The 52,860-nt window shown below is 40.7% G+C and carries 48 protein-coding genes; 25 read left to right on the top strand and 23 right to left on the bottom strand.

Features of this window, described 5'->3' with window-relative positions; translation table 11 throughout:
- Positions 1 to 327: 327 nt before the first annotated feature.
- Entirely contained in the window at positions 328 to 1,560 is a 1,233-nt protein-coding gene (tyrS, locus tag MMO38_RS15015; RefSeq protein WP_241324042.1) for a tyrosine--tRNA ligase, read from the bottom strand.
- A gap of 61 nt (positions 1,561 to 1,621) precedes the next feature.
- Here tyrS and MMO38_RS15010 point away from each other — a divergent pair, with 61 nt between their 5' ends.
- Complete coding sequence (locus MMO38_RS15010; protein WP_005194336.1) at positions 1,622 to 2,755, top strand: anhydro-N-acetylmuramic acid kinase; 1,134 nt, start codon at positions 1,622 to 1,624, stop codon at positions 2,753 to 2,755.
- Between the two features lie 51 nt (positions 2,756 to 2,806).
- Here the strand turns inward: MMO38_RS15010 and erpA are convergent, their stop codons facing one another.
- The 4 genes from erpA to MMO38_RS14990 all read right to left on the bottom strand — a co-directional run bounded on the left by erpA (position 2,807) and on the right by MMO38_RS14990 (position 6,979).
- The gene (gene erpA / locus MMO38_RS15005; RefSeq protein WP_004672277.1) at positions 2,807 to 3,142 is read right to left on the bottom strand and encodes an iron-sulfur cluster insertion protein ErpA; all 336 of its coding nucleotides are present in this window, start codon (positions 3,140 to 3,142) and stop codon (positions 2,807 to 2,809) included.
- Between the two features lie 391 nt (positions 3,143 to 3,533).
- Complete coding sequence (locus tag MMO38_RS15000) at positions 3,534 to 4,538, bottom strand: putative solute-binding protein (RefSeq protein ID WP_004672275.1); 1,005 nt, start codon at positions 4,536 to 4,538, stop codon at positions 3,534 to 3,536.
- A 286-nt stretch (positions 4,539 to 4,824) separates the two neighbouring features.
- Complete coding sequence (locus tag MMO38_RS14995) at positions 4,825 to 5,835, bottom strand: putative solute-binding protein (protein ID WP_241324041.1); 1,011 nt, start codon at positions 5,833 to 5,835, stop codon at positions 4,825 to 4,827.
- Positions 5,836 to 5,977: 142 nt separating this feature from the next.
- The gene (locus MMO38_RS14990; protein ID WP_004672271.1) at positions 5,978 to 6,979 is read right to left on the bottom strand and encodes a putative solute-binding protein; all 1,002 of its coding nucleotides are present in this window, start codon (positions 6,977 to 6,979) and stop codon (positions 5,978 to 5,980) included.
- Positions 6,980 to 7,231: 252 nt separating this feature from the next.
- Between MMO38_RS14990 and MMO38_RS14985 the strand changes: the two genes are divergently transcribed.
- Together MMO38_RS14985 and MMO38_RS14980 are read left to right on the top strand one after the other, a co-directional pair.
- Positions 7,232 to 9,157 (top strand): ATP-binding cassette domain-containing protein, encoded by a 1,926-nt coding sequence (locus tag MMO38_RS14985; protein WP_241324044.1) that lies wholly within the window; start codon positions 7,232 to 7,234, stop codon positions 9,155 to 9,157.
- Positions 9,158 to 9,479: 322 nt separating this feature from the next.
- Complete coding sequence (locus MMO38_RS14980) at positions 9,480 to 10,037, top strand: VTT domain-containing protein (RefSeq protein ID WP_005194342.1); 558 nt, start codon at positions 9,480 to 9,482, stop codon at positions 10,035 to 10,037.
- 124 nt (positions 10,038 to 10,161) lie between these two features.
- On the opposite strand, the gene gyrB is transcribed toward MMO38_RS14980, so the two are convergent.
- From gyrB to dnaA, 4 genes are all read right to left on the bottom strand, one after another.
- Positions 10,162 to 12,630 (bottom strand): DNA topoisomerase (ATP-hydrolyzing) subunit B, encoded by a 2,469-nt coding sequence (gene gyrB, locus MMO38_RS14975; protein WP_005194344.1) that lies wholly within the window; start codon positions 12,628 to 12,630, stop codon positions 10,162 to 10,164.
- 50 nt (positions 12,631 to 12,680) lie between these two features.
- The gene (recF, locus tag MMO38_RS14970; protein WP_241324040.1) at positions 12,681 to 13,775 is read right to left on the bottom strand and encodes a DNA replication/repair protein RecF; all 1,095 of its coding nucleotides are present in this window, start codon (positions 13,773 to 13,775) and stop codon (positions 12,681 to 12,683) included.
- A gap of 28 nt (positions 13,776 to 13,803) precedes the next feature.
- The gene (gene dnaN / locus MMO38_RS14965) at positions 13,804 to 14,952 is read right to left on the bottom strand and encodes a DNA polymerase III subunit beta (protein WP_121930795.1); all 1,149 of its coding nucleotides are present in this window, start codon (positions 14,950 to 14,952) and stop codon (positions 13,804 to 13,806) included.
- 112 nt (positions 14,953 to 15,064) lie between these two features.
- Positions 15,065 to 16,465 (bottom strand): chromosomal replication initiator protein DnaA, encoded by a 1,401-nt coding sequence (gene dnaA / locus MMO38_RS14960; RefSeq protein ID WP_241324039.1) that lies wholly within the window; start codon positions 16,463 to 16,465, stop codon positions 15,065 to 15,067.
- A 667-nt stretch (positions 16,466 to 17,132) separates the two neighbouring features.
- On the opposite strand from dnaA, the gene rpmH reads away from it, so the two are divergent.
- The 5 genes from rpmH (at position 17,133) to mnmE (ending at position 21,228) form a co-directional block, all read left to right on the top strand.
- The gene (gene rpmH, locus MMO38_RS14955; RefSeq protein ID WP_000831329.1) at positions 17,133 to 17,267 is read left to right on the top strand and encodes a 50S ribosomal protein L34; all 135 of its coding nucleotides are present in this window, start codon (positions 17,133 to 17,135) and stop codon (positions 17,265 to 17,267) included.
- Between the two features lie 27 nt (positions 17,268 to 17,294).
- Positions 17,295 to 17,690: a ribonuclease P protein component gene (gene rnpA / locus MMO38_RS14950; RefSeq protein ID WP_004672256.1), complete on the top strand. Its 396-nt coding sequence runs from the start codon at positions 17,295 to 17,297 to the stop codon at positions 17,688 to 17,690.
- A 9-nt stretch (positions 17,691 to 17,699) separates the two neighbouring features.
- On the top strand, positions 17,700 to 18,023 hold the full coding sequence (gene yidD, locus MMO38_RS14945; RefSeq protein ID WP_004672254.1) for a membrane protein insertion efficiency factor YidD: 324 nt from the start codon (positions 17,700 to 17,702) through the stop codon (positions 18,021 to 18,023).
- Between the two features lie 2 nt (positions 18,024 to 18,025).
- Entirely contained in the window at positions 18,026 to 19,783 is a 1,758-nt protein-coding gene (yidC, locus tag MMO38_RS14940) for a membrane protein insertase YidC (protein WP_004672253.1), read from the top strand.
- Between the two features lie 89 nt (positions 19,784 to 19,872).
- The gene (gene mnmE, locus MMO38_RS14935; RefSeq protein ID WP_241324038.1) at positions 19,873 to 21,228 is read left to right on the top strand and encodes a tRNA uridine-5-carboxymethylaminomethyl(34) synthesis GTPase MnmE; all 1,356 of its coding nucleotides are present in this window, start codon (positions 19,873 to 19,875) and stop codon (positions 21,226 to 21,228) included.
- Positions 21,229 to 21,311: 83 nt separating this feature from the next.
- Here the strand turns inward: mnmE and MMO38_RS14930 are convergent, their stop codons facing one another.
- Positions 21,312 to 21,872, bottom strand: a complete 561-nt coding sequence (locus MMO38_RS14930; RefSeq protein ID WP_241324037.1) for a GNAT family N-acetyltransferase — start codon at positions 21,870 to 21,872, stop codon at positions 21,312 to 21,314.
- Positions 21,873 to 22,045: 173 nt separating this feature from the next.
- Between MMO38_RS14930 and MMO38_RS14925 the strand changes: the two genes are divergently transcribed.
- The gene (locus MMO38_RS14925) at positions 22,046 to 22,897 is read left to right on the top strand and encodes a helix-turn-helix domain-containing protein (protein WP_241324036.1); all 852 of its coding nucleotides are present in this window, start codon (positions 22,046 to 22,048) and stop codon (positions 22,895 to 22,897) included.
- Between the two features lie 188 nt (positions 22,898 to 23,085).
- Complete coding sequence (locus MMO38_RS14920; RefSeq protein WP_005194358.1) at positions 23,086 to 23,784, top strand: DsbC family protein; 699 nt, start codon at positions 23,086 to 23,088, stop codon at positions 23,782 to 23,784.
- Between the two features lie 54 nt (positions 23,785 to 23,838).
- On the opposite strand, the gene MMO38_RS14915 is transcribed toward MMO38_RS14920, so the two are convergent.
- The 3 genes from MMO38_RS14915 to guaD form a co-directional block, all read right to left on the bottom strand.
- The gene (locus MMO38_RS14915; protein ID WP_004672229.1) at positions 23,839 to 24,090 is read right to left on the bottom strand and encodes a GlsB/YeaQ/YmgE family stress response membrane protein; all 252 of its coding nucleotides are present in this window, start codon (positions 24,088 to 24,090) and stop codon (positions 23,839 to 23,841) included.
- A 167-nt stretch (positions 24,091 to 24,257) separates the two neighbouring features.
- A complete protein-coding gene (gene hpt, locus MMO38_RS14910) occupies positions 24,258 to 24,785 on the bottom strand; it encodes a hypoxanthine phosphoribosyltransferase (RefSeq protein WP_004672228.1) in 528 nt (175 codons plus the stop codon).
- Between the two features lie 222 nt (positions 24,786 to 25,007).
- Positions 25,008 to 26,324, bottom strand: a complete 1,317-nt coding sequence (gene guaD / locus MMO38_RS14905; RefSeq protein WP_241324035.1) for a guanine deaminase — start codon at positions 26,322 to 26,324, stop codon at positions 25,008 to 25,010.
- 181 nt (positions 26,325 to 26,505) lie between these two features.
- Here guaD and MMO38_RS14900 point away from each other — a divergent pair, with 181 nt between their 5' ends.
- Positions 26,506 to 27,105, top strand: coding sequence for a nucleotidyltransferase family protein (locus MMO38_RS14900; RefSeq protein ID WP_241324034.1), 600 nt, complete (start codon positions 26,506 to 26,508; stop codon positions 27,103 to 27,105).
- Positions 27,106 to 27,153: 48 nt separating this feature from the next.
- On the opposite strand, the gene MMO38_RS14895 is transcribed toward MMO38_RS14900, so the two are convergent.
- Together MMO38_RS14895 and MMO38_RS14890 are read right to left on the bottom strand one after the other, a co-directional pair.
- Positions 27,154 to 28,107, bottom strand: a complete 954-nt coding sequence (locus MMO38_RS14895; protein WP_004672221.1) for a TerC family protein — start codon at positions 28,105 to 28,107, stop codon at positions 27,154 to 27,156.
- Positions 28,108 to 28,469: 362 nt separating this feature from the next.
- Positions 28,470 to 29,387 (bottom strand): LysR family transcriptional regulator, encoded by a 918-nt coding sequence (locus tag MMO38_RS14890; protein ID WP_241324033.1) that lies wholly within the window; start codon positions 29,385 to 29,387, stop codon positions 28,470 to 28,472.
- Positions 29,388 to 29,493: 106 nt separating this feature from the next.
- On the opposite strand from MMO38_RS14890, the gene MMO38_RS14885 reads away from it, so the two are divergent.
- From MMO38_RS14885 to MMO38_RS14870, 4 genes are read left to right on the top strand one after another with little or no spacing between them, the layout of a single operon-like run.
- A complete protein-coding gene (locus tag MMO38_RS14885; RefSeq protein ID WP_241324032.1) occupies positions 29,494 to 30,726 on the top strand; it encodes an acyl-CoA dehydrogenase family protein in 1,233 nt (410 codons plus the stop codon).
- Between the two features lie 12 nt (positions 30,727 to 30,738).
- On the top strand, positions 30,739 to 31,860 hold the full coding sequence (locus tag MMO38_RS14880; RefSeq protein WP_241324031.1) for a phosphotransferase family protein: 1,122 nt from the start codon (positions 30,739 to 30,741) through the stop codon (positions 31,858 to 31,860).
- Positions 31,857 to 32,555, top strand: coding sequence for a histidine phosphatase family protein (locus tag MMO38_RS14875; protein ID WP_241324030.1), 699 nt, complete (start codon positions 31,857 to 31,859; stop codon positions 32,553 to 32,555). The genes MMO38_RS14880 and MMO38_RS14875 overlap by 4 nt, the downstream gene beginning before the upstream one ends.
- A 19-nt stretch (positions 32,556 to 32,574) precedes the next feature.
- Positions 32,575 to 33,318, top strand: a complete 744-nt coding sequence (locus MMO38_RS14870) for an SDR family oxidoreductase (RefSeq protein ID WP_241324029.1) — start codon at positions 32,575 to 32,577, stop codon at positions 33,316 to 33,318.
- Between the two features lie 322 nt (positions 33,319 to 33,640).
- On the opposite strand, the gene mpl is transcribed toward MMO38_RS14870, so the two are convergent.
- Positions 33,641 to 35,002 carry a UDP-N-acetylmuramate:L-alanyl-gamma-D-glutamyl-meso-diaminopimelate ligase gene (gene mpl / locus MMO38_RS14865; RefSeq protein ID WP_241324043.1) on the bottom strand — a complete coding sequence of 454 codons (1,362 nt, stop codon included), beginning with the start codon at positions 35,000 to 35,002 and terminating at the stop codon, positions 33,641 to 33,643.
- Positions 35,003 to 35,209: 207 nt separating this feature from the next.
- On the opposite strand from mpl, the gene MMO38_RS14860 reads away from it, so the two are divergent.
- The 4 genes from MMO38_RS14860 (at position 35,210) to MMO38_RS14845 (ending at position 39,310) form a co-directional block, all read left to right on the top strand.
- A complete protein-coding gene (locus tag MMO38_RS14860) occupies positions 35,210 to 35,566 on the top strand; it encodes a DMT family protein (protein ID WP_241324028.1) in 357 nt (118 codons plus the stop codon).
- 135 nt (positions 35,567 to 35,701) lie between these two features.
- Positions 35,702 to 36,214: a 5-(carboxyamino)imidazole ribonucleotide mutase gene (gene purE / locus MMO38_RS14855; protein WP_005086095.1), complete on the top strand. Its 513-nt coding sequence runs from the start codon at positions 35,702 to 35,704 to the stop codon at positions 36,212 to 36,214.
- A 68-nt stretch (positions 36,215 to 36,282) separates the two neighbouring features.
- Positions 36,283 to 37,404 carry a 5-(carboxyamino)imidazole ribonucleotide synthase gene (locus tag MMO38_RS14850; RefSeq protein WP_241324027.1) on the top strand — a complete coding sequence of 374 codons (1,122 nt, stop codon included), beginning with the start codon at positions 36,283 to 36,285 and terminating at the stop codon, positions 37,402 to 37,404.
- Between the two features lie 604 nt (positions 37,405 to 38,008).
- The gene (locus tag MMO38_RS14845; RefSeq protein ID WP_241324026.1) at positions 38,009 to 39,310 is read left to right on the top strand and encodes a lytic murein transglycosylase; all 1,302 of its coding nucleotides are present in this window, start codon (positions 38,009 to 38,011) and stop codon (positions 39,308 to 39,310) included.
- Between the two features lie 50 nt (positions 39,311 to 39,360).
- Here the strand turns inward: MMO38_RS14845 and MMO38_RS14840 are convergent, their stop codons facing one another.
- From MMO38_RS14840 to MMO38_RS14825, 4 genes are all read right to left on the bottom strand, one after another.
- On the bottom strand, positions 39,361 to 39,744 hold the full coding sequence (locus MMO38_RS14840; RefSeq protein ID WP_171063489.1) for a hypothetical protein: 384 nt from the start codon (positions 39,742 to 39,744) through the stop codon (positions 39,361 to 39,363).
- A gap of 121 nt (positions 39,745 to 39,865) precedes the next feature.
- Positions 39,866 to 40,759, bottom strand: coding sequence for a matrixin family metalloprotease (locus MMO38_RS14835; protein ID WP_241324025.1), 894 nt, complete (start codon positions 40,757 to 40,759; stop codon positions 39,866 to 39,868).
- A 386-nt stretch (positions 40,760 to 41,145) separates the two neighbouring features.
- Positions 41,146 to 42,060 (bottom strand): matrixin family metalloprotease, encoded by a 915-nt coding sequence (locus MMO38_RS14830; RefSeq protein ID WP_241324024.1) that lies wholly within the window; start codon positions 42,058 to 42,060, stop codon positions 41,146 to 41,148.
- 437 nt (positions 42,061 to 42,497) lie between these two features.
- Positions 42,498 to 43,406 carry a matrixin family metalloprotease gene (locus tag MMO38_RS14825; protein WP_241324023.1) on the bottom strand — a complete coding sequence of 303 codons (909 nt, stop codon included), beginning with the start codon at positions 43,404 to 43,406 and terminating at the stop codon, positions 42,498 to 42,500.
- A 243-nt stretch (positions 43,407 to 43,649) separates the two neighbouring features.
- On the opposite strand from MMO38_RS14825, the gene MMO38_RS14820 reads away from it, so the two are divergent.
- A complete protein-coding gene (locus MMO38_RS14820; protein WP_241324022.1) occupies positions 43,650 to 44,534 on the top strand; it encodes an MBL fold metallo-hydrolase in 885 nt (294 codons plus the stop codon).
- Positions 44,535 to 44,678: 144 nt separating this feature from the next.
- On the opposite strand, the gene dnaK is transcribed toward MMO38_RS14820, so the two are convergent.
- The 3 genes from dnaK to MMO38_RS14805 form a co-directional block, all read right to left on the bottom strand.
- A complete protein-coding gene (gene dnaK, locus MMO38_RS14815; RefSeq protein ID WP_004672183.1) occupies positions 44,679 to 46,625 on the bottom strand; it encodes a molecular chaperone DnaK in 1,947 nt (648 codons plus the stop codon).
- Positions 46,626 to 46,827: 202 nt separating this feature from the next.
- A complete protein-coding gene (grpE, locus tag MMO38_RS14810; protein ID WP_004672181.1) occupies positions 46,828 to 47,376 on the bottom strand; it encodes a nucleotide exchange factor GrpE in 549 nt (182 codons plus the stop codon).
- 159 nt (positions 47,377 to 47,535) lie between these two features.
- Entirely contained in the window at positions 47,536 to 48,429 is an 894-nt protein-coding gene (locus MMO38_RS14805) for a LysR family transcriptional regulator (RefSeq protein WP_241324021.1), read from the bottom strand.
- Between the two features lie 108 nt (positions 48,430 to 48,537).
- Between MMO38_RS14805 and MMO38_RS14800 the strand changes: the two genes are divergently transcribed.
- The 5 genes from MMO38_RS14800 to MMO38_RS14780 all read left to right on the top strand — a co-directional run bounded on the left by MMO38_RS14800 (position 48,538) and on the right by MMO38_RS14780 (position 52,507).
- Complete coding sequence (locus tag MMO38_RS14800) at positions 48,538 to 49,401, top strand: MBL fold metallo-hydrolase (RefSeq protein WP_241324020.1); 864 nt, start codon at positions 48,538 to 48,540, stop codon at positions 49,399 to 49,401.
- A gap of 388 nt (positions 49,402 to 49,789) precedes the next feature.
- A complete protein-coding gene (locus MMO38_RS14795; RefSeq protein WP_004672175.1) occupies positions 49,790 to 50,020 on the top strand; it encodes a hypothetical protein in 231 nt (76 codons plus the stop codon).
- A 288-nt stretch (positions 50,021 to 50,308) separates the two neighbouring features.
- Positions 50,309 to 50,506 carry a hypothetical protein gene (locus tag MMO38_RS14790; protein WP_004672172.1) on the top strand — a complete coding sequence of 66 codons (198 nt, stop codon included), beginning with the start codon at positions 50,309 to 50,311 and terminating at the stop codon, positions 50,504 to 50,506.
- 242 nt (positions 50,507 to 50,748) lie between these two features.
- Positions 50,749 to 51,819 carry an alpha/beta hydrolase gene (locus MMO38_RS14785; RefSeq protein ID WP_004672170.1) on the top strand — a complete coding sequence of 357 codons (1,071 nt, stop codon included), beginning with the start codon at positions 50,749 to 50,751 and terminating at the stop codon, positions 51,817 to 51,819.
- A gap of 130 nt (positions 51,820 to 51,949) precedes the next feature.
- On the top strand, positions 51,950 to 52,507 hold the full coding sequence (locus tag MMO38_RS14780; protein ID WP_241324019.1) for a peptidylprolyl isomerase: 558 nt from the start codon (positions 51,950 to 51,952) through the stop codon (positions 52,505 to 52,507).
- Positions 52,508 to 52,860 lie beyond the last annotated feature (353 nt).

Below are 52,860 nucleotides of genomic sequence, written 5' to 3'. Positions count from 1 at the left end.
GATGATTCGTCACCATCAAGCTAGGTCGGCTATATTACTCTTAATCTCTTAAAAGTCAACAGGCAATTTAGATATTTTTAAAACTTATTCTCAAATACAAGATTCAAATCTTTCAATCCAAATCCTTGTTTCTCAACAAGTTTTTATCTGCATCACCGCCGATGGATGTGCATTCTACAGCATTTCTAACTCCACACAACCCCTTTTTTTAACTTTCCCTTTCGCTTGTTTCTTTTTTCTACTAATTCGGTGTTTCCGTTGTTTTTATCATCTATTTATGGATAAAAAGCAGGCTCAAGGCCTGCTTTTTATTTATTTCTATTTGATTTAGTCGGTAAATGTGACGCGTGCAATTGCTTTTTTACCCGATTGGATGATTAAAGTGACATTCTCTTTTACAGAGAAACTCATATCGACCACATTCCAATCCACTTTAACTGCACCACGACCAACCGCATCTTTTGCAGCCGCCGCATTCGCGTTTAAACCTGCCACACGCAAAATCGTTGCAATAAATAACTCGCCACCAAACTCACCACGTGAGATGGTCACTTCAGGCGTATCTTCTGGTACTTCACCTTCAGTAACACGGTTACCTGCGCTCTTATGCGCATTTTCAGCCGCTTCCGCATCATGGAACCGTTCGACCAGTTCAAGCGCCAAGATACGCTTAATTTCCTGTGGATTTCGTCCTGCTGCCATTTCATCAAGTAAAATTTTGATTTCATCAAGTGATTTAAAGCTCAGTAAATCAAAGTAACGTTCAATCAAGCTATCTGGCATCGACAAGATTTTTTGGTACATCGCACCCGGTGTGTCAAATACACCAATATAATTACCCAAAGATTTAGACATTTTATTGACACCATCTAAACCTTCAAGAATCGGCACAGTGATGCAAACTTGTGATTCTTGACCATAGCGACTTTGTAAAGTACGCCCCATCAGCAAGTTAAAAGTTTGGTCTGTTCCACCTAACTCCACATCTGCTTCAAGTGCAATGGAGTCATAACCTTGGACTAACGGATACAAGAACTCATGAATCGCAATAGGCTGATGGTTGTTATAACGCTTGGTAAAGTCATCACGTTCTAACATACGAGATACGGTTTGTTGACTTGCCAATTGAATCAAATCAGCCGCAGTTTTTTGATTAAACCACTCCGAGTTAAAGCGTACTTTGGTTTTGTTTGGATCTAAGATTTTAAAAACTTGTTCTTGATAAGTTTTGGCATTGGCTTCAACTTGTTCACGAGACAACGGCGGACGGGTCGCACTTTTCCCAGATGGGTCACCGATCATCGCAGTATAGTCACCGATCAAGAAGGTCACTTCGTGTCCCAAATCTTGAAAAGTTTTAAGCTTATTAATCAGCACCGTATGCCCTAAGTGTAAATCAGGAGCCGTTGGGTCAAAGCCTGCTTTTACACGCAGTGGACGATTCTCTTTGAGCTTTTTCAGTAAATCTTCATCAGAAATAATCTCGTGCGTGCCTCGTTGAATGAGAGCAAGCTGTTCTTCGGCTGGCAAGAAATTTGACATCACAAAACCTAAACACATCAGTTATTCAATTTGTGCGATATACTAACATTTTTTCAGCGTCTTGCAGGGGAAGTTGTACATGAGCGCAATCTATATTGGTGTAATGACAGGCACAAGCATGGATGGTGTTGATATTGTTGCAACTTCATTTGAACCTTTAACCGTACATGCCACTTTAACAGTACCTTTTGAGCCTGAGTTACGTGACGAACTCATGGCATTAACGCTACCAGATGACAATGAAATTGATCGTATGGGCAAAGCGGATGTTGCTTTAGCGAAAATGATTGGGCATGGCATTAATGCGCTGATTGAAAAGAATCATTTAGATCGAACGCAAATAAAAGCAATTGGTTCACATGGGCAAACTATTCGCCATCGTCCTGAATATGGTTTTACCTTACAAATTGGTGATCCAAACATTATTACTGAGATCACCCAGCTCCCTGTTATTTCCGATTTTCGTCGACGTGATATGGCTGCGGGTGGACAAGGTGCACCATTGGTACCAGCATTCCATCAAGCGTTATTTCAACATGACAGTATCCATCGTGTCATTTTGAACTTAGGCGGTATCGCCAATGTCAGCATGCTGCCTGCGAACAATCCAAACGCTGTTTATGGTTTTGATACAGGCCCTGCCAATATTCTCATGGATGCATGGTGTCATCGCCATACGGGTCATCCCTATGATGAAAATGGCGATTGGGCCGCGTATGGACAACCGATTCGCTCACTACTTGATCGTTTACAAACACATGAATATTTTTCTAAAGAACCACCAAAAAGTACGGGTCGTGAAGACTTTAATCTTGAATGGTTAGATGATCAAATCAGCGATTGGCGCAATGATCTCGAATATGAAGAACTCGAAGATACACCTGAAAATGTCCAAGCCACACTAATGAAACTGACCACACGTGCGATCAAGAAAGCGATTTATCGAAGCAAAGATTTGATGCCGACAGGTGAGGTCTATGTCTGTGGTGGCGGGGCTTATAACTCATTTCTACTTGAACAATTACGCTGGCGTTTACGTAAACATAATTGGTCAGTGCAAACAACTGATGTGCTTGGTTTAGCGCCCACGTGGGTCGAAGCAACTGCTTTTGCTTGGCTGGCAATGCGCTTCGTTGAACAGCTCAGTGGCAATTTACCAGCCGTCACAGGCGCATCAGGCGATCGTATTTTAGGCACGATGACGGCGGTATAAGCAATAAAAAAGCTTCTCAATCGGAGAAGCTTTTTCGAGAACAAGCATTTATTAGATCGAAAAAGATGACCCACATCCACAAGTGGTCGTCGCATTCGGGTTTTGTATCACAAAACGAGAACCTTCCAATCCTTCAAGATAATCAACCACTGACCCAACTAAGTATTGATAGCTTAACGAGTCGACCAAAACTTTGACATCACCGTTGCTGAACTCAGCATCATCTTCATTGACGCTTTCAGCAAAATTAAAGCCATAAGAGAATCCTGAACAACCGCCACCCGTGACATAAACACGTAGCATGAGGTCGTCATTCCCTTCACTTTCGCGCAATTGGCGAACTTTTTTGGCAGCATTATCTGACAATTCGAGAGCTTGGGCGTTCATGGTGGATATTCCTCAGACTTCAATACGTCTTTAACAAATTAAAAGACCCGATAACAGGGTCTGCTGACCTTTCAGCCATGCATTGCGTTATAGGCTAAAACGACTCAAACAAGGCATGAAACACAGACAATGGCGATCCCCTTGTCAAGTTTCATAACGAAGTTTGGGGAAGTTTTAGCCATAACCCTGCGGGACAGGGGCATTTTTTGCCGCTACTGCGTTATGTCTTACTCATTTAGAATGACTAAATTTCGCAAAACATGCCTTGTACCGTCTAAAAATGTTCTCTGTCGCAAGCATCTGTGAAATGTCAACAGACCCTGAGTATAGCATACTCAATATCGGGTCTGTCTTTGAAGTTTTAAAGTGCAGTTAATGACTTTTTACAAGATTATTTATAATTCTCATCTTGTAAACCACACTCAAAATTCTTGGCATCTTCACGACAACGGAACTGCCATAACAATTTCATCATGCGTTTGTCATAAATACCGCGTTTGGTTAAATCAATACGCGCTTCACGCATTAATTTTTGATAGCCAGGTTTATCCGATGCAGGGACTTCCATCCAGTATTTTTGTGGAATATCTGCTTTCATTTTGCCTAAAATATCAACCGCACGTGGCAGTTGTGAACTGACCCATTGTCTTGATTTTTGCCCGTACCCTTCTGGGAATTTATCTGAGCGAATAATAATATTTCCAGTCACTTGTAAAATTGGATAATTGACAATTGCGCCTTTAGTACCCAAACCTTTATGCAGTTCCAAAGGTTTAAATGCTGCTGCTGGTGCACCAATGATGTCCACTTGGCCATTATTAAATTTGGCACCAAAGTTAGTGACGTCTGAACTCACCGCCTGAGCACCAACTTGAGACGCCATAATTTTCTGGGCTTCATCATAGTCCAGAACTGCAATTTTCTTTCCTGCAGCTTTCGCAACCGTATTAATCTCGCGATCGTTGACCATCAGATAAGCGTCACCAATCGGAATGACACCGACCACTTCATATTTACCATTGACCATTGCTTTGGCAAAGGTCTGGCTCGACAAACCTTGCATCACTTTGACTGCAAACTTTAAATCGGTAATTGCCCCAATGGCATCAAGTGAACCTGTAAATTGATTAAACTGGCGACCACGCATCCCTGTAATACTGACAGCATCACATTTACCTGCTTTAAAGTCTTCAGCAAGTACGGCTTCATTTTGTCCTACACGTAACTCAATGTCTGCACCCCATGCTTTCGCAGCAAGTTGATAGTCTTTCATCAAGGCGTATACATCGCCATTCCTTCCAACCAAATCAAATACACAAAGCGTTTGTTTTGCATGTGTGCTCAGAGAAAATGTTGCTACGCTTGACGCGAGTAAAAACGTTTTAAACCATGGCATTTTATTTTTTCCTTTGCAGCGAGGCTAATTGTTGTTGCATGAAATCAAAAAACCAAACAATGAGTTAGTCTCGAATCGAAGTTCATCAAATGAATATGGGCTTAAATTTAATGGTGTTTCATCGTCCTGATCAAACATATTTTTAAATCTTCACGATTTCATCTGATTCTTATATCGCTATGATTACGGTCTTTCCAAGTAAAGACAATGACTGAAATGACACAAACAAGAAAACAAAAAGCCTAGATAAATCTAGGCTTTAAGTATGCTCTATAGCAATATTTGATTATTCACCCGGCAATGCGCACTCGAAGTTCGCTTTGTCGACCGAACAACGTGCTCTCTTCAACACAGACATCATGCTTGCATCATAGACACCACGCTTGGTTAAATCCATACGACCATCACGGAGTAATTTTTGATATTTAAGTTTATCTTCATCACTTAATTTCATTTTGTATTTTGCTGGGATTTCAGCTTCTAAACGCTTGATCATTGCAAATGCTTTCGGTAGTTGCTTCACATGCCAATCACGAGATTTTTGACCAAAACCAGCTGGGAATTTTTCTGGACGAAGGACAAGATCAGCAGTCACATGCAATACAGGAAAATCAAACATCGCACCATTTGCACCTAGACCTTTGCTCAACTCTAATGGCTTATACGCATAGGCTGGCGCACCAACCATGTCGACCTGACCATTATTAAATTTCGCAGCAAAGTTCGAAATATCAGAAAGTACAGCTTGGGCACCTACGCGTTGGACCATGATTTTTTGTGCATCGTCATAACCCAATACCGCAAATTTCTTACCTGCTGCTTTTTCAATTGAGTTGATGTTCTTGTCACGTACAAAGATATACGCAGAACCAAGTGGCGCGATACCACCGATTTCATATTTGTTGCCACCCAAATTGGTTGTCATTTTTGCAGCATTACGTGTATCTAAAACAAAGGTAATTGCACGTTGTGCAATCTCATTGCTGGTTACACCACCTAACGAATCGATTGAACCCGCAAATTTATTGTATGGGCGAGCACGCATCGATGTCATCGCAACTGCATCACATTTACCTGCTTTGAAGTTGTTATCCGCAACAGCCTCATCCGTCATTGCAACCAAGTTAACATCTGCACCCCAACCTTTGGCTGCCAGTGCCCAATCCTGCATCATTTTGTATGATTCACCAGATCTACCCAATAGATCAAATACACAAACTTCAACTTTATTTGCTTGCGCCGAAGCAGAAAAACCAACGATTGATGCGGTGATCGCAGCTAATGCAATTTTTTTCATTTTTTCATCCCTCTACAAACTAATGTGTCTGTACTCCATGTTCAAAGCAAATATTAATCATGTTTTATGGAAAAAAATAGAGCTAATGCTCTATTTTTTGTGTCGGTATTGCTATTTTTTGTCATTTTTTAACCAGTTTATTTTACTCACCACTTAAAGAACATTCAAAATTGGTTCTTTCAACGGTACACCGTGCCCGTTTCAGTACATTCATCATGGTGGCATCATACACGCCCTGCTTGGTTAAATTCATGCGTCCATCACGTAACATTTTTTGATAACGCACCTTGTCATCATTTGACAAGGTAATTTTTGCGGCATCCATACCAGCTTCTAGACGTTGCACCATTGCAAAGTTGGCAGGTAACTTCCGAACAAACCATTGTCGAGATTGAACTGCGAAAGCGGTCGGGAATTTTTCAGGACGAATAATTAAATCACCAGTAATATTCACGACAGGGAAATTAAATAATGCGCCATTGGCTAAACCTTTATTGATCTCTAAGGGTTTATAGGCATAAGCAGGTGCTGCAATCACATCAACTTGACCACGATTAAATTTCTGCACAAAGTCTGAAATATTTGAGGGCACAGCAATCAGATTCATACTTTCAACAATGGTTTTTTGCGCTTGGTCATAATGTAAATAAGCAAATTTCTTACCTTTGGCTTTTTCAATGGTATTTATATTTTTATCGCGTACAAAAATATAAGCCAGCCCCACTTGAATGATTCCAGCAACCTCAAATTTTTCGCCATTTAAAGTCGCGATTAGACGGTGCTGATTACGTTTATCAAGTACAAAAGAAATTGCTTTTTGCGCAATTGCATTACTGGTTACAGCACCAACGGCATCAATCGAACCTGCAAATTTATTGTATTTCCGCGCTCGCATAGAGGTCATGTACACGCCATCACACTTGCCCGCATCAAAATCACGCTCAGCTTTTTCTTCATCCTGATATGGAATAAGCTCGATATCCCCTTGCCAAGTTTGAGCCGAAAGTCGCCACTCCTCAATCAGCTTATATGACTCTCCCGCTCGTCCCAATAAGTCGAATACACAAACTTTTTGTTTTGCTTGCACTTGCGTGCTCATGACGAATAGAGTCGCGGCACTCAATGCCCAAAATCCTTTTTTCATCTTGTTTTCCCTTATTTACTATTTTGCATATTTTTCCATCAGCACCGAATGAATATAGTCAAATTTTGATCAAAATCATAGTGCTTTTATATACATACATCGGGTTCTTATCAGTTTTAATCATATTCATCACATTTTTAAGCGCTCATTTAGCCGCTGTAAAATGTCAGCCGCCACACATCTACAAGATAAAATTTGCATTCACGCCCGATCACCTTAAAATGCAGCAATCTATCGCTATTTTGCATGCTCATGATCCAATTTGACCAAGTTTCATTACGCCGTGGTGGGCGAGTCCTCTTTCAAAAAGCGTCAATGCAGCTTCATCCAGGCTGGAAGATTGGTCTTACAGGTGTAAATGGCGCAGGAAAATCGACTTTATTTGCCGCATTTTTAGGTGACGTCGTCGCAGATGAAGGCAATCTAACGCGTCCAGCGGTTTGGACCGTGGCGCATATGGCGCAAGAAATTAAAGCCTTAGAAATGGCAGCAATCGATTTTGTGCTTTCTGGCGACGAAGAGTGTTGGGGAATACAACAAAAATTGGCCGATCCAGATCAGCTCAGCAATGATGAGTTAGCGCATCTGCATGGTCGTTTTGATGAGATTCATGGCTATGCCGCCCCTGCTAAAGCCGCTCAACTGATGGCGGGTTTAGGTTTCCTCGATCACCAACTCCAATTAAATGTCTCTAGTTTTTCTGGTGGATGGCGAATGCGTTTAAATTTGGCGCGCACGTTGATGAGCCGTTCGGACTTACTTTTACTAGATGAGCCGACCAACCATTTAGATTTAGATGCTATTTTATGGTTAGAAGACTGGTTAAAAGCCTATGAAGGAACATTGGTTCTTATTTCACATGACCGTGATTTCTTGGATGCCATTTGCGATCGTATTCTGCATATTGAAAATAAAGAATTAACACTATACACAGGCAATTATTCAACCTTTGAAACCACACGTAGTGAACGCTTGGCACAACAACAACAGTCGTTTGAAAAGCAGCAAGAAACGCGTGCACATTTACAAAAATATATTGATCGTTTTAAAGCCCAAGCGACGAAAGCACGTCAAGCACAAAGCCGTATCAAACAACTTGAACGGATGCAACAACTTGCACCTGCACACGTCGACACCCCCTTTACCTTTAGCTTTCGTGAACCCACCAAAATGAGCTCGCCGCTACTCAGTCTAGATGCAGCCAGCATTGGTTATGGTGAGACCATGATCGCGGAGAAGATTCGTCTGCAAATTACCCCAAGCTCTCGTATTGGCTTGTTGGGAATGAATGGTGCTGGTAAATCAACATTGATCAAAACACTGGTGGGTGATTTACCCTTAATGGCAGGTGAATACAAAGCATCTGAACTGCTCAATATCGGTTATTTTGCACAGCATCAAATGGATGCCTTAGATGCAAATGCCAGCCCAATGCTGCAATTGGCTCGCATCGCAGATAAACACATCAGTGAAGCCGCTTTACGTGCCTTTTTAGGCGGTTTTGGCTTTAGTGGTGAACGTATGGACACCCCTTGTGAAAGCTTCTCAGGTGGTGAACGTGCGCGTTTGGCATTGGCATTGATCGTTTGGCAGCGTCCAAATGTCCTGATTCTGGATGAGCCAACCAACCATTTAGATTTGGATATGCGCCATGCCCTCAGCATGGCATTGCAAGACTTTAATGGTGCTGTGGTATTGGTCTCGCATGAGCGTCAATTGATTACCAGTGTCTGTGATGAGTTATTATTGGTACATGCGGGGAAATGCACTGAGTTTGACGGAGATTTGCAAGACTATGCCAAATGGTTACGTGAAGCGCGTCAGCAACAAATCAATGCTCAAAAGGCCTTGCAAAAAACATCGACCACTCAAATGACATCGGTAAAGCTAGATAAAGAGGCGCAACGTAAAGCTGCGGTACGCCACCGTGAACTCACAAGACCGATCCGTAAAAATATTGAGAAAACTGAGGGACAAATTGAGAAACTTCAGCCTCGTTTAGCCGAAATTGAGAATTTGTTAGCTGACACTGCACTGTACGAAGAAAATCGTAAAGATGACCTCATTAAATTAATGAATGAGCAAAACGAACTGAAAGCCAAACTTGAGCTGCATGAAGAACAACTGTTAACGCTCATGATGGAGTTAGAAGAGTTAGAAAGCGCTTTTGTAGACTAATCTAATCAAGTATCCATAGATGCTCGAATCTAAGCGCGTCTGTGGATACTACATTTTCATCGCCAAGCATAAAACTTAAACAATCTCTCAAGTGCTTCATCATTAAGAAAAACCATTTAAGATGTCATGATTTTTTCAACAAGCTCAGTTACAGTAACTGTTGGAATATTCCCAAAAAATTGAGCTTTGGCTTCAGGCTCGATATACTCAAGCCCCTATTATTGTAAAGTTATCTCTTACAAATGAATCCTGAGGGTGTGATTCATTTAATATTTTTGTACTCCAATGTGGTGAGTACGCTATTTGGGACAACGCAAACTGAATGAATTCTTTAGACTTTATTTTTAATTTCGAGCACTTCCTGCCAATTTTAGTTCAAGAATATGGTTTATGGATTTACGCTATTTTATTTCTGATTATTTTTTCGGAAACAGCTTTTGTTTTTATGTTCTTTTTACCTGGGGATAGCCTATTACTCGCAGTTGGTGCGCTGTGTTCAGTGGTTGAAATCATGCATCTCGGCTATATGATCAGCTTACTCTTTTTTGCTGCTGCGCTCGGCTATATGGTGAATTATCATATTGGTCGCCACTTTGGCGATCGTATCTTCAATACCGAATCACGCTTTATTAAGCAAGCTTATCTACAGAAAACCAATACCTTCTTTTTAAAGCACGGTGGAAAAACCATTCTGCTTGCTCGCTTCATTCCCTTTGCGCGTTCATTTGCCCCTTTAGCGGCAGGTTCAAGCAACATGAATTACAGCCACTTTGTCATCTATAATATTTTAGGTGCTTTGCTGTGGATCAGTGTCTTGGTCACGGCGGGTTATTTATTTGGCCATGCAATTATCCAAGTCAGCGATTTTGTAGAGAGTTAATCTCAAATAAACAGTCGCGTTCCACGTGAAACATAGATCTATTAAAAAGGCGATACCAAGATTGGTATCGCCTTTTTTTCGCTCAGGATATGAAAGCTGAGCTAGATCATGAATAACTATTTAATTAAGCATCAATGTCCGCATTGAGTGCATTCTCCTCAATGAATGCTCGACGTGGTTCTACGTCATCACCCATCAAGCAAGAGAACATACGATCTGCTTCAATCATATCATCAATGGTGACTTGCAGCATGTGACGGTTTTCAGGATCCATCGTGGTTTCCCAAAGCTGTTCAGCATTCATCTCACCCAAACCCTTGTAGCGTTGGATCATCATGCCACGACGCGAGTCTTGTAAAATATGCTGCCATACTTGATGGAATGTATTGACCTGAATACGACGCTCGCCTTTTTGTAAGTAAGCACCTTCTTCAAGCAAGGTAAACCAGCTCTTCGAGTTTTTAAGTAAACGCGCATATTCAGCAGAATTTAACAGACCAGCATCCAGTAAATAAGAGGTCGGTAAGTTATGTACATAAACCGTTACACGCGGCCAGTAATGTGCTGATTTTTCACCTTGTGCATTTTCACGATCAAACGCTTCAAAGGTAATTTCAGGACGCAAACTTGGTTGCAATTTCACAATTGCGCCACGTAATTGCTCAGCCCATGCTTCGACATATTCACGTTCATGCGTGTGATCAATCTTAAATGCATCTAGCTCAAGTAAAGCATCCAATAAACTTGCTGGATAGCGCTGGGTTAAACGCAGCAAACTTTTTTGCGATACTTGATAATCAGCAATCACACTTGCCAATGCTGCGCCTGTAATGGCAGGTGCATCTGCACTGACATGTAATGAAAGTTCATCAATCGCATTGGAGATCAAGAAGGTTTCCAATGCATCATTGTCTTTCATGTACTGCTCATGCTTGCCTTTTTTCAACTTGTACAAAGGCGGCTGTGCAATATAAATATAACCACGCTCAACCAACTCTGGCATTTGACGGAAGAAGAAGGTCAACAGCAAGGTACGAATATGTGAACCATCCACGTCCGCATCGGTCATAATAATGATTTTATGATAGCGTAACTTGTCTGGATTATACTCTTCACGCCCAATACCACAGCCCAAAGCAGTGATCAGCGTACCTACTTCCTGACTCGAAATCATCTTGTCAAAACGTGCACGCTCAACGTTTAAAATTTTACCTTTTAACGGTAAGATCGCCTGCATTTTACGGTTACGACCTTGCTTAGCACTACCACCAGCAGAGTCACCCTCGACTAGATAGAGTTCAGAAAGTGCAGGATCTTTTTCCTGACAATCTGCCAATTTACCTGGCAAGCCTGCAATATCAAGTGCGCTCTTACGACGTGTCATTTCACGTGCTTTACGTGCCGCATCACGTGCGCGTGCCGCATCAATAATCTTGCCAGCAATTGATTTCGCTGCTTGAGGATTTTCAAGCAAATAAGCAGAAAATTCCTTGTTCATCGCCTGTTCAACCGCAGGCTTCACTTCACTTGAAACTAATTTTTCTTTGGTTTGCGATGAGAATTTTGGATCAGGAACTTTAACCGAAATGATCGCCGTTAGACCTTCACGGGCATCATCACCAGTGACCGCAACTTTTTCTTTCTTGAGGATATTTTCGCTTTCAAGATACTGGTTTAAACCACGCGTTAAAGCTGCGCGGAAACCAGCAAGGTGCGTACCACCATCTTTTTGTGGAATATTGTTGGTAAAACAACGAACATTTTCCTGATAACTTTCATTCCATTGCAATGCAACTTCAACTGCAATCCCACTATCGGTATCCGTAGTGAAATGGAAAATCTCATTTAAATGGGTTTTGCCTTCGTTAATATATTTAACGAACTCAGATAAACCACCTTCGTAATCATAGACGTGTTCAAAGTTAACTCGCTCATCACGCAGTACAATACGTACGCCAGCATTTAAGAACGACAACTCTCGTAGACGACGCGCTAAAATTTCAACGCTAAAAATGGTTTGGCTAAACGTCAGCTCACTTGGCCAAAAACGAATGACTGTACCGGACTTATCCGTTTCGCCAATTACTTTTAATGGATATTGTGAATCGCCATGACAATATTCCTGCTCATGGGTCTGTCCTGCACGATGAATAATCAGATGTAATTTTTTCGACAAAGCATTGACGACGGATACCCCGACCCCATGCAAACCACCCGATACTTTATAGCTATTATCGTCGAATTTACCACCAGCATGCAGAATCGTTAGAATAACTTCGGCAGCGGATATTCCTTCTTCTGGATGGATATCCGTCGGAATACCACGACCATTGTCTGAAACACTGACCGATTCATCTTCATGGATGGTGACGACAATCTCATCACAATGTCCAGCAAGCGCTTCATCGATGGCATTATCCACCACCTCGAACACCATATGGTGCAAACCAGTACCATCGTCAGTGTCGCCGATATACATACCAGGACGTTTACGAACTGCGTCTAATCCACGTAATACTTTGATACTAGAGGAATCATAAGCCTTTTCATTTGTTTGTTCTGTTTGAGAGACGGATTGAGACTCTGAACTCATGGTTACTCCCTAGTAAAAATTAATCTATCAAAAAAGATGAGGAAATAAAATTATGGCGCAGCAAGGCTGACTTGACCGTGAACAACATGGAACAATTGAAAAGAAATCGACAAATCATGCAAGTGTTTTAATACCGACGTATGGTCTAAGGTGGTCATAAAAACTTGACTCCCCAACTGACTCAATCGCTCAATTAAACGTTGTTGTGCAGCTAAATCTAACTCTGCTGTCAGATCATCTAATAATACCACAGTTTCCTTATTACTCGCATGTAGCATTGCAATTTGTGACAGTTTTAATGCCATGATTAACAACTTTTTTTGTCCACGCGATAACACATGAACAGCATCGCTGCGCAAGCCATCGCCCCCTGTTTTTAAGCGTAAATCTGCACGATGCGGACCATACTCGGTATAGCGTCGCTCAAGGTCTCGGTGATGTTGAGAAATCAGGTCTTGCATCAAACCTTGCTCGGTATGAAAACCAGCACTGTACTCAAGTTCGATCTGAACATCAGGCAACAGTTGCTGTAGGTCTTCTTTAAAAAATTGATTCCATTGCTCAATAATACCTACTCGTTGTGAGTGCAAAATCTCACCATAATCGCTCAGCATTTTATTCCATGGCTCTAAATCAGCCAAAGTTAAATTACGCCGTGTCTTTAGCAAGCTATTCCGCTGTTTTAATGCACGCGAGTAATATTGCCATGCAAAATAAAACTCAGGTTCCACGTGGAACATCAGCCAATCTAACAGCTGTCGCCGTGGTTTCGCCCCATGGTCAATAATATCGGTACTTTGTGGATCAATATGCTGCAAAGGCAATAGTTTTGCCAACTGTCCTTGCGTGGCAATGGTGTCACCATTGACCTTGATCAGTTGCTCACCAGAAGCCAGCTTTTGCATCCCAATCCGCTCATTGATTGATTGAGCAAATACGATTGAGTCAGCCGCTTCATACTGAATATAGTGCTTAGGAATGTGGGTGCGAAATGACCGTCCTGTGGCCAATAAGTGAATTGCTTCTAAAATAGAGGTTTTACCAGAGCCATTTGCCCCGTAAAAAATATTAAACGGTTGCAACTCATTCAGTGCAACCGCTTTTAAATTCCGTACACGTTCGATATTTAAACGCGTGATTTGCATGATTTAAAACTCAAATGATCAATGCAAATTAAACTCGCATTGGCATTACAACATAAGTTTGATCTGGGTGTGCTGGATCTTGTACAAGAACAGACTGATTTGCTTCAGTCATAGTCATCTTGACATCATCACCATCCAATACACTGAGAACTTCGAGAATATATTGTGCATTAAATGACATTTCCAAAGGTACATCCTGATATTGAATGGCAATATCTTCTACCGCTTCATCTTGTTCAGGATTGTTGGCGCGCAACTGCAATGAGTCTTGATTAAAGTTCAAGAACACACCGCGTAATTTTTCATTACTTAAAATCGCCACGCGTTGCAATGATTGTTTAAACACGTCTTGTCCAATAAATACGTGTTTGTCACCACCACGAGGAATCACACGGCGATAATCAGGGAACTTACCATCAATCAATTTGGTGGTAAAACGGACAATAATATCGCCCTGCTCTTTATCTCGACTCGGCGTATTAATGGTGACATTGAGTAATTCACGTCCAATCAACAACGTCAGTTGTTCATCTTCAATACTGAGTAAACGTTGCAACTCACCTACGGCTTTACGCGGCACAATCGCCTGAATCGGTGAAGATGCGGTTGACGATGCCAACACTTCACATAAAGCTAAACGATGCCCATCTGTTGTTACGGTACGTAATTGATTTTGATCAATTTCAAGTAAAGTTCCTGTTAGATAAAAACGAACATCTTGCACCGCCATCGCAAAGGCTGTTTTTTCAAAAAGACGTTTTAATTCGCGTTGGGTGACTTGCACTTGCGTGCCTTGACTATTTTCAGTGGTGAGCAATGGATAATCTTCAGCAGGAAGCGTTCCCAAAACAAAACGACTATTTCCCGATTTTAAAATACAGCGTTGATCTTCGGTAATTTGTAGATCAATCAGTGCTGCGCTCGGAAGTGACTTACAAATCTCGACCAGTTTACGTGCTGGAACAGTCGTTTCCCCTGCTTCTAAACAAGCGCCTTCCGCCAGTGTGGTACTCGCCACCAATTCAACTTCTAGATCTGAGCCAATAATGGTTAAGGCATGTTGCGTGGTTTGAATTTTGACATTTGAAAGAATATTCAAGGTATGACGGCGTTCAACAGCTCCTACCACATGTGATAAAACATTGAGTAAACTTTCTTTAGCGATTTTCAAACGCACGATTTTATTCCTCTTACAACAGAAGCCGATATGAATGTTAGCAGTGTACTATGCTGCACTTAAAAGCAGTTTGCAACTCTGAAAGTAGGGTCTATTGTCATTAAACCCGCGATTAACTTTGTAATAGACGCATTAAGTTTTTATAGTCTTCATTAAAAATTGGATCTTCTTGACGTAGGCTATTCACTTTTTCACAGGCATGCATCACCGTACTATGATCACGACCACCGAAAGCCATTCCAATTTCAGGAAAGCTATCGCCTGTCAGTTCACGCGCTAAGCCCATCGCCAACTGACGAGGGCGCGCATAAATACGCGTCCGTTTTGGTCCAACCAATTCTTTTAATGGAATACGGAAATATTCACTCACGACGCGTTGGATATTTTCGACACTAATGGTCCGTGCTCGAATTGCCAACACATCTTTTAAAGATTCACGCACCACATCTAAATCAATGACGGTGCCTTTAAAACGTGAAATTGCCACCACTTTATTCAATGCACCTTCCAGCTCACGCACGTTGGCAACAACTTGTTGAGCAATAAACAAAGCACAGTTTCTTGGTAAATCAACACCACTATTTTCAGCTTTTTTCAGTAAAATTTCGATACGCGTTTCAATATCAGGCGGCTCGACACCAACCGATAATCCCCAAGAAAAACGAGAAACCAAACGTGGATCCAATTCGGTTAACTCTTTTGGATAACGATCAGAAGTCAAAATAATTTGCTTAGACTCATCGAGCAAGGCATTGAAGGTATAGAAGAATTCAACCAAACTTGCTTCTTTACCCGCCAATAAATGAATATCATCGACCAACAATAAATCTAAAGAACGACAATTTTTCTTAAATTCTTCAACTTTGCCTTTTTGCAAAGAACTCACAAAGTCTTGTACAAAACTTTCAGAGGTCATGTACATGACACGTGCATTGGGTTTTGCTTGCAATAATGCGTTGCCAACAGCTTGCATCAAATGCGTTTTACCCAAACCCGTTGGACCATATAAAAATAGAGGATTGTGCTGTGAAGCACCTAATTGTGTGAGTACTTTACGACAGGTTTCTGCCGCCATTTGGTTAGAGCGCCCCTCAACAAATAGTGAGAAGCTAAACAACGGATTTAATTGTCTTTTCTTCGCTATTTTGGTTGGGTTTTGACTCGGTTGGGCTAAATCAGATTCTTTCTTGATTTTAATAAGTGTTGTTTGGCTGCTTAACGCGGCTGTCGTGGTGGCAGGTTGTTCACGTTGTTCACTCGAAGACAAAATGGTCCCTGGACGTGAATCAACTAAAATCTCGACCTGACGTATCCGCCCTTCAGACAATTGTTCTGCCAGTATTGAAATCAGCTCTAAATGATTGTCTTGAATATAACGCGTCCAATAAGGGTTCGGCGCATATAAACGCATTACATCATCAACTTCTTCAGCAACCAAGGGACGAATCCACATCGCAAAGACGTTATCAGATAGCTCTTGTCGCAAGCGAGTTAAGCAGTCCGTCCAGAGCATGTGCATCCCCTATATATCCATTTTAAATTTAAAAAACAAAAACCGCCCCTTCACTTTTCAAAGGGGTCGCCATTCTAACCAAGTTATCCACATCTGTCAGGCACATTCAGGCGAGTTTCGCTGAAAAAAAAAGCATTCGTGAATTAAATTCAAATTTAAACCGATTGTGCATAACTTTTAGCACATCCTGTGGATAGTTTTAAGCCCAAAGTTATCCACAATGTATAAAATCAATAGAAACATGGTTATCCACAGAGTAACTTTATGTTTGTCTTAAGAAATACTCGACTTTCCACAGAAAAAAGCCTTACTAATAATAATAAACTTAAATTTTAAAATTTGAATTTACTTATACGGATCACTGCGAATGTGGATAACTGAGCATATCGAAATTTAAATTCAAAATCCAAGGTTTAAATTTAAAACAGCAATTGAAGTGTGTATAAGCTTGTCGATAAGCTGTGAATATAACGCAATACTGATATAATTTAAATAGATAGCTTGTGTATGTTTTTTGTTTTCGATGTTTTTGTATAAAATTAGAATTGTTCGCTTTATGCCAAACAATAAAAACAATATGTAAAGTTTTAGCTTTTTGATTGACAGCGGACCCTTTGCCCCATAAAATCGCGGACCTTACAGAAAGATCAATTTTGGGAGTTTCAATATGAAACGTACTTTCCAACCATCTGAATTAAAGCGCAAGCGTGTTCATGGTTTCCGTGCTCGTATGGCAACTAAAGCTGGTCGTCAAGTTTTAGCTCGTCGTCGTGCAAAAGGTCGTCATAGCTTAACTGTTTAATACTGTTAAGCTGACCAGATTTGGGTGATGTCACTTTACAGTTTTAGCACTGAATTCCGTATTCGTTGTGCTGCAGATTATAAAAGTGTGTTTGATGGTGCGCTTTTTAAAGTGCATCAGCCCCATTTCCTTTTTTTAGCAAAATTAACCGAACAGCCGAATAGCCGTTTGGGTATTGTCGTTGCTAAAAAAAAGGTACGTCGCGCACATGAGCGAAATAGAATAAAACGCCTTGCTCGGGAGAGCTTTCGTTTACATCAAGCTCAATTTAATGCTGATATCGATATTGTCGTGATGCCTAAAGTAGGTATAGAAGCAATTTCAAATCAAGAATTACATCAACAATTAGATTTAGCTTGGCAAAAATTACAGCGTTTAGCTAAAAAGCATTCCAAAGTCGTTGTAACACCTCTCCAAAATTAGAGATCTCCAATGGTACGTTTACTGCATTGGTTGATAAGATGCTACCAAATCGCAATTAGTCCATTATTGGGGCCGCGTTGCCGCTATATTCCAACTTGCTCTCAATATGCAATTGAAGCTTTACAGACCCATGGCGCTGTAAAAGGTGTATGGCTATCGACCAAGCGCGTTTGCCGTTGTCATCCTTGGGGTGGTTCAGGCTATGATCCCGTGCCACGCAAAGCACTTCGTTTCATTTCGTTTCATCAAATAGATTCTCAAATGCATCACGTTGCTGTACCCTTTCGTGATCGTTTATTTAAGCAAAATTTCTCTAATCATTTGGGATATTAGATATGCAACAATGGGCCAGATTTGCAATTCTTGGAGCCATGTTTGTTACCGCATATTTGCTTATTTTGGCTTGGCAAAAAGATTATGGTCATGCTGCAACAGCACCGCAACAACAAGCGGCTGTTGTTACTACGCATGAAGTATCTGCAGATTTGCCAAATGCTCAAAATGCAACCGCGGCTTCAGACTTGCCACAAGCAAATGTGACTGCATCACAAGCCACAGAAAGTCCTTCTGTGAGTCAGCAACTGATTTCAGTACAAACCGACCTTTACCATCTTTGGATCAATCCTAAAGGTGGCGATATTGTTCGTATTGAGCTATTAAGCCACGATCAAAGCAAAAACGGTGATCAGCCGTTTGTGATGCTTGAAAATGATGCGAACCGTACTTACGTCGCTCAATCTGGTTTAATTGGTTTAAACGGACCGGACAGTAGCCGTAGCGGTCGTCCAATGTATGATGTTGAAAAAACAACTTATACCTTGGCAGATGCGAAAAGTGTGGCGACCAAAGATGGAGCAACCAGTCAAGTCTTGACGGTTCCATTGGTCTTTAAAACGCCTGAAGGCGTTGAAGTGATTAAGACCTTCACTTTTAGCCAAGGTGAGTATCCGATTACGGTTAAACACCAAGTCATCAACCGCAGTCAGCAAAACTGGCAAGGTCAGATGTTTGGTCAATTAAAGCGTGATAATTCTGATGATCCAGGCAAATCTGACCAAGGGATTTTCACTTTAGGGACTTTCTTGGGTGGCGCATGGGGTACACCTGAAGCAAATTACAATAAGTTAAAGTTTGCTAATTTCTCTGATGAGAAATTGAGTCTTGACGCGAAAGATGCTTGGGTTGCGATGGTGCAACACTATTTTGTCAGTGCTTGGATTCCAGGTCATTTAAAGCTGACTCAAGCAGATGGTCAACCTTATGTTGCTAAGCTAGAATCACGTCAGTCTGCTGATAAAATGAATATTATTGGTTTCACTTCTCCAGTGATTAATGTACCTGCAGGTACATCAATGGAAGTAGATGCTAAATTTTATTCTGGCCCAAAAATCCAATCTGAGTTGAAAGATCTTGCTGTTGGTTTAAATCAAACAGTGGACTATGGTTGGTTATGGCCAATTGCCAAATTATTGTTCTTAGGCTTACAGTTCTTCCATAACATCGTGGGTAACTGGGGTTGGTCAATTATCTTATTGACGATCTTGGTGAAATTGATTTTATGGCCACTTTCTTCGAAAAGTTATCGCTCTATGGCGAAAATGCGTGTGATTGCACCTGAAATGCAACGCATGAAAGAAGAGTTTGGCGAAGATCGCATGCGTTTTTCGCAAGAAATGATGGCGTTGTATAAGCGCGAGCAAGTCAATCCATTGTCTGGATGTTTGCCGTTATTGCTGCAAATGCCAATTTTCTTAGCTTTGTATTGGGTATTGATGGAATCGGTTGAACTCCGTCATGCGCCATGGTTGGCTTGGATTCAAGATTTATCTGCGATGGATCCTTGGTTTATTTTGCCGTTGATCATGGGTGTTACCATGTACGTGCAGCAAATGTTAAACCCACAACCGACTGATCCAATGCAAGCGAAAGTATTCCGTATCATGCCAATCATGTTTACGGTCTTCATGTTGTTCTTCCCTGCAGGTTTAGTGCTGTACTGGATCGTCAACAACAGTATTACGATCCTGCAACAGTCATTTATCAATAAAAGCGTAGAGAAAGATCGTCTCAATAAGGTTGAGACCACCTCTTAATCTCGAACTTTTACTGAATAAATCCGCTTAAGATGGTAATCTTAAGCGGATTTTTTTTGGCTGAATATTAGGGTTGTTAGGTGAATAATATGCAACATCAAACCACAATTACTGCGATCGCTACACCTTTAGGTCGTGGTGGTGTGGGGGTGATTCGTCTGTCTGGACCGAAAGCCTATGTGATTGCTGAACAACTTACACAAAAAACATTACCTGCTGCACGTATGGCTGGCTTTCGCAAGTTTTATGATGCGGATGGTTCAGTGATGGATGAAGGCATTATCTTGTGTTTTCCAAATCCGCATTCTTTTACTGGTGAGGATGTGGTTGAAATCCAAGGACATGGTGGTCCTGTGATTCAAAATGCACTGCTGGCACGCTTACTTGATTTAGGCGCAATTGCAGCCAAGGCGGGTGAGTTTTCTATGCGTGCCTTTGAAAATGGCAAAATGGATTTAGTTCAAGCTGAAGCGATTGCCGATCTGATCGATGCGACTTCACAAGCGGCGGCACGTTCAGCAGTGCGCTCATTACAGGGCGCATTTTCAACCAAAATTAATACCGTTTTAGAAAAACTTATTTACTTACGGTTGCATGTTGAAGCCGCGATTGATTTTCCAGAAGAAGAAATTGATTTCTTGGCGGATGGTAAAATTTTAGCGTTATTGGATGATGTGCAAAGTTCTGTTCACGCTGTACAGCAATCTGCGCGTCAAGGGCAGTTGTTACGTGAAGGTTTGCAGGTGGTGATCGCAGGGAAACCAAATGCAGGCAAATCCAGCCTATTAAACGCATTGGCGGGACATGAACGCGCTATTGTGACTGATATTGCAGGAACAACCCGTGATGTGTTGCATGAAAAGATCAGTTTGAATGGTTTACCGATGACCTTGACCGATACCGCTGGTCTACGTGAAACGGGTGATATCGTTGAGCAAGAAGGCATTCGTCGTGCCATCAAAGAGATTGAGCAAGCGGATTTATTGCTGTTGGTGTATGACTTAAATCAAGGTAATGAACCGTTACAATTGGCGCGTGAATATTTTGCGGACCATCTTGAACCGAAACGATTACTTTTGATCGGCAACAAGTGCGACTTGACGGGGCAACGTGCTGAATTAAGCGATTATCAAGGTTTCCGCCATATCTGTGTTTCTGCCAAGCAAGAAATGGGCGTTCAGGCACTCATAGATGCGATCACAGCGCATGCAGGCTTCCAGCCAGAAGAAGATACCTTTATTGCTCGAACACGCCATTTAGATGCAATGAAGCGCACTCAGCGTTATTTGGCTGAAGCGCGTGAGCAACTGGTGGTATTTAATGCGGGCGAGTTAGTGGCTGAGTCATTGCGATTAGCCCAAAATGCCCTCGGTGAAATCACTGGTGATTTTAGTGCGGATGACCTTCTCGGTAAGATCTTTGGTTCGTTTTGTATTGGGAAGTGATACCTTCGCATGAGGTTCATTGGACTTGAGTCTTATCAATTGAGACAAGACTCAAGACGCTGATAATAAAGCTCAGGGCACTATTAGGTCTGCGTAGCGAATTGAACTTGCCATGTGGCTTGATCGATATGGCTCAAGTGTTCAATACGGTGTTCATCAACGAGCTCGATATACTGTAGGTCAGTGCTGTGGTCATAGCGAAAACCACATTTTTCCTGGGCGATTTTAGATTGTATATTGCCATCAAAGTAGCCACACCAAAGTTGAGTTAAGTGAATATCTTGAAAAGCGTAACGCATAACTTCATGGATAGCTTCTGGTATAAATCCCTTACCCCAATGGGGTACTCCAATCCAATAAGCGAGCTCACCTTCTTGATCAGATAAGTCAAAATTACTGTTCTCGCCGATTAATAAACCGATGCAACCAACAACTTGTTTAGTTTCCTTAAGTTCAATAGCAAAGACGTGGTCTTGTTGAAATACATTTTTGATGATTTCAGCACTCTCTTCCATATTTTGGTGTACTGGCCAACCAGCGATGGGGCCGACACGTGGGTCTTTAGCGTATAAATATAAGTCTTCAGAGTCAGTTAGTTGCCAAGCGCGTAGAACAAGACGTTCCGTAGTTAATGTTTGTGACATAGGTCAATATTCTCAATAAAATGATGATCCAATCAAATATGGATCACTACCCTGTGGTGGGGGTATTTTAGGTTTTGGTTTTACATTGGAGTGAGAGCAAAAACTTGGTATGTTCGGTAATTATGAAAACAAAATTATATTTTTAGTAGCTAAATAAGAGATAATCCGTCAATATGGAAAGTAATATAGAGACGATCTTACAGCAGATGATGCACGATCATGCGCCGATCGTCATAGGACAAAGTGATTTTAAGGAAAGCCTTGGTTATCCATTGCCTTTAAGTTATTTGGTGATTTTGATTTGTCATAAAGGTAGTGCACTGATCAATATCAATATGCAAACTTATACTGTGAAGATACATGATGTTTTGGTGTTATCTGATGATTCCTTTGCATTAGTCCTAAAAAAGTCGAGACAGTTTGAGGTCACATACTGTTTGATTGATCGTAGTTTGGCAGCAGATATTGCTTTCCAGTTACCTCATCAGTTATTTTCATTTTTAAATGATGTACCACGTTTACGTCTCGATCAAGACCATCATGTCTGGTTAAGTCTATGGCTAAAGCAATGTAACTTGATTAATCAGGAAGCTCATGCTTACCGTATGTTGATGCTAAAAAATCACTTGCAGAACTTTTTTCTAAAAATTACAGCCCACATGCCTACTGCTTTACAACGCAAAGCACAGCAGTTTAGCCGTCAGGAGCAGCTTTGTTGGCGGTTTTGGAAATTACTACAACATCAGAGTAAGCAACATCGTAGTGTCAGTTACTATGCAGGACAGTTAGCAATTACGCCATTTTATCTTTCACAAATCTGCAAGGCTGTATTTAATGATTCACCTAAAGATTTAATTTATCGTCAGGTAATTTTAGAGATAAAGGTTCTACTCAGCACGACTAACAATAGTATTGAAAGTATTGCTAGTGAGATGAATTTTGTTGATCCATCTTATTTAAATCGCTTTTTTAAGCGTCAAACAGGTTTATCCCTGAGTCAATACCGTCAGCAGCAAGGAATATGATGTTGTACCAAAGATTCAGAAGGACAGAAAATAAAATGTAATAAAACTTGAATACCACTTTGAAGTAGATGTTCCACGTGAAACATCGCGAGAATTGGTTTGATTTTGGTTGCGACTCAGTAAGTCGAGCTGTTTAGCTATGAGAGACGGATTACAATAGCGGCTGATTTTTGATTCGAGTATCAGTCATGTTAAAAAAAATTGGGATATTCTCATTATTGAGCTGTGTTTCTGTTCTGAGTTTAGCCAATGTGGAAACGCTCAAAAGTAATTTAAATAAGAACTATCCCAATATCCAAGTGACCAATATTCAAAGCACTGAAATGGCAGGTTTATACAGTGCAAATCTGGATAATCAAATCATCTATCTCGATGACACTGCAGAGCACATGTTTATTGGATCAATGGTGCGCTTAAAAGATCAGAAAAATCTCACCAAGGATTTGGTATTAAAGCAAAATTCAATTGATTGGAAACAACTTCCCTTGCAGGATGCGATCAAAACGGTCAAAGGCAATGGCAAACGTCAGCTCGCTATTTTTTCAGACCCAAACTGCCCGTACTGCAAGCAATTAGAAGCTGAATTAGACAAACTCAATGATGTGACGATTTATACCTTTATCTATGCTTTAAAACCGCAATCTATCGCTGTTTCTAAGCAAGTTTGGTGTGATGCAAATCCATCGTACGCATGGAAAAATTTACTGCAAAAGAATGTTCAACCTAAAGCCAAAACTTGTGCCAATCCGATAGATCGAAATCTAGAGTTAGGACGTAAGTTGGGTGTGAGTGGTACACCAACTTTAATCTTCTCAAATGGTTTGAAAATGGTCGGTGGACGTAGTGCTGAAGATATTCAAATGATTTGGAAGGAATTAGGACTATAAAAAATAATACGCCCAATTCATTATTTTGGATGAATTGGGCGTGATCCAACGATTTTAACTTTTCTTGGTGGCGAGGTTATAAACAAATAAAATAATCACTGCACCGATCACGGATGCAATAAATCCTGCTGCTGAGTTTTCCCCGTATAAACCGAGTAATCGCCCCCCATAGGTCGCCAATAAAGAACCCGCAATACCGAGTAAAGTGGTGACGATAAAACCTGCTTTATCATCCCCTGGATGTAGGGCTCTGGCGATTAGACCTGCAAAAAAACCTACGACAATTGCAACAATCAGCGTCCACATTGTTTTTCTCCTTGTTTCATAAAGCGATTTATTTTTTTATCCTGCTAGATCAAGCGCGTGCTGTCTGTAGTAGATTGCTTATTTATGTCGTATTTTTGTGCAAGATTTAGCGGTCTCTGATGAATACAGTTATAAAAAAGGCGCTTAATAGCGCCTTAACTTATCGTTTAAAGACCAATCTCACCAATAAAAGGTAAATGACGATATTTCTGATCGAAATCGAGACCATAACCGACAATAAAGCGATCTTCGACTTCAAAACCTAAGAATTTTACGTCTAAATCAATCTCACGGCGTGATGGTTTGCTCACCAGCGTACACAGTTCAATTGAATTTGGTTTACGCGTTTGCAGCATTTGCATTACTTTGTTGAGTGTATTACCCGAATCAATAATATCTTCGACCACCAACACATCTTTACCGTGAATTTCACCATCCAGGTCCTTCAGGATTTTGACATCACGGCTAGAGGTTGTACCACCGCCATAGCTAGAAACGGTCATAAAATCGAGTTCGTGTGGTTTTTCAATGGCACGACATAAATCTGCCATAAAAATGACGGAACCACGCAGTAAACCAATCAATACCAGTTCTTTATCACTTTGAGCATAGTGTGCATTGATTTTTTCGCCAAGCTCTTTCACTTTGGCTTGAATCTCTTCACTTGAAATCATAATGCGCATTGCAATGGTCATCGGCAGATTCCTAAAACATTAAATATGGGAAAATAAAAAAGGTGTTGACCTGCAACACCTCGAAAATTTGAGCGAATGGGAGAATTTTAAAACAAAATGAGTTTTCATGCATCTTTTGATGATGAATATCTGCCATTTTGCCGAGAAGTGCTATCTCGTTTCAGCAAGATCGCAGTTCCAATCGCCAACAATATCAAACCAAGTTTTCGTTTGTTTGAGGCTTTAGTTTTGGCTATAGGCTTTTTGTCCATAGATATAAGTGGCCTCAATATTGCGGTCATCGCCCATGGTAAACAGGGCGAATAGGCTGTCTTCAATCGATTTTGAACGAGACTGACGCAGTTGTTGTAAAGCGGTTGCTTGCAGATTTAGCACCACGAAATCCGCTTCTTTGCCGACATTGAAGTTACCGAGTTTATCATCCAGATCGAGCGCTTTTGCCCCACCCAAAGTGGCATGATAAAGCGATTCAAAAGCGGAGAGTTTATCACCTTGCAACTGTTGTACTTTGTAGGCTTCATTGACCGTTTGCAATAAGCTAAATGAAGTCCCCGCCCCGACATCCGTGCCTAAACCAACTTTGACTTGTTGATCCCATGTTTTTTTCAATGGAAATAATCCACTGCCCAAAAACAGGTTTGAGGTTGGGCAGAAAGCAATAGCGGAGTCTGTGTCATGCATACATTGCCATTCTGTATCTTCTAAGTGAACACAATGCGCGAACACCGAACGCTGACCTGTTAGACCATAATGGTGATAAACATCGAGATAGCCATTTTGCGCTGGGAATAAATCTTTGACCCATGCAATCTCATCTTTATTTTCACTTAAATGCGTATGCACATAGACATCAGGAAACTCTGCTTTAAGTTGTCCTGCTTTTTCTAATTGTTCTGGTGTAGAGGTGGGCGCAAAACGCGGAGTGATCGCATACAAGGCACGACCCTGACCATGCCACTTTTCGATGAGTGCTTTAGAATCGTCATAGGCGCTCTCTGCTGTATCACAAAGGGCTTCAGGTGCATGACGGTCCATCATTACCTTACCTGCAATTAAACGCATCTGGTGCTGTTGTGCGGCTTCAAATAACGCATTCACTGATTCAGGATGGACGGTACAGAACACCAATGCGGTGGTGGTGCCATTTTTGAGTAGTTCATTGACAAAGAATGCTGCAATTTCTTGGGCATAAGCTTGGTCTTTAAATTGGATTTCGGTTGGGAAGGTATAGGTATTTAACCAACTGAGGAGTTGTTCGCCGTATGCACCGACCATTTCTGTTTGTGGAAAATGGATGTGGGTGTCAATCATCCCCGGAATGATCAATTGCTCAGGATAATGCTGAATGTCAACGTTTGTAGGAAGATGGTCTTGGGCTTCATTCCAAGCACCAAACCAGCGAATTTTGCCATTTTCGGTGATGAGTACGCCATCTTCGATATAACGCACTTGATCGGCGATTTCTGCTGCTTGGGAAACGGTTTTTTGAATATCTAAGAAGCGACCACGAACAACCGTGATCTGAGTAGCCAACGTCATAACAACCTACAGTTTTACTTTTTTCGGTTGATTGTACCTGATTTTGCCCAAGTTACTGGAATATTCGCCTAAATTAAGCGGCTAAAAAGTGTATAAATGTGAGTAATCTTTTGAGTCAATTCACTCTACTTTTGGGTGAATATGGGGAAGCTGTTTGGATAATTTAAGGATTTAAACAACAATGACACTGTATCAAATACACCATCGAAAAATTCTTTTCGATTTGATCCTAAATACCCCCGAACTCTATGCAATGTTAAAACAACTTGCACGGATCGAACCACGTGCATATTTAAGTGCAGGTGTGATTCGCAATACGGTTTGGGCATTTTTGCATGGTCAGACTTTTGATTTAAAAGATAGCGAAATTGACGTGATTTATTATGATGGGCAGGAACGCAATAACGATGTACAGCAGCGAGTGAAACAAACATTAGAAGACTTATTCCCTCAGCAGCAATGGGATGTGGTGAATCAAGCTTTGGTGCATACATGGTATCGTAAGGAAAATGGCGAACAAATTCAGCCCTTAGCATCTATCGAACATGCTTTATCATTATGGCCTGAAACGGCAACCGCTATCGCGCTTCGTTTGAACTCATCTGGAGAGCTGGAGCTGATTGCACCATTTGGTTTACAAGATTTATTTGAATTACGACTCTGTTGGAATCCTGCACTGGTCAGCTATACCACCTTCAAAAATCGTGTTGAGTCTAAAAAATGGTTGCAACAATGGCCTAAATTAAAATGGGTTGATCCAATGGAAACACATGATGCTTAAATGGAAAAAAGGGACTTGATTGAAGTCCCTTTTTTCATGTTCAGCGTATTATTGCGCTTGACGCTTATTGTGACGTAACGATAAATACGCCGTAATACTTAATACTATGATGATAAAACCGAGTGAGATCCAAATCGGCATGTGGAACACATCCAGCAACAGCATTTTTGTCCCAATGAACAACAAGATAATGCCCAAGCCATAAGGTAAATAATGTAATTTCGTTGCAGCACCTGCCAGTAAAAAGAACATCGCACGTAAGCCTAAAATCGCCATTAAGTTTGCTGTGAGGACAATAAACGGGTCAGTGGTCACGGCGAATATTGCAGGAATCGAATCCACCGCAAAAATCACATCGGACGCTTCTACCAATACCAACACCAAAAATAACGGCGTCGCCCACAAAAGTCCGTTTTGTCGGACGAAGAATTTGTTACCTTCAAGTTGAGGGGTGATACGGATATGTTTGCGTAACCATTTGAGTAAAAAATTGTCTTCAATATTGCTTTCTTGCTCTTGTCCTTTCAGGAATTTAAAGCCTGTATACACAAGGAATGCGCCGAAAATATACAGTACCCAAGAGAACTCTTGAACGAACCAAGCACCGATGAAAATGAAGATCGTTCTCAGCACAATCGCACCGAGCACACCATAGAGCAAAATTTTGCGTTGTAAGGCTGGTGGGATGGCGAACGCGGCAAAAATCATCAACCAAACGAAGACATTATCAATCGCCAATGATTTCTCAAGCAGATAACCAGCGAAGTATTCCATGGTTTTTTGATTGGCGATATTTGTCCCGATAGTTTGCTGTAAATACAGCCATAGGCCCCCACCAAATAGGATGGCCGCAGTGACCCATGCCACACTCCAATAAGCGGCTTGCCGAATCGGCACGTCTTGGTTTTGTTTCTGTTTAAAACCTAAAAAATCGATCAATAGCATCACAGTGACGATGCCAAAGAATACAAGATACAACCATAAGTTGCCGATAGATTCCATTACCACTCCCGATCTGGCAAATGGAAGCGGCATAAAAAAACCTTGACCAGTTGCCAGATGAATTAAAAAAACATCTGTTTCAACATGATCAAGGTCTTGCCTACATCACCGATGAGGATGATGCTCAGAGTCCGACTTTTTGCAAAGTGTAATGACGGAGGTCTGACACCGAAGCATTTTAATTTCAGCGCTTCGGTTTGGAGGAGGCTACTCCCCTTGTCAAACGAATTTCGTATGGATGGTGACATCCAAATCTGCGCGTAGCATTACATATTTTTAGATGAACCGCAAATGATTGTGTCTAAGGCTCGAATCGCCGATATCCTCCATCTCTGTGGCTTGTGTGCATAGTGCTTATGAGCTTAATTAAAAATTTTTAAGATCTCTTGACGTAAAAACTGATGACGTGGATTTTGTTTCACATGGTCATGCCAATACATGCCCATGCTGATTTTTGGCAGTTCGATCGGTAAGGCATGAATATGCAGATTTTCTGCATAATTGAGGTGCTTTAAAATGCTTTGTGGAATGGTCAAAATCGAATTCGGGTACTGTGAGAGGACTTGCAAAGCGGTTGAATAATGCTGACAACGCAGAAAAATTTGGCGAGACAGTTGTTGGCGATTAAGGTAAATATCCTCCAAGAGTATGCCAGTGCGCCGTGATGAAACCCCGATATGCGGTGAAGATAAATACAGTGATAAATCCATTTCCATTTGTTGAGTACATACGACAAAGTGATCTTCAATCAGGTTTTCAAATTGTAAATTCGCTTGATAGGGTTGCACTAAATCAATCACAAAATCGATTTGTTGGGCGGATAAATCCGCCAGCATATTTTTACGATCCAGTTTAGAGCTGAGAAACTGAATATCGAGATTTAATTGGGCAAAGTGATTGACCAATTGTGGAAAAATAATCGGCTCGATTTCATCGTGAATGGCAATTTTAAGGCTTTGCAACATACTCGGTACAAACGTTTGTTGCGGCATGGCAATACTTTGAATGCTTAGCAATGCCGTTTGAATGGGTTGATAAATCTGCTCGGCAAAGGGTGTAGGCAACATTTTTTGGCCGCTACGCACAAACAGTTCATCATTCAATTGTGTGCGTAAGCGTTGTAAGGCATGACTCACTGCGGATTGACTAATACACAGCAGTTGTGCGGCTTTAGAAATACTTTTTTGTTCAAAAATGGCAATAAAAAGCGGGTATAAATTAATATCAATACGATGGAAATGCCCTACTTCTAAAGGGGTTGTATTATGAATATTGTTCATAGTTCTAAATAAAATAAAATCATTTCATTCATAATAAAATTTCGCTTATGGTGATGTAAAGCAGCGAATGATCTTTCGCCACATTTTTACCTTGAGGAAGCTGATGATGTTTGCATTATCTGAACGCGCACAGGATTTTATTGCACGAACGCAAGCCTTTATTCAACAAGAAATAGAACCGATTGAAAAAGCGTTTTGGGATGAGGTACATCAACTCAATGTCGATGGCGATTGGACCAAATGGCAATGGCCTGAACAATTACAACAACTGAAAAGCAAAGCCAAAGCCGCGGGTTTATGGAATATGTTTTTGCCTGATGCCGAGCTAGGTGCTGGTTTATCGGTACAGGAATATGCTCGTATTGCTGAACTTACAGGACGTAGCTTACTTGCACCGACGGTATTTAACTGTAATGCACCTGATAGCGGCAATATGGAAGTATTGTGGCGTTATGGGAGTGATGCGCAAAAGCAACAATGGCTGCAACCTTTATTGAATGGAGAGATTCGCTCGGTCTTTTGTATGACGGAACCTGCGGTTGCCTCTAGTGATGCCACCAATATGCAAGCCACAGCGGTGATTGATGGCGATGAGATTGTGTTAAATGGGCGTAAATGGTGGTCATCTGGTTTGGGCGACCCCAACGCCAAAGTGATTATTTTTATGGCTTATACGCCTGATTCGAGCAAAGACCGTCATCATCAACACTCTATGGTATTGGTGCCGATTGATACGCAAGGCGTAACGATTGAGCGAATGTTGCCTGTATTTGGTGATTACGATGCGCCACATGGTCATGGTCAAGTCAGCTTTGACAATGTCCGTGTCCCTGTCAGTAGTTTTATTGGTGGTGCAGGACAAGGCTTTGAAATTGCACAAGGTCGTTTAGGGCCTGGGCGGATTCACCATTGTATGCGATGCATTGGCGCAGCAGAAAAAGCCTTGGAGCTGATGATTGATCGTGGCATGTCACGTAAAGCTTTTGGTCAAGAAATCCTGAAATTGGGTGGAAATTTAGAGCGCGTGGCTGAAGCACGTGTGCAAATCGACCAAGCCCGTTTATTGACGCTGTATGCCGCATATAAGATGGATACCATGGGCAATAAGGCTGCACTGACTGAAATTTCTGCGATTAAAGTGGTTGCACCAACGGTATTGCAAAATGTGGTGGATATGGCGATTCAGATCCACGGTGGTGAAGGTGTTTCACGAGATACTCCACTCACGGCATTCTTTAATCAAGCGCGTAGTTTACGTTTAGCTGATGGACCTGATGAAGTTCATAAAGGCATGATTGCCAAATTAGAACTAAAAAAACGTGGCTATGGTCGTAAATAAGGATATAAGAAAATGACAGTGATTGATGTGGGTGGACAGGTTCGTCATGGTGAAGAACTGGATATTTCCGCAGTGGAAACATGGTTAAAAAAACAAGCTGTGGTGCTACAAGGGCAAGCGCAAGTGACCCAATATTCAGGCGGTGCTTCCAATTGGACTTACCGTGTGCAATATGACAATGCAGATCTGATTCTACGCCGCCCACCCAAAGGCACCAAAGCCAAATCCGCGCATGATATGGCCCGTGAATACAATGTGCAAAAGCACCTCGCCCCGTTCTATCCAATGCTGCCCGAAATGGTTGCGCTATGCCAAGACGAGAGTGTCATCGGTTGTGATTTTTATGTGATGAAGCGGATTGAAGGCATTATTCCGCGTGCCAATTTACCCAAAGAATTACAACTCGATGAGCAACAGGTACAGCAACTGTGTCTGAATGTCTTAGATAAATTGATTGAACTGCATCAAGTCCCTTATCAGGGCACTGAGTTAGAAAAAATCGGTAAAGGTGACGGCTATTGTCGACGTCAGGTGGAGGGCTGGGATGCGCGGTATAGCAAAGTACTGACCCCGAACGTGCCTGATTTTGCTTTTGTGCGTCAATGGTTGCAAGTGCATATCCCTAACGACGTGAAAACCTGCGTTATTCATAATGATTGGCGTTTTGATAATGTGATTTTAAATCCAAATCAACCGACTGAAGTGATTGGTATTTTGGACTGGGAAATGGCGACCTTGGGCGATCCGTTGATGGATTTAGGTAGCGCCCTCGCCTATTGGATTCAGGATGATGATGATGCTTTGATGAAGTCCACTCGCCGTCAGCCCACCAATCTAAAAGGCATGCTGACGCGTCAACAAGTGGTGAATTATTATCTTGAGAAAACAGGCTTACAACCTGAAAATTGGGCTTTCTATGAAGTGTTTGGTCTGTTCCGTTTAGCGGTGATTGCGCAACAAATTTATTATCGCTACTACCATCAACAAACCGATAATCCAGCCTTTAAAGATTTCTGGATCATGATTCATGCTTTGCATATTCGGGCCTTAAAACTGATTGCTCAAGACAATACAGCGGCGCAGCAACTTATTCCTGAATGTGTGGCGAAATTAGAGGATATTTTAAAGCCATGAGCACAATATATTTGGTGCGACATGGGCAAGCGTCCTTTGGTGCAGCAAGTTATGACCAGCTCTCAGCCAAAGGCGAGCAACAAGCGCAGATGGTGGGTGATTTTTTTAAGCGCAGCTTAAAGCAAACCCCATTTGTGCTTGCAGGTTCAATGCAACGTCATCAACAAACCGCGCAATTGGCTTTGGCAGAAAGTTTTCAGGATGCGCTGATTCAAACTGAGTCTGCATGGAACGAGTTTGATCATCAGCAGGTATTTGCGCAATATGAACCGCGTTTTAATCAACCTGAATTACTCAAACAGGATATTGCACAAGTTACAAACCCGCGTGCTTATCTGGCTAAAATCTTTGATGGTGCGATTGATCGTTGGATTGGAGAGCAATACGACCATGAATATCATGAAACATGGTTAGGATTTCAATCACGAGTGGAAACAGCGTTGCATGGACTGTGTGAAAGTATGGATGCCACACAGCAGCGTCAAGCGGTGGTGTTTAGCTCAGGTGGTGTGATTTCAGTGGCGGTGGGCAAGGTGTTGGGGCTTAATGCCAAACAAATTTTTGCGCTGAATTGGTCACTTGCCAATGCCAGTATCACGACGTTGCGTTGGAACAATGGTCATTTGCAATTACTCAGTTTTAATGAGCATCATTATTTAAAAGCGTGTGATGCAGAACTTTTAACATGGATTTAAACAAGAATAGGTGGCAGACATGGCAAAGACGATTTTAATTACAGGTGCAAGTTCAGGTTTAGGTGCAGGTATGGCGCGTGAGTTTGCTGCCAAAGGCTACAACCTTGCGCTTTGTGCACGACGTTTAGAGCGGTTAGAAACCCTCAAACAAGAGCTAGAAAACCAATTTTCGGTTCAGGTCAAAATTAAAGTTTTGGATGTCACCCATTACGATGATGTTTTTACGGTGTTTAAAGACTTCCAACAAGAGTTTGGCACTATTGATCGTATTATTGTCAATGCAGGTGTCGGTGAAGGACGCCGTATAGGCAAAGGTCATTTTGAAATTAATCGCGCCACGGCAGAAACCAACTTTATTTCGGCATTGGCACAATGTGAAGCGGCGGTTGAAATCTTTAGAGCGCAGAATCAAGGGCATTTGGTGGTGATTTCTTCGATGAGTGCGATGCGTGGCTTACCGAAGCATCTATCAACTTATGCTGCGAGTAAAGCAGCAGTGGCGCATTTGGCAGAAGGGATTCGTGCGGAGTTGCTGGATACACCAATCAAAGTTTCAACGATTTTCCCTGGTTATATTCGGACTGAGTTGAATGAGGGCGCAAAAAAATTGCCGTTTGAAGTGGATGAGAAAACGGGTTGTCGAGCTTTAGTGAAAGCAATTGAGAAAGCACCTGTAAAAGCGTATGTACCACAGTGGCCGTGGTTGCCTGTGGGGATTGCAATGAAGATTTTGCCGTTGAAATTAGTGAATAAATTGAGTTGATTGCAGTTTAATATTGGATGGAATATATCTGTATTTGGTATGGATGCTGCCTGTCACGATACTGAATTAACATGACTTCGATGAAATATGATACTCGGAAATGTCATCTGCAACCTGCGTGGTGTAAATAAGATATTGTTTCTGCGATATATCTTAATAAGTGCAAGAAGAGGACAGGTTTTGCAGATGACAATGGTTTTGCCTACTTTTCCCGAAAGAAAAGTAGGGCGAGCCGCAGGCTGATCCTGAAATTGGATGAGAACTTGTAAGATTCCGTTGAAATACAATTTTTTCAATAAGTGAGAGAAAGTGTTGAGGTTAATTACGACAAAGCCGTAATCAATTTTTGGTGTAAACCACCAAAACCACCATTGGACATGATCACCACAGCATCGCCCTCACCTGCTTCATTCACCACACGGGAAATGATGTCATCCAAAGAACGGCTGACTTCGGCCTTGTTTGATGATGCAGAGATGATGGGTTGTAAATCCCAATCCAAACCTTCTGGTTGATACCAGATGACTTCATCCGCTAAACGTGCTGAATGCGCTAAACCATCTTTGTGGCTACCCATACGCATGGTGTTTGATCGGGGCTCAATAATCGCCCAAAGTTTACGCTGACCTAGACGCTTTCGTGCGCCGTCCAGTGTGGTTTCAATCGCGGTTGGGTGATGTGCAAAGTCATCATAGACTTCGATGCCACGTATAGTACCTAACAATTCCATACGACGTTTTACACCACCAAAATTTGATAATGCATCACAGGCTTGTTCAAGGCTGACACCGACATGCTGCGCGGCAGCAATAGTCGCTAAAGCATTGGCAACGCTATGCTGGCCTGTCATGCTCCATTTTACTTCACCGATCACGTTACCGTGTTCAAGCACTTTAAAATGACTGCCATCTGTATTGATCAATTCAGCAGATAAAGCGACTTGAGTATTAGGCTCTAGGCTGGTACGAACCACAGGTGTCCAGCAGCCTTGTTCCAACACTTCATCAATATTGGTTTCGGTAATCGGTGCAATAATACGCCCTTCGCTTGGAATGGTACGCACGAGATGGTGGAACTGTTTTTGAATCGCAGCAAGATCATCAAAAATGTCGGCATGGTCAAATTCAAGGTTATTTAAAATCGCCGTTTTAGGGTGATAGTGAACGAACTTAGAACGTTTATCAAAGAAAGCAGAGTCATATTCATCTGCTTCAACACAGAAATATTTGCCACCGCCTAAACGCGCGCTTTCACTAAAACCAAGTGGCACACCACCGATCAAGAAGCCGGGGTTTAAACCTGCTTGATCGAGTACCCAAGCGAGCATAGTCGTGGTCGTGGTTTTACCATGTGTCCCCGCGACCCCCAGTACATGTTTACCTTGCAACACGTGATCTGCTAAGAATTGTGGACCTGATATATACGGCAAACCTTCATTGAGCATGTATTCGATCGCATCAATGCCTCGTTTCATGGCATTGCCGACGATGACTAGATCTGGATGCGGTTGCAAATGGCTACGGTCATAGCCTTGCATCAGCTCAATGCCTGCATTTTCCAATTGAGTCGACATCGGTGGATAAACATTGGCATCTGAGCCTGTGACTTTATGTCCTAAATCTCGTGCTAATAGAGCCAAAGACCCCATAAATGTGCCACAAATACCCAAAATATGCAGATGCATCATGCTTCTCTCTTTATCCAATCACGCAATAAACGTGTGTAATGCAATTAAAAATTTGCCTCAAAAGATAGCAAGGCTGATATGGAAAAGATAGTCAAAATTCGTTGTTGTTGTTTACTTAAAATTAAAGCAAGAAGTGTTAATATTTCAGCGCTTTTATATTGACTCCAATCTCCCTATTAAGCTTGTATTCTGAATTAGAAGGACATGAACTTGAGCCCTACTCTTTTAGCGCTTTGTCTATTGGTGATTTCCAATTGTTTTATGACCTTGGCATGGTACGGCCATTTAAAATACTTACATGATGCACCGATATGGCAGGCGATTTTACTGAGTTGGTGTATTGCCCTACTCGAATACAGTTTTATGATTCCTGCCACCAAACTATTGAGTCAAAATGGTTGGGGTTTGGGGGAAATGAAAATTACTCAGGAAGTGGTGACCTTATTGGTCTTTGTCCCATTTTTACTGTTTATGTTTAAACAGCCTTTTAAGCTGGATTATGTCTGGGCAATGTTGTGTTTACTCGGTTGTGTCTATTTCGTTTTTCGCAATCAAAGCTAAATTTTTGGCGGGTTTTAAAAGCGTTCTTTAGTTGGGGATGCTTGAAAAAACCGCTATAATATCTGCCAATTTATTCCTTTGTGCTTGGCGTAAGTCGAGACACTGCTCTATTTTTATCAAGTTTTGGAAAAGCCAATGAATGCGGTCGCAACAGATAGCCAACCTTTAGTCGGGATTATCATGGGTTCTCAATCAGATTGGGCAACGCTTGAACATACAGCAAATATGCTCAAACAATTGGGTGTTCCATTTGAAGCTGAAGTGGTTTCTGCGCACCGTACCCCAGACCGTTTATTTGAATATGCAGAAACAGCCCGTGATCGTGGTATCCAAGTGATTATTGCAGGTGCTGGTGGTGCTGCGCATTTACCAGGAATGTGTGCAGCCAAGACTGATTTACCGGTACTCGGCGTACCTGTTAAATCTTCTATTTTAAATGGTGTTGACTCATTGCTTTCAATCGTACAAATGCCAGCGGGCATTGCGGTGGGAACATTGGCGATTGGTCAAGCCGGTGCGACCAATGCTGCAATCATGGCGGCTCAAATTCTTGGTTTAACCCGTCCTGAGATCGCAAAAAATGTTGCGGATTTCCGTACTGCACAAACTGAGAAAGTGTCGAGCAAAAACATTCCTGGTCATGAATGAGGACAAGCAAAGCAACGCTTTGCCCGAATGCAAGGCGAAGACTTTGTCTGAGCAAGAGAGTCATATAAATGAATAAAACCATCGGTATTTTTGGCGGCGGGCAACTTGGCCGTATGATGGCGCAAGCGGCGTTACCTCTGAATATTCAATGTACCTTTTTTGAAGCTGAAACAGATTGTCCTGCTGCAATTTTAGGACCTGTCTTTTCAAGTAAAAATGAGCATGCTTTACAGGATTTTATTGCAAGTGCGGATGTATTTAGCCTTGAGTTTGAAAATACCCCTGTCGCGGATGTGGATGTATTAACCCAAACCAAGACATTGCACCCTCCTCGCCTAGCTTTGGCGACTGCGCAAAATCGTTTAGCTGAAAAAAGCTTATTCGATGAATTAGGTATTCCAGTTGCGCCGTATCGTGCGGTAGACAGCTTAGATAGCTTAAAACAAGCTGTAACCGACTTAGGTTTGCCTATCGTACTGAAAACCGTGACAGGCGGCTATGATGGCAAAGGTCAATTCGTATTACGTTCAGAAGATCAAATTGATACAGCTTGGGCTGAACTTGGCCCTGCCAAAAGCTTGATCGCTGAAAGTTTCGTAAAATTCAGTCGTGAAGTCTCGATTATTGCGGTGCGTGGTCAAGATGGCGATGTCAAAACATGGGCGCTCGCTGAAAACCATCATCACAATGGTATCTTGTCGCACTCTATTGTGCCTGCGCCAAATAGCACGGATTTACAACCTGTTGCGCAAGACTATATTACTCGTTTGTTGAATCACCTCAATTATGTGGGTGTGCTGACGCTTGAATTGTTTGTGACTGAACAAGGTTTATATGCCAATGAAATGGCATGTCGCGTACACAATTCAGGTCACTGGTCGATTGAAGGTGCGATTTGCTCGCAATTTGAAAACCATATTCGCGCAGTTGCAGGATTACCGCTAGGTTCAACTGAGGTGATTCGTCCTACGGTAATGATCAATATTATTGGTCAGCATCCTCGATCAGAAGACGTTTTGGCGCTCAATGGTGTGCATTTACATCTTTATAATAAGTCTGAGCGTGCAGGTCGTAAGTTGGGTCATATTACTTTGATGCCGAATAATCGCGATGATTTAACTGTTTTATGCCGTAAACTTGCTCAGATTTTACCTGTGCCGTTGGCCTTGACGGATGAAATGAGTATTTAAATTTAAAATATTTATCCACAATTGAGCGATCTACGGATCGCTTTTTTATGCCCGTTATTTTTAAATTCAAAAAATGAATGCTGTTGGATTTATGTTGGGTTGTGGATAACTTTATTTCTGACTTTTGAATTTAAATTATAGGGTTTAATTTGAATTCAAATCATGAGAAGTTGCTTATGTTGTTTTTGAATTTAAAAATGCGCTCAAGTTTTAAATTTAAAAGTGGTGAGTATCGTTGCTTTGAATTTAAATGATGGGCCTGTGGGTATCTATTTTCTTGGGTTCTAAGTATTTAGAAGTGAGAAAAAAGCTATAAATCAGCAATTTTCTCTTCTGATCTCATGAGTTGGGTTGTTAAAATGAATTTAAATCGGAGTGTTTTTTGAATTTAAAACTGATGCGACGTTCTGGTTGTGTTTTTGAATTCAAAAGATGAGCTTCGATTTTTTTAAATTTAAATTAGCATCTGCGTTTTGAATTTAAAAAGAGAACTTTAAATTTAAATCACGAAGAATGAATTCAAAGTTACGTTTCCAAACTATACATCTTGATAGAGCGTGTTAAGGTGAACAAGAAATTTGAATTCAAAAATTATGGTTAAGACATGAAACATTATTTCCCTTTTTTTCTAGGCTCTGCCTTGTTGACCTTATCTTATAGTGCCCATGCTGAGCTGATCATCAATGGCGCAAAAGTTACGACCACTACAACAACGCCAACAGCTGCAAATAACAGCAGTTTTGCGCCGACTCGGAATTTTCAGAGTTGTCTGGCGAGTTTACGATCTTCAGCTGTTGCTGCTGGTGTTTCAGCCGCGAATTATGACCGCTATACCCAAAATTTGACTGCGGATTATTCGGTGATTGATCGACTGAACTATCAACCTGAGTTTTCAACACCGATTTGGGATTATTTATCGGGTTTGGTCGATAACGAGCGAGTCCAAGCGGGACAGCAAAAATTAGCGCAACATCGTGATGTCTTAAGACGAGTAGAGCAAGCTTATGGTGTTCCCGCCGAAACCGTTGTCGCGGTATGGGGTGTGGAAAGTAATTTTGGTGATATTTCTGGACGCTATCCTTTATTACAAGCATTAGGGACATTGAGCTGTGAAGGCCGCCGTCAGAGTTATTTCCGTGGTGAGTTTTTTGCCACCATGCGTATTTTACAACGTGGTGATGTCACCCAAGATCAGCTCTTTGGTTCTTGGGCAGGTGCGTTTGGGCATACTCAATTTATGCCATCTACCTACGAGCGTTTAGCTGTAGATTTTGATGGTGATGGTCGCCGTGACCTTGTTTCCAGTATTCCAGATGCTTTGGCATCAACAGCAAACTTTTTAAAACGTGCGGGTTGGCAAACAGGGATGCCTTGGGGCTTTGAGGTGAAAATTCCACAAGGCATGTCGATTTCTGGTGAAAGCCGTCGTAATAAAAAGTCACTGAATAGTTGGATTGCTCAGGGCGTAACGCGTGCGGATGGTCGGGCTTTGGTGCAAGGAAATTTATCAGGCAGTACGCCTGCAGGTTTGATTGCACCTTCAGGTGCCAACGGTCCTGTGTTCTTGGTGTTTAAAAATTTCGATGCGATTTATAGCTATAATGCAGCTGAAAGTTATGGTTTAGCCATCGCACATTTGTCTGACCGTCTGCGAGGTGGGACGCCATTTTTAACGACATGGCCGACAGATGATGCGGGAACATCAAGAGCAGAACGTCGTGAAATTCAACAATTTTTGATTCAACGTGGTCATGATATTGGTGCTGTAGACGGATTAATTGGAGACAAAAGTCGTCAAGCGATTCGTCAAGAACAAACACGTTTGGGACTTAATCCAACAGGCCGTGCAGGACAGCAGATTTTAGCTGCGTTCCGTCAAGAACAAGCCAAAAAAATGATGCAGTAAATTGTAGTAATAAAAAAGGTCTGCTCATTGAATAGCAGACCTTTTTTTATTTATGGTGCGGCATCTAATTTTACAGCTTCTAAAATATCAAAAATCACCGCAGTCACATCTTGGCTCAAATCACGATCATTAAAAATTTCATAAGCGGTAATGGTGACATCAGTATCACTCGGCAATTGTTTTTGTTCTTCTTCGATTAAATGCTCAATCGGCAATAAGGTCTGTTTGACCTCTAAATGTAGAATTTCATCATGCGCAATATTTTCATCTTCAAGCTCGAGGATTTGCTCATTGAAATAAGGAATCAAAATCGAATGAAGATAAGGGCTAATATTTTGAATATCCAAGATTTCGATATCACGAGTCTGCTCAATCGTACTGATGTGGTCATTCACTTCAATTAAGATATGATAATAACTCATGCTGATCTCCATTTAGGCTAAGATGATGTTTTCACTCCACAATAACATGAATAAATCAAAACAATCGACCCATTCTTATCATCTTACAAAAACATCAGCTTATAAATGTCTATTAGCCTGTACAGTTCAAGCCTTAGCGAGAAAAACCCAATAGCTCCAAATCTGTATTGGTGAGTTTAAAATCTTTGGCATCTTGTGATTTGATGCGCGGATACATCAAAGATTTTGGATCTTGGGTATGCTTTAGTCCTAAAGCATGTCCAAATTCATGCGCTAAAGTTAGCCGTAGGTCATCGATGGAAGAAAACTCATAGATAAAAATTTTGTCCCCATCAAATTGACCTTTGTGTAGAGTCTGTGGCTTAAAGGTTTGATTAAATTCAGCAATTGATTGGGTTAATTGTTGGTAAAGTTGTTTGGACTTTTCTGTTTGTAGGTCTAGTTGCTGAACCAGCTGCTGATGTTTAGCAATACGATTTTGTAGCTGTACAGACTGTTGTTCAAGATCTTGTTGTTGTTTTTGAATTGACGTAAATAAGGTTTTAATCGAGCTTCGCTGTTTATGTTGTTGCTGATTCTCAACACGGGTTTGATATTCAGTTTTCTGCAATTCAAGTTGCAGTTTTGATTGCGCTACATTTTGTTTGAGCTGTTGTAATTGTTGATTTTCATTTAGCCAAATTTGTTGTTCATGTTCTAATTGATTCAAACTTTCAGCGCGTTTCATACTACGAATTTGACGCTGATCAAAGACTAAATGAATGGAAAACTCAGCTTCAGGATCATAAACAAAATAATGTTGTCCTGTGTCTTTTTCCCAAATTGCTGCCGCCTGTTTGCTTAAATCAATCATTTGCTGCTGACTAATCTTTAAGCGAGGATCAAAATTGGCAATACGGTAGTGCAAAGGGTGCGCTGTATTATAGCGGACTTGGTTTTGGGTAGAATTTGAGGAAATTTGAGCAAAAGCCGATGCTTGAGCCAGCATAAAAAAACATGCGACCAATAGGAGAGAACATAAACGCATAGCAGGAGATAAAGATTGAAAAGGGCTGTATTTTAATCAGCTTTTATGATTAGTCAATTTGATGAAATGTATTTAAATTCACGGGGTTGAAAAATATTTATAGACAATGAATAAAAATACATCTGTAGAAAATAAATGCTTAATTGAGCCAAAATTCTCTAGTTTTAAGGTTGGTTTAGCTAAAATTAATGTAGCAACAATTATTTATTTTTTATTCTCGAATGAAAAAAATGATAGTTTTAGCAAAAATAATCAGTATAAATAGCGATAATTAACTGAATAAAATACGATCTATATCATGTAAAATTAAAAATCTATTTGTCTAAAAAATAGACTGCCTGTCTGGTTGTATAGTTCAGCGCTGGAGGGATTTTTATACTTAGTATTTAGTATATTGCTTTTACCAAGTTTCGATCAGAATCAGTAAGAGAAAATCTTTGCAAATTTTGCTGTTGAATAACGGGATACATTAGCGACTTAGGATCATCCGTATGTGCCAATCCCAAAGCATGTCCAAACTCATGTGCGAGCGTTAAACGTAAATCATCTGCAGTCGTAAACTCATAAATAACAATCTGTTTGCCATTAAAATGACCTTTATGAAATAGACGCGGTTGAAAGACTTGATTAAATTGATTCGCTGCGGCAACAAGCTGCTGGTTTTTTTGATTTAAGTTTTTAATCTCCTGATTAATTTGCTGTGTTTTTTGCTTATGCAATAGCATGTCATGCTGTAGTGTAGTGGCTTGTTGTTGCAGTGTTTTTTGGCGCTGCGCGAGCTGATTCGCTAAGTTTTTTGACGATGAACGTTGTTGATTAAAATGCTGTACATCTGCGTTATATTGTTGAAATTGGGCGGTGAGCTGCGCTTGTTTATTGGTGAGCTGGGTTGTGGTTTTTTCGATTTCATCTTTGACGTGTTGTAGCTGCTGATGCTGATTTTCCCATTGTTTTTGTTGTTGTGAGATTTGATCCAAGCTTTGAACACGATGAGTGCTCTGTTGTTGACGTTCATCATAAACCAAGTGAATGCTAAATTTGGCGTGTGGATCATAAATAAAATGTTGTTTTCCTGTTTCTTGTGTCCAGATATTTGCAGCTTGTTGGGTTAGCTCAAGCACCTGCTGGCTGCTTAAGTTGAATCTTGGGTCGATCTCTGCAATACGGTAATGTATGGGGGTTTCAACCGTATGGTGGTTATGGGGAGTTGCGCCATGCGAATGATTTTGAGCATAACTTGCATGAGGCACACCCATGTATAAGCATGTCGCAATAACGATCATTAAACTTTGATCACGCATGTAAAATCCCCAAAAATAAAATTTATTCTTGAGTAATTTTTTGCTTAGGTCAAAGTGCTATCTATTTAATAAATAAAGCTAAAAATTGTGATTTTGTTCTAATAAAGCGAACAATGAAACGAATGATATACACAATAAATAAATCAAAAAACAGGTTGTTTTTTTATCATAAGTCGAAAAATATCAAAGGATTAAGCTTTATATGACTAAAATAAAAGTAAAACTGGCTGTAAAATGATCAAATTGTTAACTTTTGTAAGAATCATCCTGAACTGAAAAGTTTTTTCCCTTTGGACAAAAAATTGTTTATTAGTGACATGAATGGTCTACTGATATTTTGGTCATGCGTTGCCTCTTAGCTATAAATCACCATGCTTAACCTTGAATAGAATTTTGATTAGATTCTTGCTTGATCAGATTTCAACAGGTTGTTTGGATTAACGTGCCAACAATAAATTCAGGTCGGCTGGTGTTAAACGAAAATTAGCAGCATTTTGATCTTTCATAATCGGATGCATGAGAGCATGCGGGTCATCACTGTGTTTTAGCCCTAGAGCATGTCCAAACTCATGCGCCAGTGTTAACTTTAGGTCATCCTTGGATTCAAGTTCATAAATGAGAATCTGTTTTCCGTTAAATAAGCCTTTATGAAATAAATGGGGTTGAAAACGTTGTTTATACTGACTGACTGAGGTATTTAATTGTTGATCCAGTGCGTTCAGCTCATCAACTTTTTGATTTAGCTCATTAACTTTTTGATTGTATTGCGCTATTTCTTGTTTTAATAATTCAATATTTTGTTGTAAAACCTGTTGCCGTTGTTGGAAATATTGCTGATGCGCAGTCGATGACGGCTTGAGTCGGGCAGCATTTTGCTCTTGATTGTAGTGTTGAATTTGCTGATCGAGTTGTTGTCGTTTTAAGTTTAGAGATTGTTTGTTTTGCATCATTGCTTGTTCGATTTGATCAAGCTGTTTCTTCTTATTTCGCCATTGTTGTTGGTTTGCATCTAGCTCAGTCAAATGTTGTCGACGTAGTTCACTTTCAATTTGACGTTCATCATAAATTAAATGGATACTCAGTTGAGCGTTAGGATCATATACAAAATATTCTTTTCCTGTCCCATCATTCCAAATTTGTGTGGCTTGTTGGCTAATCTCTTTCACTTGCTCAACACTGAGTTTAAAGCGAGGGTCAACTTCTGCTATACGATAGCGAAGACGTGTATCGAAAGGGTGGGTGATCCGATCCAAAAGCGAGTTAAATTTGAGCTGAGGATGCTGGTAGCTTTGATAGCCATTCCATAAGATAAAGAGTGTAAGACATATAAAAACGATTCGTATCATTTAACATTTTTGAAAATAAAGGTTGATAGAGGCTTGGCAATAACAAGATCAGCTTTCATCTTTTATTTATATCATCATTTTAACATTTTGAATTATACATAAAGTTTGTGTGTATCAAGTTGGTGATCTGTGATACCGCTCCTTGAGCGCTAACATTGCACTTGTTATGTATGAGTACAGCTGCCATATTTAAGCTATTCTAAGCAAAAACGGATAAGTAAAATAAAATGAAAGGGAATCTAAATGCTGAAATATTTACTCAAAACACCTGATCCGACATGGACAGCTTGCTCTCCAGCCGAAGCAAAAAACGAAAATTTAAAAATTAAATATTTAGGCACGGCAGGTTTTATCCTATCAGATCAATATCGTACGTTGGTTTTGGACCCATTTATTAGTCGCCCAAGCCTATGGCATACACTCACTCAGCCTTTACTCAGTGATCCAGAATTGGTTAAACAATACATTCCGCAGGCAGATGATGTACTGATTGGACATGCACATTATGATCATATTTTGGATGCCCCTGAAGTGTGTAAACAAACAGGCGCACGGTTAATTGGTTCTCAAGCGAGCCTCATGTATGGGCGATCGGCAGGTTTGTCTGAACAGCAAATGCTAGAAACAAAAGGACGAGAGATTATTGCGTGTGGGCAATGGCAAGTTGTTGGGCTACCTTCGATTCATGGCAAAGCACTTTTTGGACGTGTGCCACTCCCTGGAGACATGACTACACCACCACCTTATCCACCCAAATTTCATCAGCTAAAGCATGGACAAGTCTTTAATTGGTGGATTGATACTGGCAAACTGAGCGTGGTACATATCGATTCAGCGGATTTTATCGAACAAGAATTGCAAGGGCGGCGGGCGGATATTGTTTGTTTGTGTGCAATTGGACGTAAATACCGACCAAATTACGTCAGAGATGTGGTGCAACTGCTCAAGCCAAAATATATTATCCCATGCCATTGGGATAGTATGGTGACTCCGATTGATGAGACACCGCAGTTATTACCTGATGTGAATATCCCTGAATTTATAGAAGAAATTAGGGACTGTGGCGTGATTCCGTTATTTATGCCAATCTTAGGTGAACTGTATTTTGATCAATCTAAATCTACCTAATAGTCACTTTCTAGAAATAAGATTTAATTCATTTATGAAAGTCACAGCCTCACTGTAGCTAAAACTAATTTGAATTTAAGTATTGATATAAAAATTTAATGCAAAAAAACCGCGCTTTCGCGCGGTTTTTTTCAATCTGACAAATTATTTTTTGTCGTCTTTTACTTCTGTGAACTCAGCATCTACAACGCCATCGTCCGCTTTTTGTTGTTGACCCGCATCGCCACCTTGGAATGCATTTGGATCAAAACCTTCAGCACCGCCCGCAGCACCTTGTGCTTGTTCATAAGCACGTTGTGTGATTGGCATCAAGATGTTTTGTAAAGCTTCAGTTTTTGCTTTGATATCTTCAACATCATTTTCTTTTGTTGAAGCTTCAAGTTCAGAAACCGCAGTTTCAATCGCAGTTTTTTCATCAGCAGTCACTTGTTCACCAAGATCTTTCACTGCTTTGTTTGAGCTAGTAATTAAAGCGTCCGCTTCATTACGTGCTTTCGCAAGCTCTTCAAACTTACGGTCTTCTTCTGCATTGATTTCAGCATCTTTGATCATTGCTTCGATTTCAGCATCAGACAAACCTGAGTTTGCTTTAATCTGGATCGATTGCTCTTTACCTGTGCTCTTGTCTTTCGCAGATACTTTTAAGATACCGTCAGCGTTGATATCGAATGAAACTTCAATTTGCGGCACACCACGTGGAGCAGGTGGGATGTCGCCGAGTTGGAAGTTACCTAACAATTTGTTTTGCTGAGCCATTTTACGTTCACCTTGGAACACAGAAATGTCTACAGCAGGTTGGTTGTCAGCAGCAGTTGAGAACACTTGTGATTTCTTCGCAGGAATCGTGGTGTTTTTCTCAATAATTGCAGTTAACACGCCACCCATTGTTTCGATACCAAGGGTTAATGGTGTTACGTCGAGTAAAAGTACGTCATTCTTGTCACCAGACAATACCGCACCTTGAATCGCAGCACCCATTGCCACAGCTTCGTCAGGGTTCACGTCTTTACGTGGCTCTTTACCAAAGAATTCTTGTACTTTTTGTTGTACAAGTGGCATACGAGACTGACCACCAACTAAGATCACGTCTGAAATTTCAGAGGTTGAAAGTCCAGCATCTTTAAGTGCGATACGGCATGGTTCAATCGTACGAGCAACTAAGTCTGCAACTAAACCTTCAAGTTTTGCACGTGTAACGTTGATCACTAAGTGCTTAGGACCAGTCGCATCAGCAGTGATGTATGGAAGGTTGATTTCAGTTGCGTTTGATGAAGAAAGCTCGATTTTTGCTTTCTCAGCTGCTTCTTTTAAACGTTGTAACGCAAGTGGATCATTTTTCAGATTCACACTTTGTTCTTTCTTAAATTCTTCAACTAAGAATTCGATCAATGCGTTATCAAAGTCTTCACCACCAAGGAAAGTATCACCATTGGTTGAAAGAACTTCGATTTGTTGGTCGCCATCAAGGTCTGCGATTTCGATGATTGATACGTCAAACGTACCGCCACCTAAGTCATAAACCGCGATTTTACGATCGCCTTCTTTTTTGTCCATACCGAACGCAAGTGCAGCAGCAGTTGGTTCGTTAATGATACGTTTAACATCAAGACCCGCAATACGACCCGCATCTTTAGTTGCTTGACGTTGTGCATCGTTGAAGTAAGCAGGAACAGTAATAACCGCTTCTGTTACAGTTTCACCTAAATAATCTTCTGCAGTTTTTTTCATCTTTTTCAAGATTTCAGCAGAAATTTGTTGAGGTGCTAATTTTTTATCATTCACTTCAACCCAAGCATCACCGTTGTCAGCTTTGATGATTTTGTAAGGTACAAGACCGATGTCTTTTTGTACCGCAGCATCTTCATAGCGACGACCAATTAAACGCTTGATTGCGAATAATGTATTTTTTGGGTTGGTTACAGCCTGACGTTTTGCACTTTGACCAACCAAGATCTCGCCATCTTTATAGGCAATGATTGATGGAGTTGTGCGTGCGCCTTCTGCATTATCGATTACTTTTACTTTATCGCCTTCAAGTACAGCAACACATGAGTTGGTAGTACCTAAGTCAATACCAATAATTTTCGCCATTTGGTGTGTTCCTCTAAAATTTTTTGAATCCCCTCATTTCCACCCTTAATTAAGGGGCTGAAAAGCGTTGCTTCCGAAAGGGGATTTGCTTGTTATTCGATATGAGAGTCATTCGGTTTTTTTCAAGCATTTTTATGAAAAAAAATCAAAAAACTCTCAAATTCTTTGTACTTTGAGCAAATTTACAGGTTGCTCTTGTGCTTTATTGACCAACCATGACCATCGCTGGACGTAAGAGACGACCAGACAAGGTATAACCTTTTTGTAGTACCGTGCCGATTTCACCTGCTTTGGCATTTGGGTCAAGACCGACTGCTTGGTGATGATCTGCATTGAAGCCATTGGTAGTATCTACTGCCACCACATCAAATTTTTCGAGTGTGGTGAGCAATGATTTCAAGGTCAGTTGCACACCTTCAAGTAAAGGCGATTGCTCATCGCCCGCAGCTTGAATCGCGCGCTCAAGGTTGTCGACCGAGTCGAGTAAATCTTTGGCAAATTTTTCTAAAGCAAATTTTTTCGCAGTTTCAGCTTCACGCTCTAAACGTTCTTTCACTTTTTCTGCTTCATAGGTTGCATTCGCTGCACGTGCTTTTTCTAGTTTTAAACCTTCTGCTAGTGTGGTGATTTGCGCTTGTAAATCTTCAACGCTAAGCTCGTTTGTTGCTTGCTCTACACCTTCAGTTTGAGTTTGTTCAGGTTGTTGCTCATTTTGAATGTCTTGAGCTTGCTCATTGTGCTCATTAGCCATTGATGATCTCCGTTTAAAAAAGTTCTTAAACATGTACAGTCCTTTTGGCGTGAATGCTCATAGGATCAAACCCGAACTGCCACATATTGGTCATTCATAGATATGGATGAAGTATGGGCAACCCGACAAAATTCAAGCGTTCAGGTCGATTTAAATCTTTTAATTTTGCTGATCTAGGTAAAAATTTAAGTTTTCGATCACGAAAGCAATAAATTCTTGGGTTATTTTTGGTAAATGTTGTCTAGATGCATAGACTAAAGACAAAGTCAGATCGGGTGCAGAAAAATCTGTAAACACCTGTTGCAGACGGTTAGCTGCGATATCTTGACGGACGAGGAACGTCGGCAACATGGCGATCCCTTGCGCTGCGAGGCACATTTGATACAGCGCAATCACGTCATTGCTTTTAAAGGTCACATTTAAGGGATAGTTCTGAGGTTGTTGATCTTGATCAAACAAAGTCCAATATTGATTATGAGTATAGTGGGCAATACATTCATGCTGAATCAATTGGCTGGGGTGTGAAAGGCTCGTGTGATCTTTTAGATAATGTGGATGAGCACAAAAAATAGAGCCAATTTGACAGACGGGACGTGCAATTAGTCCATCAGCGACTTTTTGAGTAATACGTAGGGCCAGATCAACCTGTGCATCGATCAAATCAACGGTATTTTCAGTCAAATACACATCAAATTGGATATGAGGATAGCGCTTTTTAAACTGTCGAATACATTCATTCACACCCAGTTGAAATAAAAATAAACCACAGGTAAAGCGGATCGTACCTGTATGTTGCTCTGGAGCAGCCAAGCCGGCTAATAGTTGTTGCTGCTGTAAAATATTTTCGCAATACACCAGTGCTTTTTCGCCAGCAGGTGTCAGTGATACTTTACGCGTGTTACGTTGAAACAGTCGAGTTGAAAAGGTTTGTTCGAGGTGTTCCAGATAACGAGACACCATCGCTTTAGAATAATCTAAATGTTCTGCAGCTTTACTGAGATTGCCTTGATGTGCAATGCAAACAAAGACCTGAATGGCTTTTAATGTATCCATATTTATTTTTGATTGTTGCAAGATATGCAACATTTTATCTTAATTTAGGCTGTTTATTCAGTAGTAAATGCAATTTATAGTGTTTTCTATCAGATTGGAGATGAAAAAATGAACTTAAAACCTTATGCAATTGCATTCACTGCATTATCAACACTCGCGGCAGCATCAAACACCTTCGCACAAGAATTAAAAATTCAAAATTTTCTGGCGAAACCTGAGCACTTTGGAGTCACGTCAACTTTAATTGAAGGTGATAAAGAAGTTTTATTGGTCAATGCACAATTTTCTAAATCAGAAGCTTTGCGTATCGCGGCTGACATCCTTGATAGCGGTAAAACGTTAAAAACGATTTTTGTGAGTTATGGTGATCCAGACTTTTACTTTGGTTTAGATGTATTTAAGCAATACTTCCCAAATGTACAAATCATTGCGACGCCTGAAACCGTTAAACATATTCAAGATACACAAGCTTTGAAAGTGCAGTATTGGGGACCTAAAATGGGCGCTAATGCACCGACTCAAATTATCATTCCTCAAGCCTATACAGCGAAAACCTTAAAGTTTGAAAATGAAAGCATTGAAATTAAGGGTAAAAAAGAGCTGACGTATTTGTGGATCCCAAGTGCTAAAGCGGTTGTGGGTGGAATTCCAGTTTCATCAGGAATTCATTTATGGATGGCAGATACCCCGACCACAAAAGACCGTGCTGAGGTGATTCAGGCTTTAGAAAGTATCAAAGCGTTAAAACCGACAACTGTGGTACCAGCACATATGAAAGCAGGGGCGGCTGAAGGTTTAGACGCAGTGAACTTCTCGATTGACTATTTAAAGCAATATGAGAAAGCGGTAAAAGCCACCAAGGATTCAGCTCAGTTAATACAAACCATGCAAAAACAATATCCAGCTTTAGGTGAATCAGATAGTTTAAATTTGGGTGCTAAAGTGGTAAAAGGTGAAATGCAGTGGCCGTAAATTTATGGTCGAAAAACATAAAAACCGTGGCTTAGACCACGGTTTTTTATTGGTGCTTAATTCATTATCAATAAAAACTACGCAATTGTAATCTTTTAAGACGGTTGTACAGTATTTCTATGAATTATAAAAACATAATATAAACAACAATTTGCGATATAGAGCCAAAATAAAAATAAAAAAATGCTGTATTAATAGTTATTTAGTAAGGCTGTTTAAATGAAAAGATATGTGAATTGTGAAGACGGCTGATATAAGAAAAATTGCAAAATAATGCAGCTTCCACTACAAACTACAACCAATCCGCATCACGTCTGAGAAAAAAATTGTGAATCATAGGCAACGCAAAGGCGACTTTGCTTTTTGTCATAATGAAAGGAAGTAAGCAATGAAAAAATTAGCATTGATTTCAATGGTTGTAACAGGTGTAGCATTCACAGCGGTAGGTTGTACATCTCAAGGTGGTGTAGAAGCTTCTGGTTCTGCTCAAACCAGCGCAAGCCCAACTGGCGTGCAAGGCGGTGTAGGCATACAAGCGGATACTTCTATGGGTGTTGAATCAGCTAGCCCATCTGCTGACGTATCTGGTGCGGTTGATGCTGAGGCATCAGTACAATAATCTAAACTTAGTCGGGCAATAGATTGTCTGTTGATGCCAGCAGATCAATCTAAACATATACTGCTATATATGATGCCCTTAAGTGATACAGATTAATTGATAAATAAAAACTAGAATCAATAAAATGATTCTAGTTTTTTACTTTTAGAGTGAATTTAAAACGCATAAAGATTTGCCAAACTGACAGTAAAAATAAGTCATGTGGACTTGTAGATTGATAGACAAAACAGCAATGATGATATTTCACAAACCAAATTGTTTGTATTGATCTAATTGAGAGAAAAATTTATGAAACAGTTCACTATAATCTCGGTACTGTGTATTGCGTTAAGCCCAATGGTTGGTTGTGTTTCTGTGGAGGCAACTGGTTCTACAAATGTGGGTGTTGGTTCTCATGGTGTTAAAACAGGTGCTGGCGTAAAGGCACAAGTCCAACCAGGACAAGTTGGAGTTAATGTCTCAGGTTCAGCATCGGCTGGTCGTTAATAAAAATATAGACGTGATAAAAACTCAAAAAGCGGAATTTTGTTTTTTGAGTTTTTTATTTCTCATCAACGCAAAAATATTGATTGACCTAAAATTAGTATATAGATAAGCAGAATGGGTAATGACTTTTGCAGATCAGCCATTTAGCTTAGATTTTATTTTTAAATTCTTGATCTATGACTTTATAAGGGCATATAGTCGGATAGAACAAGAATGATGGACAACATGAGAAGGGGAAAAACGTGACAGCATTACCTCAAAAAATTCAAACAATTTTAGATAATGGACAAGGTCCTGCTGCACGAGTGCTGGATAAGCTGCCTAAAATCGTACAAGAGTCTCTCGCTAAGGTTTTAGGCTATGCATATCAGTACCCAGATTTGGATGCATTTACCAAATGTTTGATGGCCGTCCAAATTAAACAGGGACGTATTGGTTTTTTGAGTGACGATCCGATCGAGTCAAGACGCCAATTTGATGCGCAGATGTTGGCTATATTAAATAAGCCGACTTCGATTGAATCGGTTGAAGATATTCGATTACCTTTGCAAAGTGGAACGGTTTTTGCCCGTCACTTTCACCCAGCGCCAAACAAAAAACTACCGATGATTGTTTTTTATCATGGCGGTGGTTTTGTCGTAGGTGGTTTGGACACACATGATGAAGCATGCCGCTTAATCGCGAAATACGCAAAAGTACAAGTTTTGAGTATTGATTATCCGCTTGCACCAGAAGCATCACCGCAACTACTGATTAAATCATGTGAAGATGCTTTGGCTTGGGTTTATCAGAATCGTCGCCAACTCAAGATCTATAAAAATCGTATTGCGGTTGCTGGCGACAGTGCTGGTGGCAATATCAGTACCGTTGTGGCACAGCACACAGTGGGCAAGGCATACGCACCACAAGCACAACTGTTAATTTATCCAACTGTAGATTTTAAAAGTAGACACCCATCATTCTATGCGTATGGTCAAGGTTTAGTGTTGACCAGTAAGGATGTGGATTATGTGACAGACTATTATGTGACCCAGCACAACGTTGCTTTGGATGATCCGCTTGTTTCACCTACCTATGGCAACCTTCGCAAGCTTGCACCTGCATACGTACTTACGGCTGGGCACGACTTACTCCATGATGAAGGGGAGATCTATAGTCATAAACTCAGACAAAGCGGTGTCAAAGTTCAATATGTCAATTATGTTGATCAGACTCATGGTTTTATCAACCTAACCCCAATTTCAAGCAAAGCTAAACGTAATACGATTGAGCTTGCGAGAAACTTTAGAAAATTTTGGGATAAACATAGTTAATTTGCCGATGAACCTATGTTTCACGTGAAACATAGGTGTTGTTTAGCGTAACAAATAAAAATAGCAAAAATGAATTTGTAAAACTAAGATGAATGTCCACAAAAAATCTATTTTCAAGTTGAGAAAAGCAATGATGAAAACGTTGTTCATTACAACAAGTTTACTTTTGGCCAGTGGTCATCTATTTGCAAATACAATGGTTGAAATGAAAACCAGCATGGGGAATGTTGAAATAGAGCTTTTTGATGATAAAGCGCCTATATCAGCGAAGAATTTTGAAAGCTATGTTAAAAGCAACTTCTATACAGGTACGATCTTCCATCGTGTGATTCCTGGATTTATGGTTCAGGGCGGTGGTTTAGATGAGAATATGGTTGAGAAGAAAACAAAAGCACCTATTGTGAATGAAGCAGATAATGGTCTGAAGAATACCCGTGGCACATTAGCGATGGCTCGAACCAATAACCCTAACTCTGCAACGAGTCAATTTTTTATAAATGTTGCTGATAACAGTTTCCTCAATCGTTCACAAAGAGATGCTGGCTATGCAGTGTTTGGTAAAGTGACTAAAGGTATGGAGGTGATTGATAAAATCGTAAATGTACCTACAGGAAACCAAGGAATGCATCAAAATGTACCAAAACAACCGGTTAAAATCATAAGTGTTCAGATAAAGAGCAAAAAGTAAAAAATAAGGAAGAAATATAAAATTAATATTTCTTCCTTAATATCATTGGTTTATGGTGTTTTTGATGGTTTGTTGTGCAGGCTTTGGTCTAAAAAAGCAACACTCAATAAATCATATGTTTAAAAAGACTTGCGCACCAAAAAAAATCTCCTATAATGCACACATCCCGACGCGATGAAGCAAACAGAACTTAGCTTTACTGGTTAAGTTTATGAGTATTTATTGCGTTGATTTGCCACTGATGAGGTGGTGAAAAATTCATTAAGAATTGAAGAAGAACAACTTGTGTGGATTTTTACTGGTTAATCGATCGAAATTATTTTCATTGATTAGATGGTAGAAATTACTCGAAG

This window comes from Acinetobacter sp. NIPH 1852, assembly GCF_022549455.1.
Taxonomy (GTDB): Bacteria; Pseudomonadota; Gammaproteobacteria; order Pseudomonadales; family Moraxellaceae; genus Acinetobacter.
This window is presented reverse-complemented; position numbering and strand designations above follow the sequence as displayed.

Coding starts and splice junctions, on each gene's coding strand:
- tyrS (WP_241324042.1), bottom strand. CDS start 1,560: ATGTGTTTAGGTTTTGTGATGTCAAATTTCTTGCCAGCCGAAGAACAG.
- MMO38_RS15010 (WP_005194336.1), top strand. CDS start 1,622: ATGAGCGCAATCTATATTGGTGTAATGACAGGCACAAGCATGGATGGT.
- erpA (WP_004672277.1), bottom strand. CDS start 3,142: ATGAACGCCCAAGCTCTCGAATTGTCAGATAATGCTGCCAAAAAAGTT.
- MMO38_RS15000 (WP_004672275.1), bottom strand. CDS start 4,538: ATGCCATGGTTTAAAACGTTTTTACTCGCGTCAAGCGTAGCAACATTT.
- MMO38_RS14995 (WP_241324041.1), bottom strand. CDS start 5,835: ATGAAAAAAATTGCATTAGCTGCGATCACCGCATCAATCGTTGGTTTT.
- MMO38_RS14990 (WP_004672271.1), bottom strand. CDS start 6,979: ATGAAAAAAGGATTTTGGGCATTGAGTGCCGCGACTCTATTCGTCATG.
- MMO38_RS14985 (WP_241324044.1), top strand. CDS start 7,232: ATGATCCAATTTGACCAAGTTTCATTACGCCGTGGTGGGCGAGTCCTC.
- MMO38_RS14980 (WP_005194342.1), top strand. CDS start 9,480: ATGAATTCTTTAGACTTTATTTTTAATTTCGAGCACTTCCTGCCAATT.
- gyrB (WP_005194344.1), bottom strand. CDS start 12,630: ATGAGTTCAGAGTCTCAATCCGTCTCTCAAACAGAACAAACAAATGAA.
- recF (WP_241324040.1), bottom strand. CDS start 13,775: ATGCAAATCACGCGTTTAAATATCGAACGTGTACGGAATTTAAAAGCG.
- dnaA (WP_241324039.1), bottom strand. CDS start 16,465: ATGCTCTGGACGGACTGCTTAACTCGCTTGCGACAAGAGCTATCTGAT.
- rpmH (WP_000831329.1), top strand. CDS start 17,133: ATGAAACGTACTTTCCAACCATCTGAATTAAAGCGCAAGCGTGTTCAT.
- rnpA (WP_004672256.1), top strand. CDS start 17,295: ATGTCACTTTACAGTTTTAGCACTGAATTCCGTATTCGTTGTGCTGCA.
- yidD (WP_004672254.1), top strand. CDS start 17,700: ATGGTACGTTTACTGCATTGGTTGATAAGATGCTACCAAATCGCAATT.
- yidC (WP_004672253.1), top strand. CDS start 18,026: ATGCAACAATGGGCCAGATTTGCAATTCTTGGAGCCATGTTTGTTACC.
- mnmE (WP_241324038.1), top strand. CDS start 19,873: ATGCAACATCAAACCACAATTACTGCGATCGCTACACCTTTAGGTCGT.
- MMO38_RS14930 (WP_241324037.1), bottom strand. CDS start 21,872: ATGTCACAAACATTAACTACGGAACGTCTTGTTCTACGCGCTTGGCAA.
- MMO38_RS14925 (WP_241324036.1), top strand. CDS start 22,046: ATGGAAAGTAATATAGAGACGATCTTACAGCAGATGATGCACGATCAT.
- MMO38_RS14920 (WP_005194358.1), top strand. CDS start 23,086: ATGTTAAAAAAAATTGGGATATTCTCATTATTGAGCTGTGTTTCTGTT.
- MMO38_RS14915 (WP_004672229.1), bottom strand. CDS start 24,090: ATGTGGACGCTGATTGTTGCAATTGTCGTAGGTTTTTTTGCAGGTCTA.
- hpt (WP_004672228.1), bottom strand. CDS start 24,785: ATGACCATTGCAATGCGCATTATGATTTCAAGTGAAGAGATTCAAGCC.
- guaD (WP_241324035.1), bottom strand. CDS start 26,324: ATGACGTTGGCTACTCAGATCACGGTTGTTCGTGGTCGCTTCTTAGAT.
- MMO38_RS14900 (WP_241324034.1), top strand. CDS start 26,506: ATGACACTGTATCAAATACACCATCGAAAAATTCTTTTCGATTTGATC.
- MMO38_RS14895 (WP_004672221.1), bottom strand. CDS start 28,107: ATGGAATCTATCGGCAACTTATGGTTGTATCTTGTATTCTTTGGCATC.
- MMO38_RS14890 (WP_241324033.1), bottom strand. CDS start 29,387: ATGAACAATATTCATAATACAACCCCTTTAGAAGTAGGGCATTTCCAT.
- MMO38_RS14885 (WP_241324032.1), top strand. CDS start 29,494: ATGTTTGCATTATCTGAACGCGCACAGGATTTTATTGCACGAACGCAA.
- MMO38_RS14880 (WP_241324031.1), top strand. CDS start 30,739: ATGACAGTGATTGATGTGGGTGGACAGGTTCGTCATGGTGAAGAACTG.
- MMO38_RS14875 (WP_241324030.1), top strand. CDS start 31,857: ATGAGCACAATATATTTGGTGCGACATGGGCAAGCGTCCTTTGGTGCA.
- MMO38_RS14870 (WP_241324029.1), top strand. CDS start 32,575: ATGGCAAAGACGATTTTAATTACAGGTGCAAGTTCAGGTTTAGGTGCA.
- mpl (WP_241324043.1), bottom strand. CDS start 35,002: ATGCATCTGCATATTTTGGGTATTTGTGGCACATTTATGGGGTCTTTG.
- MMO38_RS14860 (WP_241324028.1), top strand. CDS start 35,210: ATGAACTTGAGCCCTACTCTTTTAGCGCTTTGTCTATTGGTGATTTCC.
- purE (WP_005086095.1), top strand. CDS start 35,702: ATGAATGCGGTCGCAACAGATAGCCAACCTTTAGTCGGGATTATCATG.
- MMO38_RS14850 (WP_241324027.1), top strand. CDS start 36,283: ATGAATAAAACCATCGGTATTTTTGGCGGCGGGCAACTTGGCCGTATG.
- MMO38_RS14845 (WP_241324026.1), top strand. CDS start 38,009: ATGAAACATTATTTCCCTTTTTTTCTAGGCTCTGCCTTGTTGACCTTA.
- MMO38_RS14840 (WP_171063489.1), bottom strand. CDS start 39,744: ATGGAGATCAGCATGAGTTATTATCATATCTTAATTGAAGTGAATGAC.
- MMO38_RS14835 (WP_241324025.1), bottom strand. CDS start 40,759: ATGCGTTTATGTTCTCTCCTATTGGTCGCATGTTTTTTTATGCTGGCT.
- MMO38_RS14830 (WP_241324024.1), bottom strand. CDS start 42,060: ATGCGTGATCAAAGTTTAATGATCGTTATTGCGACATGCTTATACATG.
- MMO38_RS14825 (WP_241324023.1), bottom strand. CDS start 43,406: ATGATACGAATCGTTTTTATATGTCTTACACTCTTTATCTTATGGAAT.
- MMO38_RS14820 (WP_241324022.1), top strand. CDS start 43,650: ATGCTGAAATATTTACTCAAAACACCTGATCCGACATGGACAGCTTGC.
- dnaK (WP_004672183.1), bottom strand. CDS start 46,625: ATGGCGAAAATTATTGGTATTGACTTAGGTACTACCAACTCATGTGTT.
- grpE (WP_004672181.1), bottom strand. CDS start 47,376: ATGGCTAATGAGCACAATGAGCAAGCTCAAGACATTCAAAATGAGCAA.
- MMO38_RS14805 (WP_241324021.1), bottom strand. CDS start 48,429: ATGGATACATTAAAAGCCATTCAGGTCTTTGTTTGCATTGCACATCAA.
- MMO38_RS14800 (WP_241324020.1), top strand. CDS start 48,538: ATGAACTTAAAACCTTATGCAATTGCATTCACTGCATTATCAACACTC.
- MMO38_RS14795 (WP_004672175.1), top strand. CDS start 49,790: ATGAAAAAATTAGCATTGATTTCAATGGTTGTAACAGGTGTAGCATTC.
- MMO38_RS14790 (WP_004672172.1), top strand. CDS start 50,309: ATGAAACAGTTCACTATAATCTCGGTACTGTGTATTGCGTTAAGCCCA.
- MMO38_RS14780 (WP_241324019.1), top strand. CDS start 51,950: ATGATGAAAACGTTGTTCATTACAACAAGTTTACTTTTGGCCAGTGGT.